The organism is Nocardioides salarius, from assembly GCF_016907435.1.
Taxonomy (GTDB): Bacteria; Actinomycetota; Actinomycetes; order Propionibacteriales; family Nocardioidaceae; genus Nocardioides; species Nocardioides salarius.
In genome coordinates this window covers 3,385,062-3,442,034 of record NZ_JAFBBZ010000001.1, presented here as the reverse complement: position 1 = coordinate 3,442,034, position 56,973 = coordinate 3,385,062, and the positions used below count along the sequence as shown (strand labels likewise).

The window sequence follows — 56,973 nt, the reverse complement described above, 5'->3', positions numbered from 1 at the left end:
CCCTGATCATGGCCGACGAGTCCAGCGTGCGCCCGCGAACACCCCCAGGAGCACCAGTCCGGCTCCGGTCGCGACGCCCTGCCAGAAGGCGTTGCCCGCGGCGAACGCGTCCGGGCCCGGGCCGGTGGTCGTGTAGACGGTGCCCGGCTGCTCGCGCTCGGCGGCGCCGGCGACGCTCGGTGCGACCGCGGCCGGGGTGGGGCCGCCGGCCAGCGCGGTCGCGACGTTGCCGAAGAACTCCCCCGCCATCCGCCGCGACACCGAGGTCAGCATCCGCTGGCCGACCCCGCCGACCATCCCGCCCACGGTGGCGTCGGCGTCGTAGGTGATCCGGGTGCCGCCGTCCGCGTCCTCGAAGCGCACCGCCACCCGCGCGTCCACGGTGCCCGGGGCGCCCGCGCCCTGCAGGTGCATGGTCAGCGACTCGTGCTCGACGAGGTCGCGCAGGGTGCAGGTGCCGTCGTAGGTGCCCTTGATGGCGGCCACGCCCGCGTTGACGGTCATGGCGTAGGCGTGCTCGCCGTCGGCGCCGGCGAGACGCTCGAGGCGGGAGCAGCCCGGGATGGTGCCCACGAGCACGACCGGGTCGAGCAGGGCCTCCCACACCCGCGCCACCGGCTGCGCCACCAGGTGCTCTGCGCTGATCCTCACGAGGGGTGCTCCTGTCGCTGGTGGGCGTTCCTGAGGTCGAAGAGGTCGGAGGGCGACATCGGCATCCGGGTGACCGGGATGCCCTCGGCGTCCTCGATCGCGGCCGCGAAGACCGCGGCCGAGGGGATCACCCCGGCCTCGCCGGCGCCCTTGATGCCCAGGGGGTTGAGCGGGCTCGGGGTCTCCTGGTGGTCGATCGCGATCCCGTCGGGGACCTCGGTGACGTAGGGCATCAGGAAGTCCATGAAGGAGGCGTTGAGCAGCTGGCCCGACTCGTCGTAGGCCATCCGCTCGTAGAGCGCGCCCGCGACCCCCTGGGCCACGCCGCCGTGGATCTGCCCCTCCACGATCATGGGATTGATGAGCGTGCCGCAGTCGTGCACGACGGCGTAGGTCAGCACGCGGATCTCGGCGGTGTCGGGGTCGGTCTCGACGACCACGGCGTGGATGCCGGAGGCGAAGGTGGCCCGCTCGGGGCTGTAGAAGTCCTTGCCCTCCAGGCCCGGCTCGTCGTCCTCGGCGACCGGCGGCCGGCCGGGGTCGCCGACGGAGAACTGGGTGGCGGCCTTGGAGGCCTCGTCGAAGGCGTAGCGCAGCGGGTTGGAGAGCACCGCGACGGTGCCGAGGTCGATGGCCGAGCCGGGCGAGCCCTTGACCCGCACGCTGCCCTCGACGATCTCGAGGTCGGCCTCGTCGGCCTCGAGCGCCTCGGCGGCGATGCGCAGCGCCTTCTCCTTGGTGCGCCTGGCGGCCAGGTGGATCGCCGAGCCGCTCATCACCGCGGCGCGCGAGGCGAAGGTGCCCACGGCGTACGGCATCCGGCGGGTGTCGCCGGTGACGACCTCGACGTCCTCGAAGCGGCAGCCGAGCTCGTCGGCGACGAGCTGGGCGAAGACGGTCTGGTGGCCCTGGCCCTGGGTGGTCAGGCCGGTGGCGACCTTGACCTTGCCGCTGGTCTCGACGTGCACGTGGGCGCCCTCGTAGGGACCCACCCCGGTGCCCTCGACGTAGCAGGCCAGGCCGATGCCGACCCGGCGCCCCTGGGCGGCCATCTCGGCCCGGAAGGTCTCGAAGTCGTCCCAGCCCACCAGCGCCTTGGCCTTCTCGAGCAGCGCCGGGTAGTCGCCGGAGTCGTACTCGAGCTCACGACCGTCCTGGAAGACCAGGCCCTGGTCGTAGGGGAACTCGTCGGGCTGGATGAAGTTGGCGGCGCGCACCTCGGTGCGGTCGCGGCCCAGGTGGGCGGCGATCGCGTCCATGGTGCGCTCCATCGCGTAGCAGCCCTGCGGGCGCCCGGCGCCGCGGTAGGGCGTGACCATCGTGGTGTTGGTGTAGAGCGACTCGAAGACCACCCGGTAGAGCTCGGGCTTGTAGGGCCCGAGCAGCTGGGTGCTGGTGATGATCGGCACGATCAGCCCGTAGGGCGTGTAGGCGCCGTGGTCGTGCCAGAGCTCCACGTCGAGGGCCAGCAGCCGCCCGTCGTCGTCGAAGCCGACCTCGACGTGCTGGAGCTGGCCGCGCTCGTGGGCGGAGGCCACGAAGTGCTCGCGGCGGTCCTCGGTGAACTTCACGACCCGGCCCAGCGCACGCGCGGCCGCCGGCACCAGCAGCTCCTCGGGCCACGGGTGGTTGATCTTGACCCCGAACCCGCCGCCGACGTCGGGGGTGATCACGTCGACCTGGCCCAGGTCGAGGCCCAGCCTGGCGGCCACCGCGGCCCGCACGCCGGTGGAGGTCTGGGTCGAGGTCCACACCTGCAGCCGGTCGGAGTCGGGGTCCCAGCGCGCGACCGTGCCGCGGCCCTCGAGCGGGGTGCACGCCGAGCGCTCGACCTCGAGGTCGAGGCTGAGCCGGTGGGGCGCGGCGTCGAGGGCGGCGGCCATCGTCCGCGCGTCGGCGGTGCCCTGCTCGAGACGGGCGCCGACGTTGCCGGGCACGTCGTCGTGCACCAGCCGCTCACCGGCGCGGGCCTGCTCGAGACCGACCACCGGGGGCAGCACCTCCCAGGTCACCCGGATCCGCTCGACGGCGTCCTCGGCGACGTAGCGGTCGTCGGCGACCACGAACGCGACCGCCTCGCCCACGTGGTTGACCTCCTCGCGGGCCAGCGCGTGCTGGGTGCGTCCGTGGGTCAGCGCCGGGTGCGGGATCAGCAGCGGCAGCGGGTCGGCCAGCGGCGCCGACAGGGCCGCGAGGTCCTCGTGGGTCCAGACCAGGTGCACCCCCTCGAGGTCGAGCACGGCGTCGACGTCGATGTCGACGATGCGTGCGTGCGCGTGCGGGCTGCGCAGCACGGCGGCGTGCAGGGTGCCCGGGCCCACCAGCACGTCGTCGACGAAGCGGCCGGTGCCGGTGAGCAGGCGCCGGTCCTCGGTGCGCTGCACCGGCGTGCCCGTCAGCCGCGTCGTCACGACCGCTCCCGGGCCAGCTCGGCCGCGCGCTCCACCGAGCGCACGATGTTCTGGTAGCCCGTGCAGCGGCACAGGTTGCCCGCGACCATCTCGCGGGCCTCCTCGTGGGAGGGGTCGGGGTTGTCGCGCAGGCCCGCGGTGACCGTGGTCAGGAAGCCCGGCGTGCAGAAGCCGCACTGCAGGCCGTGGCACTGGGCGAAGCCCTCCTGCACCGCGCTCAGGGTGCCGTCGGGGCCGGCGAGCCCCTCGACGGTGGTGATCTCGTGGCCGTCGACGGTGACCGCCAGCAGCAGGCAGGCCCGCACCGGGCGCCCGTCGAGCAGCACGGTGCAGGCGCCGCAGACCCCGTGCTCGCAGCCGACGTGGGTGCCGGTCAGCCCGAGGTCGTGGCGCAGCGCGTCGCTGAGCAGGCGCCGGGCGGGCACCCGCGCGTCGTACGTCGTGCCGTTGACCACGAGGTGGACCTCGTGGAGCTCCTCGCTCATGTAGCGCTCCTCTCCCCGCGCTCGCCGGCGTGCCGCACGGCCTCGCGCACGACCCGGGTGGTCAGGACCCGGGCGAGGTGGGCACGGTACTGCGCGGTGGCGTGGATGTCGCCGCACGGCGAGAGCGCGGCGAGCGCCAGGTCGGCGGCGGCGTCGAGGTGCGCGCCGTCGGTCCCGTCGGTCCCGTCGGTCCCGTCGGCCAGGGCCGGCAGCAGGTCGACGACGGTGGGGGTGTCGTCGACCGCGAGGTACGCCGCGCGCGCCTCGACGACGTACCCGTCGACGAGACGGACCAGCGCGGCCACGCCGCACAGCGCGTAGTCGCCCTGGCGGCGCGAGATCTCGGCGAACCCGGCGCCCTGGCCGGCAGCCAGCGCGGGGAACCACGCGGAGGTGGCGATCTCGTCGTGGGCCAGCGAGCTCTCCAGCGGGCCGACGACGAGGTCGGCGCCGGCCACGGTGCGGGCACCCCGGGTGGAGAGCACCTCGACGGAGCCGCCGAGCAGCGCCAGCACCGCCGGCATCTCGGCCGCCGCGTCGGCGTGCACCAGCGAGCCGACCGTGGTGCCGCGGTTGCGGATCGGGGCGTGGGCGACGTGGCTCAGCGCCATCCGCAGCAGCGGCTGGGCCCTGGCCGCGCCGTCGTGGGCGAGCAGGTCGGCATGGCGCACCAGCGCCCCGACCCGCACTCCCCCGTCGGTCCCGTCGGGCCCGGCGAGCACCTCGACCTCGGCCAGCCCGGGGAGCGCGTTGATGTCGACGAGGCTGCTGGGCGCGGCGAGGCGCATCGACAGCAGCGGCACCAGGCTCTGCCCACCCGCCAGCACCTTGGCCTCCGGGTCGTCCGCCAGCGCCCGGCAGGCCTCCTCGAGGCTGCTGGGTCGCACGTAGCCGACGGGGGCGGGCTTCACGTCGGGCTCACCCGCGGTGCCTGCCCTCGGCGTCGGGGTGGGCCTGGGGGCCGTCGTGGTGCACGCCCTCGGTACCGACCGAGAGCATCGTGCCGTCGGGCTCGGGCGGGGCGATGGCCCGGGCCAGGTGGTAGCCCGCGACGATGATGATGGTGCCGGCGGCGATGCCGCCGAGGGTGAAGTCGTCGGTGACCGGGAAGAACTGGTCGGTGCCCAGGCCGATGCCCATCACCAGGCCCGCCGCGACCGGGACGAGGTTGACCGGGTTGCCGAAGTCGACCCCGTTCTCCTTCCAGATCTTCGCGCCGAGCAGGCCGATCATCCCGTAGAGCACCAGGGTGATGCCGCCCAGCACGGCAGCGGGGGTGGCGTTGACGATCGCCCCGAACTTGGGGACCAGACCGAGCAGGATCGCGGTCACCGCGGCCACGTAGTAGGCGGCCGTGGAGTAGACCCGGGTCGTGGCCATCACGCCGATGTTTTCGGCGTACGTCGTGGTCGGCGAGCCGCCGATCGAGGTGGCGATCACCGTGGCGACGCCGTCGGCGCCGACCGCGCGGCCCATCTCGGGGTCGAGGTCGCGCCCCGTCATCTCGGCGACGGCCTTGACGTGCCCGACGTTCTCGGCGACCAGCGCGATGACGGCGGGGATGACCAGGAGCGTGAAGGTGATGGAGAAGGAGGGCAGGTGCCAGCCGACCGCGTCGGAGGTCGTCTCGGGCGGGAAGCCGAACCAGTCGGCCGAGGAGACCAGCGACCAGTCGACGCGGTCGTGCTCGACCGCCTCGCCGGCGGAGGCGGGGGTGACAGAGGTGATCGGGCCGAGCGTGAGGTCGGCGAGCCAGGAGACGACGTACCCGAAGATCAGGCCGAGGAAGATCGCGATCCGCCCCAGGAAGCCCCGCAGCCCCACGGCCATCACGATCACCGCGGTCATCGTCAGCAGGGCGATCCAGTAGTCGGCCGGCATGTAGGTCGAGGTGGCGACCGGGGCCAGGTTGAACCCGATGAGCAGCACGACCGCGCCGGTGACCACCGGCGGCAGCACGGCGTTGACCGCGCCGGTGCCGGCGACGTGGATGAGCAGGCCGACCAGCGCCAGGATCACGCCGGAGACGAGGATCGCGCCGGTGACGTCGGAGGGGCCGCCGCCCTGGTTGTAGATCGCGGCCGCACCGCCCACGAACGAGGCGCTGGTGCCCAGGTAGCTGGGCACCTTGTTGCGCACGATCAGCAGGAAGCAGATCGTCGCGATGCCACTCATCATGATCGCGAGGTTGGCGTTGAGCCCCATGATGAGCGGGAAGACGAAGGTCGCGCCGAACATCGCCACGACGTGCTGGGCACCGATCCCGGCGGTGCGTCCCCAGTCGAGCCGCTCGTCGGGTGCCACCGCCTCGCCCTGCCCGGGCTTGACCACGGTCCACCTGAACATCGACATCACGTCACCTCTGTTCCTCTGGCCCGCCCGCTACGAGGGACCTCAACCTAGTGAGACCTCACCGCCGGTCTCGTCGGCAAGTCTCGCCGAAGGCGGCCCCCGATGGACGGCAATCGCTGGCACACGGGCGTGCCGAGCCGCTGTCGGCCAGCAGCAACGGCGCGCGTCAGCGCCGTTGGTCGAGCAGGGAGGAGCGCCAGCGACGAGCGACGCCGAGACCCCGTGAGCTGCCCGCTCGTCGCAGGCCGTCGAGTCGCGGGGGTTTCGAGACGGTTGCTGCGCAACCTCCTCAACCAACGGACGCGCGGCAGCACCGTTGGTCGAGCAGGGAGGAGCGCCAGCGACGAGCGACGCCGAGACCCCATGAGCTGCCCGCCCACCGCGACCACCCGCCGTACGCCATGGACTCACCCGGTTTCGGCGTCGCTCGAGCCTTCGGCCCTCGCTGCTCAACCAACGGACGCGCCGCAGCACCGTTGGTCGAGCAGAGAGGAGCGCCAGCGACGAGCGACGCCGAGACCCGGTGAGGTGCCCACTCGCCGTACGCCATGGGCTCACCGGGTTTCGAGATGGTTGCTGCGCAACCTCCTCAACCAACGACGCCGTTGGTCGAGCAGGGAGGAGCGCCAGCGACGAGCGACGCCGAGACCCCGTGAGGTGCCCGCTCGTCGCAGGCCGTGGGCTCACCGGGTTTCGAGACGGTTGCTGCGCAACCTCCTCAACCAACGGACGCGCGGCAGCACCGTTGGTCGAGCAGGGAGGAGCGCCAGCGACGAGCGACGCCGAGACCCCGCAAGAACCGAGCAGACCTCTCCTACGTCCGCCGGTGGAAAGTGACCTGGTTGTCGCCACCGACGTCGCTCTCGTACTCCGGATCATGAATTCGGCGGTGGTGGAAGGGACACAACAAGCGCCCCCGAGCCAGGTCGGTGTGTCCGTGGCACGACCACGGGTCGTCGTGGTGGGCGTGGCACATCGCCGGCGGGGCGTCACAGCCCCGAGCGGTGCAACCACCGTCACGAACGCCCATCGCGACCCGCTGGGCCGGGGTGAAGTACCGCTTCGCACGGCCCACGTCGAGCGGCTGACTCTTGCCTCCCAGCACCACGGGCACGACGCCGGCCTCGCAGGCCAGCCGCCTCGCGGTGGCGGCGCTGATCCGGTCACCGGTGTCGAGGGTGGCGGCCGCCAGGCCGTCCTTGAGGGAGTCGAGGGTCATGGTCACCACGACGGTGGCGTTCACGCCACCTGCCTTGGGTAGTTCCTTGGGGTCGAGCCTTTCGATGAGCTCGACGAACGCGGCACCGAGCCGCTGCGCTGTGGGGCGGCGTACCGGCACCGGAGCCTCGTTCTGCTCTTCGTGCTCGCCTTCATCGGTGGCGCGGTTGGCGATCTGGTGCTTGGGGGCGGCGAAGGCGAGCAGGGCCCGCTCCAGCATCTGGCCGGCCAGTAGCGGCACCGTGAACGAGCCCTTGATCCGGCCGTGGCCGTCCTCGCGCATCCGGAACACCGCCGACTTCTCCGCCTCGCGCTCCTCGCGCTCGAGCTGTTCGGCCTCCCATGCCTCCGCGACCTCGGGTGCCACGACTTCGAGGATGCGTCGACCCAGCACCCGCAGCGCCTTGGCGTCGTGGACCTCCGCGTACGCGACCAGCGCCTTGGTTGCCTGCTCCAACACACCGGCGTCCAGGTCGTCGGGCAGCTCATCGAGCGCCGTGCAGATCACCGACGCCTGCTCCGCGATGACATCGCCACGACCGAGCGCTTCCCGCACCACGTCGTAGCGGACGAGCCCCTCAGCCAGGCGCACCTGGCGGAACGACTCCCGCTTCGTCGACCGCGTCGCGTTGGAGTGCCACACCGCCACCGACGGCGACGCATTCGTCTCCGCCACCGCCACCGTCTCGGCGTGGGCGAGGGTCCGCGACTTCAGCTCGACCACCCGCGCCTCGAGCTGCGATAAGTCGACCAACGCCTCCGCCGTCGCTGCCTGGCTCATCGACCAGGTCGACACCTCGGCGAGCTCGTCGAGCAGCGAGTGCATGCGCGCGAGCGCCCCGTTGATGGGGTGCGCCGCGGTGGTGGCCATGAGAGAAGTCTCCCAGGGCCCACCGACAGAACAGCAGGTCAGAGGGGATTCTCCACAAGCTCGACCGGAACCTTTTTGGATCTTTTCCGGCGGCGTTGAGGCCGGGTTCTCGTCCGTGGCGACAGTAGGTTGGTCCGCGTGGGCGGAGTCGACGACTTGCACGAGGACGAGCTCACGAGGCTGTACGGCCCATGGGCTCCGCGGACCCCGGACGACCTCCGTGACCTGCTCGACGGCTACCCCGGCGTGTGGTGGATCGCCGGTGGCTGGGCCCTCGAAGCCTTCACCCACGTGAGCCGCGGGCATGCAGACACCGACGCGAGCATCCTGCGCGACGACCTGCCGATCCTGAGACGACACCTGGCCGGGCGCCTGGACGTCTGGGCGGCAGCCAGTGGCGCCTTGAGCCCCCTGGTCCCGCACGAGTCGCCCACCGCTGCTGCCGACGACGTACTGCCAGCCGGCTGCGGCCAGGTCTGGACGAGGCGCTCGGCGACCGAACCCTGGGAGTACGACATCCTGCTGTCGCCGGGGAGCGCGCAGGAGTGGGTCTACAAGCGCGACGAGTCGATCCGGATGCCGATGTCCGAGGCCCTGTGGGAGCGCGACGGAGTCCGCTACCTGCAACCCGAGATCCAGCTGCTCTACAAGGCCCGGGGGCTGCGCGCCAAGGACGACCTGGACTTCCGGAACACCCTGCCCCACCTCGACGACCGACGGCGCTCCTGGCTCCTCGAGTCGCTGGGCCGGACCCTGCCCCAGCACCCCTGGACGCCAGCGCTCCTGCCGTGATCGGCCGCGCCCCGATCCACCGCCTGGCCGGTGACTGGTCGATGGTGCGAAAGTGACTGCTCGGCCGTCAGCCGGCGACGTCGAGCACGCGCAGCGCGACGGCGACGTCGAGGCGCAGGTGGGGGTCGCTGGAGAGAGGGCCGAGGAGGCGCTCGAGCTTGGTGACGCGGTAGCGCATCGTGTTGTAGTGGAAGAACTGGGTGCGGGCGGCCTCGGCGACGTTGAAGTTCGTGTCGAGCAGCACCTGCAGGGTCTCGCGCAGGTCGAGCGCCTCGGTGGTGTCGCGGGCCAGCGGCCCCAGCACGTCGTCGGCGAAGGCGCGCAGCTCGGCGGTGTCGGGGACCATCGCGATCAGCCGGTGCAGGCCGAGCTGGTCGAAGAACGTGGTCGAGCCACCGCCGCGCACCCGTCGCCCCACGTCGACCGCCCGCCGGGCCTGCGCGTACGCCGCCGGCAGCTCGGCGAGCCCGGGGGCAGGGCGGCTGACCCCCGCCGAGAACGGCCGCCGGCCGCCACCCTTGTCGCCGGCGACCGCGGCGACCACGCGGCGCACGACGTCCTCGCCCGGCAGCAGGTCGCTCGTCGCACCTGCGTCGAGCGGCACCAGCACCACGACCTCGTGGGACAGGTCCACGACGGGGATGCGGGCGTCGACACCGCGCAGCACCTGCCGCCAGGCGGCGGCGAAGCGCTCCTGCCAGCGGCGCCACTCCACCCGGTCGGCCACGGCGTCGGGACCGGGAGCGGGGTCGATCTCGGCCACCAGCACCACGGTCGGCCCCTCGAGCCGCCAGCCCAGCGAGGCCGCGTGGTCGGCCACGAACCCGTCGTCGCCGGCGCGGCCGAGGAAGACGTCGCGCAGGAAGTCGCCGGCGTACTTGTGCTCGACCTCGGCGACCGCGTCCTGCCGCGTGAGCACCAGCGCCGTCAGGTCGGCCGCCCGCTCGAGCAGCGCCAGGTCGTCGTCGCCGACCGGGCCCTGCGCGCGCACCGCGACCAGCCGGGCCAGGTCGTGCTCGCCCGCGACGACCCGCACCCCGCGAGCCTCGCCGGCGCCGACCCGGGTCGCCGGGCCCGCACGACCCTCCAGCCGCTCCACGCGCACCCGCCCGCTGGTCGTCAGCAGGTCGACCTCGGCCAGCGACGCGCGCAGCGAGGCGGGCAGCGCGGCGGCCCGCTCCCGACCGTCGGTCGAGGTGATCAGCACACCCACCTCGAGCACCCGCGCGACCTCGCCCGCGACCGCGTCGAGGTCGCCGCCCTCGAGCACCAGCCGCGTCAGCCCGCGGTGCAGCCTGTCGATGCGCGCCAGCGCACCGGTCGAGACGTCCGGCTCCATGCAGTCTCCCGCCACTTGGCACAATCTGAGGCCAGCCGTGCGCGTCGTTGGCACAACCTCACATGGGAGGCACCGTAGCCCGACCACTACCGTCGATGGTCGTGAGCCCCCGCCACACCGTCCCTGTGAGCGCGGCGCCGCGCGTGCTCGACCGGGTGCGCTCCTCCCCCGACACCCCGCCCGGCGACGGGCTGCGACTGCTGCACCGCGCCCGCCTGGCGGCGTACGTCGACCTCGACGGCTGGGCGCTCGGGCTCGTCGACCCCGCGGCGTCGCGACCGCCGAACGCGCTCGTGCTCGGCCCCGGCGTGCTCGGTGGCCTCGCCCTCGACGACGTGCGGGTGCGCGCGGGCCGGCTGCTGCTCGACGGCCGACCGGTCGCCGTCGGTCGCCTGCACGACCCCAGCGTGCCCAACGTGCCCACCCTCGGCGGTGGCGGCCCCGAGCCGGACCCGCCCGACGTGGCCGCCCTCGTCGGCCGCGGCGCCGGGCTGACCCCCGAGGGCGACGACCTGCTGTGCGGCTGGCTGGCCGCGCACCGGGCCACCGGCACGCCGACCCCGCGCACCGACGCCCTCGTGCGCGCCCACCTGCACCGCACGACCCTGCTCTCCGCGACGCTGCTCGAGGCCGCCCTGCTCGGCGAGACCCTGCCCGAGCTGGGCGCCTGGCTGGCCGCCCGGGGCGGGCCCCACGAGCCGGCGCGGGCCGCGGCCCTCACCGCGGTCGGCCACACCTCCGGTGCCGCGCTCCTGCTCGGTGCCCGCTGCGCGCTCGGGCGGCGGCCCCTCCGCGTCCCCCACCTCCCAGGAGCCGCCGCGTGAGCCACCTCGTCCAGCACGTCGAGGTGCGCAGCGCCTACGCCGACTCCGTCGCCCTGCTGCAGGTCAGCCGCACGGTGGCCGCGCTGCCGGGGGTCACGGCCGCCCAGGTCGCGATGGCCACCCCGCTCAACCTCGAGGTGCTCACCGAGATGGGCTTCGAGCTGCCCCACGCCGGGCCCAACGACATGGTCGTCGCGCTGCGCCTCGCCGACCCCGACCCGGCGACGCTGGCGGCGGCGGTGGCCGGGGTCGACGCCGCGCTCCTCGCGCTGCGCACCACGCGGCCGGCCGCCGCCGGTCAGGCCGCACCCCCGCGCACCACCGCCACGGCCCTGCGCGAGGCGCACCCCGACGACCCCGTGCTCGTCTCGGTGCCGGGCGCGTCAGCCGTCGTCGAGGCCGCCGACGCGATCGCCGCCGGGCACGACGTGATGATCTTCAGCGACAACGTGCCGCTCGAGCACGAGGTCGCCCTCAAGCGGGCGGCGGCCGAGCGGGGCCTGCTGGTGATGGGCCCCGACTGCGGCACCGCCCTGCTCGACGGGGTCGGCCTCGGCTTCGCCAACGTCACCCGGCCGGGCCGGGTCGGCATCGTGGCCGCCTCGGGCACCGGCTGCCAGCAGCTGCTCGCCCTCCTCGACCACGCCGGCGTCGGCGTCTCGTGGGCGCTCGGCGTCGGTGGCCGCGACCTCGGGTCGGCGGTGGGCGGGCTGGCCACCCGCGAGGCGCTGCGCCGGCTCGACGCCGACCCGCGCGTCGACCGCGTGGTGCTGGTCTCGAAGCCGCCCGACGACGACGTCGCGAGCGCCCTGGCGTCGTACGTCGACACGTTGGGCACCCCGGTCACCACGGCGCTGCTGGGCCCCGGGCGCCCCGACCTGACCGCCGTCGCCGAGCAGGTGCTGGCCGACCTGGGGGTGCCGGTGCCCACGTGGCCGGTCGCGGGGCGGGTGCTGCGCGAGACCCGGGGTGAGCTGCTGCGCGGGCTCTTCGTCGGCGGCACCCTGGCCCAGGAGGCGCAGCTGCTGGCCCGCGCGGCCGGGGTGCCCCACGAGGTGGTCGACTACGGCGACGACGCGCTGACCCGGGGCCGGGCGCACCCGATGATCGACCCGGCCCTGCGCCTGGAGCAGCTCGCGCACGCGCTCGACCACCCGCGCACCGGCGTGGTGCTCCTCGACGTGGTGCTGGGCCACGGCGCCGAGCCCGACCCCGCCTCCGCCCTGGTGCGCGTGCTGGCCGGCGCCGCCCGACCGGTCGTGGTGACCCTGGTCGGCACCCTGGCCGACCCGCAGGACCTCCTGGCACAGCGGGCCGCGCTCGCCGAGGTCGCCGAGGTGCACCTGTCCAACGCAGGCGCGACACGACGCGCGCTGTCGCTGCTCACTGGAGGAGCACGATGAGGGTCGTCACCGTCGGGGTCGGCCTGCTCGGCGACGCCATCGAGGCCCAGGCCGTCGGGGTGCACCGGGTCGACTGGCGGCCCCCGATGCCCGGCACCGAGACCGACCTGGCCACGCTGGCGCTCGACCCGCTGCGCGCCCAGGCCGATGCCCGCGCCGTGCAGGCCGTCATCGACACCACCGCGGTGCTGGTCGACGTGCTGCCGGCCGCCGAGGCGCTCGGGCTCGAGCGCGGCCGGTTCCTGCACGCCGGGCCGCCGCTGACCTGGGAGCGGGCCTCCGGGCCGATGCGCGGAGCGCTGATGGGCGCGGCCGTGCTCGAGGGGCTGGTCGAGCACCCCGACGACGCCCCCGCGCTCTTCGAGTCGGGCGCGGCGACGATGGAGCCCTGCCACCACAACGACGCCGTCGGACCGATGGCCGGCGTGGTCGCCCCGAGCATGTGGATGTTCGTGCTCGAGGACCCCGCGACCGGCCGGCGCACCCACTGCACCCTCAACGAGGGACTCGGCAAGGTGCTGCGCTACGGCGCCTACTCCCCCGAGGTGCTGGCCCGGCTGCGCTGGATGGGCGACGTGCTGGGCCCGCTGCTGCAGGGCGCGGTGCGCGCGGTGCGCGACGAGCAGGGCCCGGTCGACGTCACCGGGGTGCTGACCCAGATGCTGCAGATGGGCGACGAGGCGCACAACCGCAACCGCGCCGGCACCCTGATGCTGCTGCGCGACCTGGCCCCGGCGCTGGTGGCCGGCGTCGAGCGCGGCAGCAGCGCCGCCGACGTCGCCGACGTGCTGCGCTTCGTCGGCGGCAACGACCACTTCTTCCTCAACCTGGCCATGCCCGCCTGCAAGCTGGCCCTCGACGCCGCCCGCGGCACCGAGGGGTCGGCCATGGTCGTGGCGATGGCGCGCAACGGCACCGACTTCGGCATCCAGGTCGCCGGCACCGGCGACGAGTGGTTCACCGGCCCGGCCCAGGTCGCCGACGGGCTCTTCCTCGGCGACTACGGCCCCGACGACGCCAACCCCGACATCGGCGACTCGGCCATCACCGAGACCGCCGGCATCGGCGGCTTCGCGATGGCCACCGCCCCCGCGATCGTGCGCCTGGTGGGCGGCAGCGTGCCCGACGCCCTGGCCACCACCCGCCGGATGCACGAGATCACCCTGGCCGAGCACACCCGCTGGGCGGTGCCGGTGCTCGACTTCCAGGGCACCCCGACCGGCATCGACGTCACCCGGGTCTGCCGCACCGGGGTGCTGCCGCAGATCAACACCGGCATGGCCGGCAGGGTCGCCGGCACCGGCCAGGTCGGAGCCGGGCTGGTCACCCCGCCCGCCGAGGTCTTCCCGGCCGCGCTGGCCCGGCTGGCCGAGCTCAGCCGCGCGCGGGAGGGCCGGGGCTGAAGAACGCCACCGCCAGGTCGACCCGCCCGGAGGGCCGCAGCGGCGTGCCCTCCTCCAGGTAGGCCTGGAGCGCCTCGCCGTCGTGGCTGGGCGGCAGCGAGCCGTCGGCGCGCACCACCCGCCACCAGGCCACCGCCGCGCCGTGGCCGGCCATCACGTTGCCGACCCGACGGGGGCCGTAGCGACCCACGGCCTCGGCGATCGCGCCGTACGTCGTCACCCGCCCCGGCGGCACCTGCTCGACGCACGTCAGCACGTCCTCGACGTAGTCCTCCGGGTGCCGCACAGCGAGGAACCTACCGGTCGCCACCGGCGCGCTCAGCCCAGCGGCAGGGTGGAGAACGGCTCGGTGCCCCGGGCCAGGCGCAACCCCTTGATGCCGGAGTGGCGCCGGGCGAAGTCGAGCTCGGCGACCAGGTCGCCGACGCCGTTGCTCAGCGGCAGCGGCGCCAGCGCCACGGTCGACAGGGTCCCGAAGGCCGCGCCGTCGGCGTCGAGCAGCCCCGAGCCCGAGTCGCCGGGCACTCCCGGGGTCAGGGTGTAGACGTCCCAGCTCCAGTCACCGAAGGCACCCAGGGAGACCCCCACCTTCGGGGAGAGCAGCGTCGTGGGCCGCAGGCTCGACTGGCCGTAGCTGTAGACCTGCGACCCGGCCGGCGCCCCGTCGGTCGAGACCCCGGTCGGACCACCGAAGAACGGCACGCTGGGGTTGACCGAGCGGGCGAAGCGCTGCTGCAGGCGCACCAGCGCGAAGTCGTTGTAGTCGCACGTGTCCGCGTCGGTGGTGCCCAGGCGCTGCATGGTCTCCCACGACGAGTAGACCAGCCGTCCGCGGCCCACCGTGGTGCCCCCGGAGGCGAGGTTGCCGCCCTGCGCGAAGCGGACCTTCGTGCCGCGCGGCAGGGTCGCGGTGTCGCAGCCGCTGGTGTCGGTCGCCTCGCCCAGGCCGGCGCAGTGCGCGGCGTAGCCGACGTACACGCGCCCGCGCCGGTCGGTGTAGACGAAGTTGGCGGTGCACTGCGAGCCGTCGGTGTACATCTGCACGCCCGGCGTGATGGTGGCCTCGTCGGCCGGCGCCCAGGAGGCGAAGCGGCGAGCGGTCGCCGCTCCGGCGCCCGCGGGCAGCAGCAGCCCGAGGAGGACGGGCAGGAGGGCCAGGACGACGGCGGCGGGAGCCGTCACGGGTCGGGTGCGCATGCTCCCTCAACGAGCGATGCCCCCGCTCGGCTACGCGAGCGGGGGCATCGGACGAGATGTGTCAGAGCAGCGGCGAGAAGGGCTCGGTGCCCAGGGCCAGCTCGAGGCCCGCGATGCCGGAGTGCTGCTGGGCGAAGGCCAGCTCGCGGGACAGGTCGCCGATGTTGTTCGACAGCGGCAGCGGCGCCAGGCCCAGCGTCGACAGGGTGCCGATCGCCTCGCCGTCCTCGCTGACGAACGCCGAGCCGGAGTCACCGGGCACGCCCGGCGTCACGGTGTAGAGCGGGTGGCTCCAGCCCTCGTCGGCGGCGCTGTCGCCCAGGCTGATGCCGGTCTTGGGCGAGAGCGGCTCGAGGCCGGCGCGCAGGCTGGAGTTGCCGTAGCTGTAGACCCGGTCGCCGGCGGCGGTGCCGTCGGTGTCGATGCCGGTCGGGCCGCCCCAGAACGGGATGCTCGGGTTCACCTTGGACACGTCGGCCGCGTCGACCTTGACCAGGGCGAAGTCGTTGTAGGCGCAGGCGTTCTCGTCGGTGGTGCCGATGTCGCGCATGGTGCGCCACGAGGAGTAGGCGAGCTCGCCGCTGCCGAGCTCGCTCCCCGAGCTGAGGAGGCTGCCGCCCTTGCGGAAGGTGACCTCGGTGCCCAGCGGCACCGAGTCGTTGAGGCAGCCGTCGGTGTCGGTGGCCTCGCCCAGCCCGGCGCAGTGCGCCGCGTAGCCGAGGTAGACGTTGCTGGCCGCGTCGGTGAAGACGAAGTTCGACGTGCACTGCGCGCCGTCGGTGTACATCTGCGTGCCCGGCGTGATCGTCGCCTGGTCGGCCGGCGCCCAGGTGGGGGCGGCCACGGCGGGGGCCGAGGTGGCGACCCCGGCCGCGAGACCGGTGGCGGCGAGCGCGGCGAGGGCGCCCGTGGCGCGGCGCAGGGTGGCGCGGCTGTGGCTGGCTGTCTTCATCGGGACGAGGTCCTCCTGGTCGTGGCCGGCGACCTCCCGAGATGGAGGTCACATCACCCGGCTCAACGACCCCGGGGGGACATGGTTACGCCCGGGTAGCCCGGAGGGACTACCCGGGCGTGGCCCGGACGGGTCAGACGACCCGCACGCCTGCTGTCAGTACGACGGCTGGCTGGGGTCGACCTGGTTGACCCAGGCCACCACGCCGCCGCCGACGTGCACGCTGTCGTCGAAGCCGGCGCCCTTGAGCACCGCGAGCGCCTCGGCCGAGCGCACCCCCGACTTGCAGTGCAGGACGACCTGCTTGTCGGAGGGCAGCTGGCCCAGGGCGTTGCCGTTGAGGAACTCGCCCTTGGGGATCAGCACCGAGCCGGGGATCTTGTTGATCTCGTACTCGTTGGGCTCGCGCACGTCGACCAGCACGAAGTCGCGCTCACCGGCCTCGCGCTCGACCAGCATCTTCTCCAGCTGGTTCACCGAGATCGTCGAGCCCGCAGCCGCGTCGGCGGCGTCCTCGGAGATCGCGCCGCAGAAGGCCTCGTAGTCGATGAGCTCGGTGACGTCGGCGTCGGGGCCGCACAGGCGGCACGCCGGGTCCTTGCGGACCTTGAGCTTGCGCCACTCCAGCTCGAGGGCGTCGTAGATGACGAGCTTGCCGATGGCCGGCTCGCCCGCACCGGTCAGCAGCTTGATGGCCTCGTTGACCTGGATCGAGCCGATCGAGGCGCACAGCACGCCCAGCACGCCGCCCTCGGCGCAGCTGGGGACCATGCCCGGCGGCGGGGGCTCGGGGTAGAGGCAGCGGTAGCACGGCGCGTCCTGGGCCATCGACGGCGCGAAGACCGAGGCCTGGCCGTCGAAGCGGTAGATCGAGCCCCACACGTAGGGGATCCCGAGGAAGTACGCCGCGTCGTTGACCATGTATCGGGTCGCGAAGTTGTCGGTGCCGTCGACGATCAGGTCGTAGCCGCGGAAGACGTCCATCACGTTGTCGTTGTCGAGGCGCTCCTCGTGCAGCACCACCTCGACGTAGGGGTTGGCCTCGGCGATCGACTCCTTGGCCGAGACCGCCTTGGACTTCCCGATGTCGGACTGGGTGTGGATGATCTGGCGCTGCAGGTTGGACTCGTCGACCTCGTCGAACTCGGCGATGCCGAGCGTGCCGACGCCGGCCGCGGCCAGGTAGAGCAGCGCGGGGCTGCCGAGACCGCCGGCGCCGATCACGAGCACCTTGGCGTTCTTCAGGCGCTTCTGACCAGTCATCCCGACGTCGGGGATGATCAGGTGCCGGCTGTAGCGGCGTACCTCGTCGACGGTCAGCTCGGCTGCCGGCTCCACGAGTGCTGGGTAGGTCACTGCTGGGCTCCTCGGTCTGTTCGCGGGGGTCTGGTGGACGCAACAGCCTGCCGGTGCGTCCTGTTCCCTCGGCGTGCTCCATGGTCGCCGCCGGCCCGGGCGCCGATCGACGCCGTCCCGTCATCCGGACCACCGCTACCGCGGGGTAGGCTCGCGCCCCGAGCAAAGGACGACCGTGACCGCACCTTCGAGGAGGGCAGCAGTGCCAGCTGGCCAGCACGACGCCGAGGCCGCCTCCGCCGCGCCCGCCCGGCAGCGCGGGGCCCGCCTGCCGCGCCGCGAGCGCCGCGCCCAGCTGCTCGAGTCGGCGCTCGGGGTCTTCGTGGCCTCGGGCTACCACGCCGCGGCGATGGACGACATCGCCGAGCGCGCGGGCGTCTCGAAGCCGGTGCTCTACCAGCACTTCCCCGGCAAGATGGACCTCTACCTGGCGCTGCTCGACATCGCCTGCGACCAGGTCATCGACAACTGCCGCGCGGCGCTGGCCTCCACCCCCGACAACAAGCAGCGCGTGGCCGCGACCATCGACGCCTTCTACGACTACGTCGCCGACGACAACGGCGCCTTCCGGCTGGTCTTCGAGTCCGACCTGACCAACGAGGCCGCGGTGCGCCAGCTGGTCGACCGTGTCACCACGGAGTGTGCGGCGATGATCGCCGAGGTGATCCGCGACGACACCGGGCTGCCCGACGAGTCCTCGCGCCTGCTCGCGGTCTCGCTGGTGGGAATGGCACAGGTCAGCGCGCGGTTCTGGCTCAACGACACCGCGGGCATCGACCGCGCCGACGCCACCGCGCTGATCGCCGGCCTGGCCTGGCGGGGCATCCGTGGCTACCCCAAGGCCGACGAGCACTGAGACCGAGCTCTGAGACGAGCACTGAACCGTCGGCACCCAGCACGTTCCAGCAGCACCCAACAGGAGGAGGACCCGTGGAGGTCAAGATCGGCATCCAGCAGGCCCAGCGCGAGCTGAGCGTCGAGACCGACGAGACGGCCGAGCAGGTGCAGCAGCAGGTCGCCACCGCCGTCGAGTCCGGTGGCGTCGTGACCCTGACCGACACCAAGGGCCGCACCGTGCTGGTGCCGGCCGCCAAGCTCGCCTACGTCGAGATCGGCACCGCGAGCGTCGGGACGGTCGGCTTCCGCAGCTGACCCGGCACCACCCCGTACGACCCCGTACGACGGGCGGGTCCGGGCTCAGGCGTCGAGGCCGAGCTCGGACATCCGCTCGGTGTGGCGCTCGGTGAGCCGGGTGAACATCCGGCCCAGCGCGGCCAGGTCGAGCCCGGGGCGGTCCACGCCCCCGGCCAGCAGCGCCGAGAGCGCCTCGCGCTCGGCGGCCACCCGCTGGGCCTGGATCAGCGCCTCGCCCATCAGCCGCCGGCCCCACAGCGCCAGCCGGCCGCCCAGCCGGTGGTCGCGCGCGATCCCGGCGCGCACCCGGTCGACCACGAACGCCGCGTGCGGGCCCTCCTCGAGCGAGGACAGCACCAGCTCGCGGGTGCCGGCGTCGAGGTAGGCGGCGATCTCGCGGTAGAAGTCGTCGGCCAGCCCGTCCCCGACGTAGGCCTTGATCAGGCCCTCGTACCAGTCGGAGGGCGCGGTGTGCTCGTGGAAGAGGTCGAGCGCGCTGCGGAAGGGCGCCATCGCCACGAACGGGTCGCCGTCGAGCTCGCGGATGCGTCGGTGCAGCCGGTCGACCCGGGCCACCTCGCTGGCCGCCATCTGCGCGATGGCCAGCCGGTCCTCGAGCGTGGGGGCCAGCTTGGCGTCCTCGGCCAGCCGCTCGAAGGCCGACATCTCGCCGTAGGCCAGCACGCCGAGCAGGTCGACGACCGCCTCGCGGTAGGCGGGATCGGCGAGCGCCAGCTCCGCCTCGCGCGCCCGGGAGACGGGCGTGTCGCCGGCCTGGGATTCAGTCATGCGCGCACCCTACCGATACCCTGGGCCCATCGAGCGCTGTGCCGGTGCCGCCACGAGCGGGCACCCGGGCACGGCGCCGAGGCGGGAAACCACCCGCCAGCATGTGCGCGGCAGACGCGCCAGCGAGCTTTCCGAGTCCGCCGGGTCCGCCGCTCCGAGCCACCCGGCCCACCGCGGCTGACGACGAAAGCAGACATACCGACGTGACCACCTTCCGTGACCTGGGGGTCCTCCCCAAGATCTGCGACGCGCTCGAGCGCGCCGGCATCACCACCCCCTTCGCCATCCAGGAGATGACCCTCTCGGTCGCCCTGATGGGCACCGACCTGATCGGCCAGGCCCGCACGGGCACCGGCAAGACCCTGGCCTTCGGCATCCCGGTGCTGCAGCGCAGCACCACCGTCGACGACCCGGCGTACGCCGACCTGCCGCAGGGCAAGCCGCAGGCCCTCATCGTCGCCCCCACCCGCGAGCTGGCGCTGCAGGTCTCCAACGACCTCGCGCTGGCCAGCAAGGACCTGGGCCTGCGCGTCCTGACCGTCTACGGCGGCGTGGGCTACGAGCCCCAGCTCGAGGCCCTCGAGCGCGGCGTCGACGTGGTCGTGGGCACCCCCGGCCGGCTCATCGACCTGGCGCACCGCAAGGTCCTCGACCTGAGCCACGTGCACGCGCTGGTGCTCGACGAGGCTGACGAGATGCTCGACCTGGGCTTCCTGCCCGACGTCGAGCGGCTGCTCAAGATGACCCCCGAGACCCGTCAGACGATGCTGTTCTCGGCGACGATGCCCTCCGCGATCGTCGCGCTGGCGCGCACCCACATGCGCCACCCGATGAACATCCGCGCGGAGTCGTCGTACGAGAACGCGACCGTGCCGGCCACCGCGCAGTTCATCTACCAGGCCCACGACCTCGACAAGCCCGAGATCATCGGGCGCATCCTGCAGGCCCCCGACGCCGAGAAGATCATCGTCTTCACCCGCACCAAGCGCCAGAGCCAGCGGGTGGCCGACGACCTCTCCGAGCGCGGCTTCGCCGCCAGCCCGCTGCACGGCGACATGGCGCAGGTCGCGCGCGAGAAGGCGCTGACGAAGTTCCGCGAGGACAAGATCCGGGTGCTGGTGGCCACCGACGTCGCTGCGCGCGGCATCGACGTGCGCGGCGTCTCGCACGTCATCAACTACACCTGCCCCGAGGACGACAAGACCTACGTGCACCGCATCGGGCGCACCGGTCGCGCCGGCGCCTCGGGCATCGCGATCACCTTCGTGGACTGGGCCGACCTGCACCGCTGGAAGATGATCAACAAGACCCTCGACCTGCCCTTCGACGAGCCGCAGGAGACCTACTCGACCTCCCCGCACCTGGCCACCGACCAGGGCATCCCCGAGGGCACCAAGGGCCGCGTCGTGCCCGAGGCGCCCCGCGAGCCCCGCGCCCCCCGCGAGGGCGGTCGCGGCGGTCGTGACGGCGGCCGCGACGGTGGTCGTGAGGGCGGCGGGCAGCGCGCGCCGCGCAACCGCGAGCGCACCCGCAGCCGCAGCCGCGGCGGCGAGGTCGTCGCCGAGGTGAGCACCAACGAGTCCGGCGAGAAGGTCGAGAAGCCCGTCGAGGGCGCCGGCTCGGGCAGCCGCAACCGCCGCCGCCGCCGTTCCCGCGGTGGTCAGGGTGGCCAGGGTGGCCAGGGCGGCCAGGGCGGCGGCCAGAGCGTCGCTCCCGCGCCCCAGGCCTGAGCCGACCCGGCCCGGATCTCCCGCTGACCCGGCCCGAACCTCCTCCTGTGGGGGAAGTTCGGGCCGGGTCAGTGCGTTATTTGGGCCGGGTCAGCGCTGGGAGCGGGCGACCAGGTTGGCGGCCGCCTCGCGGTAGGCCTTCGCACCCTTGCTGGTGCGGCTGGTGGCCAGGATCGAGCGGCCCGCGGCGGGCGCCTCGGCGAACTTGATGGTCTTGGGGATCGGCGGCTCGAGGACCTCGAGGTCGTAGGTCTGCGAGATCGTGTCGAGCACGGTGCGCGCGTGGTTGGTGCGGCCGTCGTAGAGCGTCGGCAGCACTCCCCACACCTCAAGGCCGCGGTTGGTGAAGCGGCGTACGTCGTGCACGGTGTCGAGCAGCTGGCCCACCCCGCGGTGCGAGAGCGTCTCGCACTGCAGCGGCACCAGCACGCCGTCGGCGGCGGTCAGCGCGGCGACGGTCAGCACGCCCAGCGAGGGCGGGCAGTCGAGCAGCACCCAGTCGTAGGCGCCGTCGAGGTCCTCCACGACCCCCTTGACCACGTGCTCGCGCCCGGTGCGGGTCAGCAGGTCGGCCTCGGCGCGCGCCAGCTCGATGGTGGCCGGCAGCAGGTCGACGCCGTCCTCGGTCTCGATGATCACCTCGGTGGCGTCGAGACCGCGGGTCAGCACGTGGTGCACCGAGGTCTCGAGGTCCTCGGGGTCGATGCCCAGCGAGAAGGTCAGGCAGGCCTGCGGGTCGAGGTCGACCAGCAGGACGCGGTGGCCCAGCTCGGCGAGCGCGGCGCCCAGGGAGGCCACGGACGTCGTCTTGGCGACGCCGCCCTTCTGGTTGGCGACGGCGAGTGTGGTGGTCATCGGGCCACATCATGCCCGATCCGGGCCTGCCGATGGCGCGAGCCACCTGTTCTACTGCTCCCATGCCCCGCGCCCTGGTCACCGGCCCCACCGCCGGCATCGGTCACAGCTTCGCCGTCCAGCTCGCGGGGAGCGGCCACGACCTGGTGCTGGTGGCCCGCGACGAGCAGCGCCTCGAGCAGGTCGCCGGCGACCTGCGCGGCCGCTTCGGCGTCGACGTCGAGGTGCTCGTCGCCGACCTCGCCGACCGCGACCAGCTCGCCCGGATCGAGCAGCGCCTGGGCGACCGGTCCGCGCCGGTCGACCTGCTGGTCAACAACGCCGGCTTCGGCCTCAAGGGCCGGTTCCTCGACAACGACGTGGCCGCCGAGACCGCCATGCTCGACGTGCTGGTGACCGCGGTGATGCGCCTGATGCACGCCGCGCTGGGCCCGATGGTCGAGCGCGGGCACGGCCGGGTGCTCAACGTCTCGAGCGTGGCCTCGTTCCTGCCGCGCGGCTCCTACTCCGCGGCCAAGGCCTACGTCAACAAGCTGGGCGAGTGGGCCGCGGCCGAGTACGCGCCCCACGGCGTCACCGTGACCACCCTGTGCCCCGGCTTCGTGCGCACCGAGTTCCACGAGCGGATGCAGGTCGCGCAGGACTCCGCGCCCGACTTCCTCTGGCTCGACGCCGACGACCTGGTGCGCACCGCGCTGGCCGACCTCGAGCGGGGCAAGGTCTACTCCGTGCCCAGCGCCCGCTACAAGCTGATCACCGGCGCCGCGCGCGTGGTGCCCCGAGGCGTCCTGCAGCGCTTCCAGTCGCTGGGCCGCAAGTAGGGCTCAGACCACCTCGGGCGTACGCCGCCCCGAGGCGAGCGCCGCCGCGGCCGCCAGGTCGAGCAGCCGCTCGAGCTCCTCGGGCGCCGTCGTGTGGCAGCCCAGCTCGTGGTCGACCTTGCCCAGGCCGTGGTGGTCGCTGGAGCCGGTGACCACCAGGTCGAGCTCGCGCGCGATGGCGCGCAGCCGCGCACGAGCGCGCGGCGAGTGGTCCTGGTGGTCGACCTCGATGCCGGCCAGCCCGAGGTCGGCCAGCTCGGCGAACGCCTCGGCGTCGGGGCTCTCGTCGCTGCGCCGCCCCCACGCGTGGGCCACCACCGCGACCCCGCCGGCCTCGCCCACCAGGCGGATCGTGCGCCGCAGCGGGGCGGCGTACCTGTCGACGTGCCCGGGCCGCCCGGGGCTGAGCCACCGCTCGAAGGCCTCGCCCCGGTCGGCGACGACCCCGGCTGCGACCATCGCGTCGGCGACGTGCGGACGGCCGCTGGCAGCGCTGTGGCCCGAGACCCGGGCCACGTCGTCCTCGGTGAGGTCGACACCGGCCGCGCGCAGCGCCGCCAGCATGCCCGGCACCCGCGAGCGCCGGCCCTCGCGCACGCGCTCGAGCTCGGCGGCCAGCGGCGGGTACGTCGGGTCGGGCAGGTAGGCGAGCAGGTGCACGCCGCGCCCCTCGTGGCGGGTGCTGACCTCCATGCCCCGCACCAGCCGGAGCCCGGTCGCGTCGGCGGCCCGCGCCGCCTCGGCCCAGCCCTCCGCGCTGTCGTGGTCGGTCAGGGCCAGCACGTCGAGACCCGCCGCGACCGCGGCGTGCACGAGCTCGGTGGGCGACTGGGTGCCGTCGCTGGCCCGCGAGTGGGTGTGGAGGTCGATGCGCACCCCGCCAGCGTAGGTCCGGCTAGGTCCAGCCCGGGGCCGGCCCGTCGAAGGGCAGCTCGACCACCGCCGGCCCCACCGCCGAGACGTCGCGCAGGATCCAGTCGTCGCGCAGCAGCAGCACCGCCGAGGCCGGGCGCACCACCAGCCACAGCCAACGGCCCTGCGCCTCGCCCGCGAGCACCGAGCGGTCCCACTCCCCCGGGCTGGCGCTGGTGGACACCGTCCACAGCGGCACCTGCTGGCGCTCCAGGCGCACCCGCACGTCGGCGGGTCCGTGACCGGCCTCCGGGCCGGGGTCGGCGCGCGCGGTGCCGGCCACCCGGGCGGCGAAGCCGGTGCCGGGCTCCTCGGCGACCACGTGCACGTCGACCGGCCCGTCGAGGCGGCTGGGGCCGCTGACGCAGGTCATCGTGGCGACGGCGGCCTCCCCCTCCCCGACCGCGGCGAAGTCGGTGACCGCCCAGCCGGGGCTCAGCGGCCAGGGCAGGAACGTCGGGAAGTGCCCGGCCCGGCGCAGGTGCTCGGCGAACCCGTCGTACGACGCCTCCTCGGCGTGCCACAGCGGGGGCACCGGCCCGTGCTCGGGGCACGACCACAGCGACGAGCCGTCGCCGGGCGGGGCGACCGGCGCGGGACATCGGGGGCAGGCGGCGCTCGGCACGGTGACAACGGTCCTCAGCGGCCCGCTGCTCGTCAAGACCCGGCTCGGGCGCAGGTGGTCCAGAGGTCGTGGTGGTGGGGCGTCCCGCATGGGACCCTGTGGACCAATCGGCGCCGGCGCCCCCCGATCCGGCCGGGTCGAGGAGGGCCATCATGACCGACGACGCGGTCGACGCACTGCTGGAGGCGCTGACCGGGGCCCCCAGCCTCGAGGCCGCGTGTGCGGGTCTGCTCACCACCGCCCGCGGCATGCTCGGTGCCGAGGTCGCGGGCCTGGTCGCCTGGGACGCGCGGGGCCGCCTGGAGCACCTGGCCAGCACCGACGCGGCGATCACATCGCGGCTCTGCGACGTGCCCGGTGGTCCGATCTGCCCGCCGATCCCGGAGGCCACCCACCCGGACGGGGTCCTGACCGTCGTCGACCTGCGCACCGAGGACCGCTGGCCCGACTGGGCCCGCGAGGTCGCGGGGGCGGGCTACCTCTCGGTGCAGCTGATCAGCCTGCCCAGCATGGTGCACCGGCCCCTGGCGCTCCACGCCTGGGCCGCACGACCGGGAGCCTTCGACGGGGACACCCACCCGCGCACCATCGACGTGGTGCGGTTGGCCGCACTCATGATCGCCCAGACCGAGCGGGTCGAGCACCTCGCCGAGGCGTTGCGCACCCGCAGCATGATCGCCCAGGCCCAGGGCATCGTCATGGAGCGCTTCTCGTTGGACTCCGAGCAGGCGATGGCCTACCTGCGCCGCGTCTCGCAGGGGCGGCAGGTGAAGATCCGTGACCTCGCCCAGCGGCTCGTCGGCGCCCGCGACAACAGCACGGAGCCGTCGGGACCCTGAGCGGGATTTCACGCTCGCGTGACGAATCTTTGCGCGTTCCATGACCAGATTGGGGTCCGGGACGAGGGGGACGGATGACGCGCGTGGCACGAACCGCAACGAGCAGGACGACGACCGCGATCGGGCCACGGACGCTCGGGGCCGTGCTGCCCCGCCCGTGCATCGTCCTGGTCCCCATCGCGGTGCTGGCGGTGGTCTGCGTCTCCGTGCTCGTGAACGGGGTGAGCCGCGACGCCGCCACCGCGTCGAGCTGGCTCGCGGCCGGCTGCCTGCTCGCCCTGCTGGTCGCCTGGGCACGCGCCCGGGCCGCCTGCCAGCAGGCGCGGCGCGAGCTCGACGAGGTGTGCGAGCGGGTCGACGAGACCGAGCGCCTGCTCGGCGAGGACGAGGACACGCTCCACGAGGCGCGCACCGCCCTGGCCGGACTGGTGCTCAGCGACCGGTTGCTGCAGGAGCACGACGAGCTGCTCGACGAGCAGACGCGGGCGCGACTGCTGCACCTGCGCGAGCGCGACCTCGACCGCATCCAGCACCTGCTCTCCGGAGGGCTGCGCCACGTCCCGCCGGCCGAGCCGGACGTGCTCGACGCCGACGAGGAGGGGGAGCAGCCGCCGGAGCACGGCGAGGCCGCCGGCCCCGCCGCGACGTACGACGACGTGCCGGTGGCGCCGCTGGTCGTCGACGCCCTCGTGGCCGCCCAGCTGCGGGGCGAGCCCGTCGACGAGCCGGCCCCGGACCTGCCGGACGCGATGGTGCTCGCCGAGCCCCACGACGTGGCCGAGATCCTCGACATCCTGCTGCGCAACGCCGCCAGGCACGCGCCGGGAGCCCGCGTGGAGGTCACGGTCGAGCAGGGCGAGGACCAGGTGTGGGTGCGGGTCAGCGACCAGGGACCCGGCGTGGCCGAGGGGCTGCGCTCGACCCTCTTCACCAGGGGTGCCCGCGGGCCCTCCTCCCCGGGCTCGGGGCTGGGCCTGGCGATGGCCAGGCGCCTGGCCGAGCGCAACGGCGGCGGCCTCGAGCTCGAGGAGACCGGCCCCCGGGGCACCACCTTCGCGCTGCGGCTGCCCACGAGCGACCCGGACCAGCGCACCGACGACACCCACGAAGACCACGAGAACGTCACCACCACGGAGGACGACACCATGCCCACCACCCACCGGCTCGTAGCCGTCCCGCCATGCCACGCGCACTCGGCCTGACCCGCGTGGCGGTGGTCGAGGACCACCAGCTCTTCGCCGAGTCCCTCGAGGTCGCGCTGACCCTGGAGGGCCACGACGTGCACCGCATCGAGGTGCCCGAGGGCACCCCGCCGGCCGGTTGGCTGCTCACCGCACTGCTGCGGGTGCGCCCACGCGTCGTCCTGCTCGACCTCGACCTGGGCTCCGTGGGGCCCGGCACCCGGCTCATCGAGCCGCTGGTGCGCACCAAGGCCGCGGTCGTGGTCGTCACCGGCGAGACCCGCGAGGCGGTGTGGGGCGAGTGCCTGCGCCGCGGCGCCCGCGCCGTGCTCGAGAAGACCGCCTCGCTCAACACCATCCTGGCCACGATCCGGCTGATCGGCGACGGGCGGCCGGTGATGAGCCGCGAGGAGCGCGAGCGGCTGATGCTCGTCTACCACCAGGAGAAGCAGGAGCTCGCCGCCGTGCGGGCCCGCCTCGACCGCCTGACCCCGCGCGAGCGGGAGGTGCTGGGCTGCCTGATGCAGGGCACGACGGTGCGCGAGATCGCCAAGTCCTCCTTCGTCTCCGAGGCCACGGTGCGCACCCAGGTCAAGTCGATCCTGGCCAAGCTCGAGGTCTGCTCGCAGCTGGCCGCCGTGGGCATGGCCCACCGGGCGCAGAGCCACCTCGTCGCGCACTGAGACACCCCCCTCACCCGGGACCCCACCGGCGATACCGCATTCGCGGCATGCCAGGGACCTCACCGGCTCCTAGATTGGCCGCACGGGGCCGACACAGGTGCAAGGTGAGGGGGGTCCATGAGCGCCTACGCCGACCAGGGCCCGCGCGTCGCGCATCCCTCCGTGGAGCGCCTCTCGCGGCCGGTCCAGCGACGCACGAGGTGGTACTGGATGGCCGCCACCGACGCACTGGTGGCCACGGTCGCCGCCATCGTCTGGCTGCCGCCCGACCTGGTGCCCGGCCCCGCGCTGGCGGTGGCCTTCGCGGTGGCCTGGGTGGTGCTGCTGGGCCTGGCCCGCACCTACGACCCCGGGCCGGTGCCGCGGCGCGCCGACCTGCTGCGCATCTGCCTCTCGAGCATCCACCTGGTCGCCCTCGGCGCGCTGCTGAGCGGCATCACCGGGCTCCTCGTGCCCGCCGACCAGCTCGTGCGGGCGGCCGGGACGGCCTGCGTCGCCAGCGCCGGGCTGCGCCTGGCCTCGTCGCTGCGCCGCCCGCCGCGCACCCGGGTGGTCCTGGTCGGCCACCGCCGCCAGGTGCGCCGGCTCGTCGAGGAGCTGCACGAGAGCAACGAGGTCGAGGTGGTGGCACTGTGCCTCGCCGGCCCCAAGGGCTGCGCGGGGCTCGACCTGCCGGCCGCGTCGGGCTTCGCCTCGGTGTCCGACCTGGCCCGGAAGCACCGGGCCGACTGCGTCGTCGCACTGCCCTGCCGCCACCTCGACGCGGCGTCGCTGCGCCGCCTGGGCTGGCTGCTCGAGCGCGACCGCGTGGACCTGCTGATCGGCCCCGGCCTGCTCGACGTCGACTCCGGCCGCGCGGCGCTGCGCCGCACCGGTGGCCTGTCGCTGCTGCACGTGCGCCACGCCGACCTCACGGGCCCCCGACGGGCCCTCAAGACGCTCTGGGAGCGCGCGGCCTGCGTGGTGGCCCTGGTGGTCCTCGCGCCGCTGCTGCTGGCACTGCTGGCGCTGGTGCGCCTCGACTCCCCCGGGCCCGCGCTCTTCCGCCAGCAGCGGGTGGGCCGCGACGGCCGGATCTTCTCGATCCTCAAGCTGCGCACCATGCACGTCGACGCCGAGGCGCGCCTCGCCGACCTGCAGGAGCACAACGAGAGCGACGGCGCGATGTTCAAGATGCGCCACGACCCCCGGATCACCCGGGCCGGTCGCTGGCTGCGCCGGCTCTCGCTCGACGAGCTGCCCCAGCTGGTCAACGTGGTGCGCGGCGACATGGCCCTGGTCGGCCCCCGCCCGCCGCTGCCCGGCGAGGTCACGACGTACGACGAGGACGCGCTGCGCCGCCTGGCGGTGCGCCCGGGCATCACCGGGCTGTGGCAGGTCTCGGGCCGCTCCGACCTGCCCTGGTCGATGACGGTGCGCCTGGACTCGCGCTACGTCGACAACTGGAGCCTGCGCCTCGACGCGTGGATCCTGGCGCGCACCGTGCGCGCCGTGCTCAGCCACGACGGCGCCTACTGAGCCGGGAAGCCGGACAGCGGTGGGGTCGCTCGAGAGCGTTCGTCACCCTCCGGCTGCGGAGCACGACCCAGGTCCCGCCGGCCGCCTATGCGAAAAACTTTTCGATCAGCCTGTGGAAAACGTGGTTTGACCTGGCCTTTTGTCGGTGGACGCTGAGATGCTGTACTCATGCCCACCACCGCCGCTCACCCCGTGAACCGGGTTGTCGCGCGGGTGCACTCGGCGTTGGACGAGGTCGCCGAGACGCCGCTGTGGACGATGAGCCAGCCGGCAACGGCGGAGGCGTTGGCCGAGATCGCCCGGGCCGAGGCAAGGCTGGTCGAGCTGCGCTCGCGGACCTTGGCGCACACCGAGACGGTGGCGGTGCCGGAGACGAATGCGTCGCCGTCGGTGGCGGTGTGGCACGCGAACGTCACCCGGTCGACGAAGCGGGAGTCGTTCCGGCAGGTGCGGTTGGCGGCCGGGTTGGATCGCCATGACGTGGTGCGCGAGGCGCTCGGGCGCGGTCACGTCGTCGCGGAGCAGGCGGCGGTGATCTGCACGGCGTTGGACGACCTGCCCGAAGACCTCGACGCGGCGGTGATGGAGCAGGCGGCGAAGGCACTGGTCACCTTCGCGGAGGTCCACGATGCGAAGGGGCTGCGGGTGCTGGGGCGTCGGATCCTGGAGGTGGTCGCCCCCGAGGTCGCCGAGGCGTGGGAGGCCGAACAGCTCGACCGTGAGGAGCGCGAGGCCGAGAAGTCGACCGTGTTCCGGATGCGCGACGACGGCCACGGCCGCATCAAGGGCTCCTTCACGGTGCCGCTGCTGGCCGGGCAGATGCTCGAGCGGGCACTGCTCGCGTTCGCCGCCCCCCAGCACCAGATCGCCACCCGCGAGGCTGAGGGCGAGCAGAGCGAGGCGTGGGTGCCGGCACGCCGCCCCACCGCCCAGCGGTTGGGTGCGGCGTTCGTGGAGCTGATCGAGCGCCTCGACACGGACCAGCTGCCCAAGGCGGGCGGGATCAACGCGACCGTCGTGGTCACCATGACCCTCGAGTCGCTGCACGACGGCCTCGCCGCCGCAACTCTCGACACCGGCGACCGTGTCAGTGCCGCCACCGCCCGGCGACTCGCCTGCGAAGCGGGTGTCGTCCCGGTGGTGCTGGGCGGGAAGAGCCAACCGCTCGACCTCGGACGAGCGCAGCGCTACTTCACCCCGGCGCAGAGGATCGCGATGGGCATCCGCGACGGCGGCTGCACCGCCCACGGCTGCGACGTACCCCCAGCCAGGTGCCATGCCCACCACGACGACCCATGGTCCTGCCACGGCCACACCGATCTGGCCCGCGGCCGACTCCTGTGCCCCTTCCACCACCGACGCATCCACGACCCGGAGTACCAGGCCCGGATCGGACCCGACAACAAGGTCGACTTCCACCGCCGCACCTAGATTCCAGGTCTGCTCGACTCTCACCCTGGTCGCCACGACGCGCGTCGCCGGCGCTCCCTGCTGCCCGACCACCGGTGCGGAGGTGACGCCGGCTCGCGAGCTGCTGCTTGGGGCGGGAGAGGAAGGCGGTCATGGCCGCCTGGCCCCCGCGGAGCCGGACAGACAGCGGCGTCCGTTCGTTCGGATGCGCTCAGTCGGAGGACACGGAGCCGTGCCTCGCACGGCGGGCGTCGTCGAGGGAGCAGGCGTACTCCATCCGCCAGCAGCCCACGCGGGGGTACCCTCCGCTGGGTCTCGCGCGTGCCAAGTGGCGGTGCGAGTCAGGCGCGCTCGGCCTGCTGGAGCCAGCGGTCGTACTGCGCGACCGCGGCGAGCTGCGAGCTCACCGCGAGCTTGCGCAGCACCGCCTTGACCTGGCTGCGCACGGTGCCCTCGCGCACGCCGGTCAGCTCCGCGACCTCGCGCACCGACAGGCCGTCGTGCAGGAGCGCCAGGACGGAGCGCTCGCGGGGGCTCAGGCTGAGCATCCGCTGCTGCACCTCCTCCTGCTCCTCGCGCAGGCGCCGCCACTGCTGCTCCAGCTCCTCCCGGCCCGGCCACGCGACCGGGCGGCCCACCGAGAGGTCGTCGAGCATCCGCACGAGGTCGTCGAGGCCGACCGAGCTCGGCACCACCGAGCTGGCCCCGGCCTCGACCAGGTCGATCCACCGCGGGTCGCCGGGTTCCTCGACCAGCAGCAGCCAGGGCAGCGGCAGGTGCGGCAGCCGCATGACGCTCTCGCGCTGCTGGGCGCTGAGGAAGTCGCCGACGACCAGCGCGGCGCCCACGCGCCACCCGGCGAGCCGCTGGCGCGAGACGGGCTCCTGACCGGTCTCGGCGGCGGGCAGCGTGACCATCTCGAGGCCGCGGCTCTCGAGCGCGACGCGGATGGCGTCGCCGACGAGGTGTCGTCCGGAGACGAAGAGGACACGGGAGCCGGTGGTCGAGCGCACCGGGGACGTCGAGACCGGGTCGTTGCTCTCGTCGCTCTCCGGGCGGGCGGCCAGGTCCACGTGCCCACCCCCTCCCGGTCTGCTGTCGGGCCTCCCCGGCCCGTGGCGGCAGCCTAGGAACGCGGCCGGGGCCGACACGGCGGCCGGGGCGAAGATGCCTAATAGTGGTGAGCAGGCGCCGGGGACGCCTCGCGGGCCAGCAGACCGGCCCGCTCGAGGTCCTGCGCGGCCGCGTGCAGCGAGGCCACCGAGGCGCCCGAGAGGGCCGCGACCTCGACCAGCGACGTGGCCCCGTCCGAGGAGGCCAGCAGCCACAGCATCGCCATCACGGCGTCGGTGGCGTTCTTGCCGCCGGTGGTGGGGTAGAGCCCGCGCCGGCCCAGCTGCGGCTCGCCGTACGGGCTGAGGTTGCGGTAGGTCACGTCGGCCTGCAGCGACTCGACCACCTCCAGCACCGCGTCGTACGCCGCCGCCAGCTGGTCGTCGGTGACGAAGTCCAGGTCGTCGGCCGAGGTGTGGTACTCGGGGTACTCCCCGTGCGGGGTCCGGGAGACCCGGCCCACCGGGAGGTCGAAGCCCAGGGCGTTGAACTGCCGCTCGTCGTAGCCGTAGGGCGAGTAGTCGCGCACCTGGCCGTCGCGTGCGCCCACGACCAGCTCGGCCGCCCGGTCGACCGGACGGTCGCCGCGCCGGGTGCGCTTGTAGACCAGCGGCCCCGGGCCGCCGAGGCCGGTCAGCACCAGCCCGTGGCGCACCTGCGGCAGCAGCTCGGCGTTGCGGGCCAGCCAGGTGACCGAGCCGATGGTCCCGGGGGCCAGCAGCAGCCGCACCCCGAGCCGGAGGGGACGCCGCGCCAGCTCGCGGACCAGCTCGGTGGCCACGCTGAGCCCCGACAGGTTGTCGTTGGCCAGCGAGGGGTGGCACAGGTGGGTCCACAGCAGGATCTCGCCCTCCTCGCTGCCCGGCAGCACCACCTCGCCGTACGTCAGCGAGCCGGGAGCGACCGTGGTGTCGACGACGACCTCCAGCGGCCCCAGGCGCGCGGCCTCCTCGAGGCCGGCGAGGTCGCGGTGGGCCAGGCAGAAGCCCCAGGTGCGCTCGTAGTAGGTCGTGCGGTAGGGGATCCAGTCGGGCCGGTCGGGCATGGTGTGCAGGTGCGGGCGCAGCTCCTCGAAGCTCATCGAGGCGCGCACCGGCACGCTGTAGCCCACCAGGTGCAGGGTGTGGCGGGCCAGGTCGACCAGGCGCCGCCCGGTCGCGTCGGCGATCCACGCGGCGCGGGCGTTCCACTCGTCGTTGACGACCCAGTCGTGCACCTGGGTGCCGGTGGGCACCTCGTGGCGTCGGAGCTCGACCCCCTCGGGCAGGTCCTGGGCGAGGACGTCGAGGGTCGCGCGCACCCCGTCACCCGTGATGCTGCGGCACAGGGGGTAGAGGCGCTGCATGCGCGCGCGCACCCGCCGCCTGCGACCGGCAGCCTCGTCGTCCTCCACGCGGCCACCCTCCCCCCGCCCCGGTGCTCCCGAGCCGTGCCCGCCCCGGGTCTACCCACAACTGGGTACCGCTGCGCGGAGCGGCCCGTCCGTCCCCGCGGGGGCACTAGCGTCACCGGCCATGGACCCAGCCCACTGGAGGGACCGGGACGTCCTGGTCACCGGACACACCGGCTTCAAGGGCGCCTGGCTGAGCCGGCTGCTGCACCGCATGGGTGCGCGGGTGCACGGCTACGCCCTGGCGACCCCCGAGCACTTCCTGCACACGCGGGCCCGCTGCGCCGACGACCTCGTCGACGACCGGGTGGGCGACATCCGCGACCGCGACCGGCTCACCGCCGCCGTCGAGGCCTCGGGCGCCGACACGGTGCTGCACCTCGCGGCCCAGTCGGTGGTGCGCGAGTCCTACCGCGACCCGCGCGAGACGTTCTCGAGCAACGTCGACGGCACCCTGGCGGTCCTCGAGGCCGTGCTCGCGGTGCCGCGGGTGCGCAGCTGCGTGGTCGTGACCACCGACAAGGTCTACCGCAACAACGAGTGGCACTGGGGCTACCGGGAGAGCGAGCCGCTGGGCGGCGACGACCCCTACAGCGCCAGCAAGGCCTGCGCCGAGCTGCTGACCCACTCGATGGTCGCCTCGTTCCCGCGCGAGGGGCTCGGCGTGGCCACCGCCCGTGCCGGCAACGTGGTCGGCGGCGGCGACGCCACCCCCGACGCGCTGCTGCCCGAGCTGGTCGCACGCTTCGCGGCCGGGGAGCCGGCGCGGCTGCGCCGACCCGACGCCGTACGCCCCTGGCAGCACGTGCTCGAGCCGCTCAGCGGCTACCTGACCGTCGCCGAGCACCTGCCCGGGCGCGCCCACGACCGGGGGTGGAACTTCGGCCCGTCGAGCGCCGACACCCTCAGCGTCGCCGACGTCGCCGGCCTGATGGCGCGGCAGTGGGGCGAGGGCGCGCGCTGGGAGGCCACCGGCGACCCGGGCCCCCACGAGGCCGGCCTGCTGGCGCTCGACTCGACGCTGGCGCGTACCGAGCTCGGGTGGCACCCCGTGCTCAGCGCCCCGGAGGCGGTCCGGATCACCGTCGACTGGGAGAAGTCGGTGCGCGCCGGCGAGCCACCGCGCGAGGCGGTCGACCGCCAGGTCGAGTGCTACCTCGAGCGGCACGCCGAGACCCGGCGCTCCTGAGGCGGCCGGCTCAGAGCCGGCGGGGGGCCGCCACCGGGCGCAGGGCCGGCGCCACCGGGCGCCCGACCAGCAGGCCCTCGACGCCGCCCTGCTCGAGCGCCCGGGCGTAGACCGGCAGCGCCTGGCGCACCGCGTGGGCGGTCAGGTCGAGGTCGTCGTCGGTGTGCGCCGCCGAGACCACGAACGACTGGCCCAGCACGCCGTGGCGCAGCAGCTCCTGCAGGAAGAGCGTGCGCATCGCCTGGCACGGACGGCCTTGGCCGTCGAGGGTCGCGAAGACCATCGAGGTCGGACGCCCGTGCAGCTGCACGTGCTGCTCGAGCCCCGCGTCCGCGACCTCGTCGCGCACGGCGCCGGCCAGCCGGGCGCCCCGCTCGGTCATCGTGGCCACCACGTCGTGGTGCTCGTACTCGTCGGCGACCGCCAGGTACGCCGCCAGCCCGCCGGTCTCCGCGCCGTGGGTGGTGGAGACCAGGAAGACCCGCTCCGCGTCGGTGCGCAGCCCACCCAGCTCCATCAGCTCGCGCCGCCCGGCCAGCGCCGCGATCGGGAACCCGTTGCCCAGCGCCTTGCCCCAGCACGACAGGTCGGGGCGCACCCCGTAGACGTGCTGGGCCCCGTGGCGCGACCAGCGCATCCCGCAGATGATCTCGTCGAAGACCAGCACGAACCCGTCCTCGTCGGCCAGGCGTCGTACGCCCTCGAGGAAGCCGGGGGCCGGCTCGGCGGTCGCGGAGGCCGGTTCCATCACCACCGCCGCGACCCGGCCGGGGTGCTCGGCGAGCAGCGCCCGCAGCGAGTCGAGGTCGTTGTAGTCGAAGCCGACGGTGTCGCCGCGGTAGGCGGGCGGCACCCCGTGCGGCATCGCGGTCGAGCCGATGAACCAGTCGTCGGTGGAGAAGAAGGGCTGGGTGCGGCAGACGGCCACGAGCGGGCGCCCGGTCGCGGCCCGTGCCAGGCGCACCGCCGCGGTCGTGACGTCCGAGCCGTTCTTGGCGAACTTGACCATGTCGGCTCCGGGCACCTGCTCGACGAAGCGCTCCGCGGCCCGCAGCTCCCACACCGAGGGCCGGGTGAAGCTGACCCCGTCGCGCACGGCCCGGCAGACCGCGGCGACCACGGGGGCGAATCCGTGGCCCAGCGTCACCGAGCGCAGGCCCATGCCGTACTCCACGAAGATGTTGCCGTCGAGGTCCTCGACCCGCGCCCCGGAGCCCCGCACGATCACCGGCGGCATCTGCTCGGGGTACTGGTCGCTGCCGCGGGCGTAGGTGTGCGCCCCGCCGGGCACCAGCTCGTGCAGGCGCGCCTGCGCGCGCAGCGACCGGGAGAAGTCCGGGTCCGCCGGGCCGCTCACGAGCCCGCTCCCCCGCGTGCGCCGTCGAGGCCGACCAGGACCTTCGAGGACGAGAAGCCCTCGGCGTACCTGGCGCGGCACTCGACGCCGCGCAGGCGCATCAGGCCCAGGAACGTCTCCTCGTCCCACCAGTCGCGCCCGTGCTGGCTGGGGAAGGAGGCGTCGAGGACGGCGAACTTGCGGCGCGCGGTCTCCTCGTCGAGGGCCACGTAGTGGGTGGGCGGGCGCAGGTCGGCGTCCCACTTGGGGATCTCGTAGTGCAGCACCAGGGCGTCGCGCCAGGTCGTGGCCACCAGCTCGCCCACGATCCGGTGGTCCTGGTGGGCGTCGTCGGCGCGCGGCGCCAGCACGACGTGCGGGCGGTGGGTGGCCGCGAGGTCCTCGAGCGCCTGCTTGACCGCCCCCCAGTGCTCCGGGAGCCGTCCGTCGGGCAGCCCGGCGCAGTGCAGGCGGGTGCCGGGGCACAGCCGCTCCAGCGCCGCCTCCGACTCGCCGACGCGCTCGGGCGTGCCGGTGAGCACGAGCGCGGTGACCGAGGTCTGCGGCCGGCTCGCCAGGCGCAGCAACGTGCCCCCGCACCCGATCTCGATGTCGTCCGGGTGCGCACCCAGGCACACCACCTCCAGCGCCCCAGCGCCGATCCCCAGCTCCAGCACGTCGGTCCCCCTCACCGTCGCCACGCGGCCGTCGTGGCGATCCTGCGCGTCGGCGGGGCGGCGTGGGCTCCTGGTGCGCAGACCTCCCCGATATGCGGTAGATCGGCCACCAGGGGTCGCCCGGGGGACGGGCGGCGGTCCTACCGTGGCCGGGTGCCCCCAGGTCCGAGCCCCCGCCCCCGCCCCCGCCTCCTGCTGGGCTGGGCAGGGCTCGCCGTGGTGCTGGTCGCCTCGCTGGCAGCGCTGCGCACGTCGTCGCTCGGCGCCGCCGACCCCGCGACCGGCGGGCCGGTGGGCGGTCCCGGGGCCGAGCCGCAGGCACGCGCCGAGGCCCCCGACGACGCACCGGCAGCGATCTGCGGCTCGCCGAGGCTCGACGGCCCGGCCGAGCCGCCGGAGGGCGCCGTGGTGGTCCGGGACTCCGACGACCTGCCACTGGTGGTCAGCGAGTCGCCGCCCGGCACGACCTTCTGGCTCGCACCCGGTCGGCACCGCCTCGGCGAGACGGCGTACGACTCGGTGCGCCCGCACGACGGCGACACCTTCGTCGGCGCGCCCGGTGCGGTGCTCGACGGCGACGGCACCAACCTCTACGCCTTCACCGGCCAGGCCAGCGACGTGACGGTGCGCCACCTGACCGTCGAGGGCTTCGGCGGCCGGCTCGACAACCGCAACCAGGGCGTCGTCAACCACGACAGCGCCCCCGGGTGGCTGGTCGAGCACAGCACCTTGCGCCGCAACGGCGGGGCCGGGGTCTTCCTCGGCGACGGCGCGGTGGTGCGACACAACTGCCTGACCGAGAACGGCCAGTACGGCTTCAGCGCCTACTCCCCGACCGGTCCGCAGGACGTGGTGCTGCACCACAACGAGATCAGCCACAACAACACCGCCGACTGGGAGAAGCGCATCCCGACCTGCGGGTGCACCGGCGGGGGCAAGTTCTGGGCCACGACCGGCGCCGAGATCACCGACAACTGGGTGCACCACAACACCGGCCCGGGACTGTGGGCCGACAACAACAACACCGGCTTCACCATCGAGGGCAACCTGGTCGAGCACAACGACTCCGAGGGCCTGGTCTACGAGACCAGCTACAACGCCTCGATCGTGGGCAACACCTTCATCGGCAACGGCACCGTCAAGGGCCCGCGCAACCCCGGCTTCCCGACCCCGGCGGTCTACGTCTCCGAGTCCGGGGCCGACCCGCGCGCGGGGCGGCTGCACGGCGAGGCGCTGGTGGTGGCCGGCAACCGCTTCATCGACAACTGGGGCGGGGTGGCGATCTGGGAGAACGCCGACCGCTACGCCGGCTCGCCGGCCAACCCCACCCAGGACACCACCCTGGTCAACCCGGAGGTCGCCACCTTCGAGGCCTGCGCCGACCCCGACCTGATCGCCGAGGACCCCTACTTCGACGACTGCCGCTGGAAGTCCCAGCACGTGCACGTGCACGACAACCTCTTCCAGCTCGACCCCGAGCAGCTGGGCCCCGAGTGCACCGAGGAGAACATCTGCGGGGTGAGCGGCATCTTCTCCAACTGGGGCACCTTCCCGCCGCACTCGCCCTTCCAGGGCACTCTCGTGGAGAACGCGGTGACCCTCGAGCAGGACAACCGCTTCTGGGACAACACCTACCGCGGCCCCTGGCTCTTCATGGCCCTCGAGGCCGGCACCTTCGTGACCTGGAACCAGTGGCGCAGCGAGCCCTACCTCCAGGACGCCGGCAGCAGCACCCAGTAGCCGACCCGGCCCACATGGCCCGCTGACCCGGCCCAGACTTCGCGCTGACCCGGCCTGGACTTCGCGTCGAGCCGGCGCAGATCTCCGCGCGTGCGGCGTACGACGATCAAGGCCGCGGGCACCGAGCTTGCGCCAGGAGCCCGGACGCGGACATGTGGATCCCGGCCCACTCGAAGGGAAGTTCGGGCCGACTCGACAAGAAGTTCAGGCCGACTCGGCCCAGGACTTCGCGCTGACCCGGCCCGAACCTCGCCTCGAGCCGGCGCAGATCTCCGCGCGTGCGGCGTACGACGACCAGCGCCGTGCCGCGCTGGCGTTGCGCCAGGAGCCGGGCCGGGGACATGTGGATCTCGGCCGGCTCGACGAGAAGTTCGGGCCGGCTCGGCAGAAGCCACCACGCCGCCCCGGAGCAGATCCCCTCCGTTGCGCCGTCGTACGACGCTCGGTGCACCCTCGTGCACCTCGTGCACCGGGGCTCGCCCCCGGCGCCCGGGGTCACCGAAGATCCCGGCCGGGTCAGCGCGAGATCTGGGCCGGGTCAGAGGGCGACGGGGGTGACGGGGGTGCCGGGCTGGACGGGGTGGTCGCGCCACAGCGCCCAGGGGCTGATCCCGTGGCGGTACTTCTCCTCCAGGGCGGTGCGCTCCTTGAGGGTGTCCATGGGGGCCCAGAAGCCGTCGTAGCGCACCGCGCGCACCCGGCCGTCGCGAGCAGCGCGCACGCACCCGTCCATCACCAGGTCGTCGCCCTCCTCGAGGTAGTCGAAGATGCCTTGGCTCAGCACGAAGTAGCCACCGTTGATGCACAGCGACATGTCGGCGACCGGTACCAGCCCCGAGACCTGCCCGGCGCCGTCGACGTCGACGACGTGGAAGGAGTCCTGCGGCTTGACGGCCAGCATCTGCGCCACGGCGTCGGTCTGCTCGAACTGGGCCACCAGCTCGTCCATGGGCGCGTCGGTGAGCACGTCGCCGTAGTTGGCCAGGAAGACGCCGTCGCCCTCGAGGTGCGGGCGCACCCGGCGCAGCCGCTCGCCGATCGCGGTGTCCATGCCGGTGTCGATGAAGCGGATCGTCCAGTCGCTGATGTCGGTGCCGAGCATCTCGATGTAGGAGCCGCCCTTGGTGAGCACGAAGTCGTTGGAGGCGGTCTCCTGGTAGTTCAGGAAGTAGTCCTTGACCGCCTGCGCGCCGTGGCCCAGGCACAGCACGAAGTCGGTGTGCCCGAAGTAGGCGTAGTAGCGCATCACGTGCCAGAGCACCGGCCGGCTGCCGATCGGCATCATCGGCTTGGGCAGGGACTGGTTGTCGGCGCGCATGCGCATCCCCAGGCCACCGCAGAACAGGACCACCTTCATGTCGTACTCCTCTCGTCAGGCCGGTCCGGCCTGGAAGACCTCGAGGCGCGGCAGGGCCACGACCAGCTGGCCGCCCCACCCGCCCACGTAGTCGAGCTGGGCCGTGATCTCCTTGCGGAGGTTCCACGGCATGATCACCACGAAGTCGGGGCGGGCCTGGGCCAGCGCCTCGACCGGCAGCACCGGGATGTGGGTGCCGGGCAGGAACCTGCCGTGCTTGTGGGGGTTGCGGTCGACCGCGAAGGACAGCAGGTCGGCGCGCACGCCGCAGTGGTTGAGCAGGGTGTTGCCCTTGCCGGGTGCGCCGTACGCCGCCACGCTGCGGCCCTGCCGGCGGCACTCGACGAGGAACTCCACGAAGTCGTCGCGCACCTCGGCGACCGAGGCGGCGAAGCCGGCGTGCCCCTCGAGCGTGTGCAGCCCCGCCCGGGCCTCGTCGGCCAGCACCCGGGCCACCGCCTCCGACGGCTCGGGCGCGGTCTCGGTGCGCGCCGACCAGGTGCGCAGCGATCCGCCGTGGGTGGGCAGCTCCTCGACGTCGACGACGCTCAGGCCGGCCGCGGCCAGCACCCGCTGCGTGGTCAGCAGCGAGAGGTAGGAGTAGTGCTCGTGGTAGATCGTGTCGAACTCACGGCCCTCGACCAGCCGCAGCAGGTGCGGGATCTCGATGCTGACCCGCCCGTCGTCGGCGACCAGCTCGCGCATCCCGCGGCTGAAGTCGACGATGTCGGGCACGTGGGCGAAGACGTTGTTGGCCACGACCAGGTCGGCGCGCCCGTGCACGTCGGCGATCTTGCGGCCGGTCTCCTGACCCAGGAAGAGCACCTCGGTGGGGACCCCGCGCTCCTCGGCCGCCACGGCCACGTTGGCCGCCGGCTCGATGCCCAGCGAGCGGATGCCGCGGGCCACGGTGTGCTGGAGCAGGTAGCCGTCGTTGCTGGCCACCTCGACGACGAACGAGTCGCCGCCCAGGCCGAGCCGCTCGACGGCGGTCTCGACGAAGCGCTCGCAGTGGCGCACCCACGAGTCGGAGTAGGACGAGAAGTAGGCGTAGTCGCTGAAGATGTCCTCGGCCGGGATGTAGGCGGGCAGCTGGACCAGCAGGCACTCGTCGCAGACCCGCACGTGCAGCGGGTAGAACACCTCCCCGTGGTCGAGGTCCTCCTCGGCCAGGTAGCTCTCGCACGGCGGGGACATCCCCAGGTCCACGAAGGTGGTCCTCAGGTCGGCCCCGCACAGCCGGCAGCTGCGTCGTCCCATGCTCGTCCTCCTCGTCTCTGGAGCCACCAGCGTGGGCCCGCGACGAGGCCTGCGAGCCGACGAGGCGCCCGATTACCCCAATTTCGTGAGGTCGCCGCCCGACGGGCGGGAGAGGGTCGGGCCAGGAGGTGGGGAGCATGCAGGTACGACGCACCCGGATCGCCGGGGTGCTGGTCGTGGAGCCCGAGCCGGTGCCCGACGAGCGCGGCTGGTTCGCGCGCACCTTCGACGCCGACGTCGCGCGCGAGCACGGCGTGCGCGCCGAGGACTTCGTGCAGGACAGCGTCTCGCGCTCGCACCGCGGCGTGGTGCGCGGCCTGCACGTGCGCACCGGGGCCGGCGAGGCCAAGCTGGTGCGCTGCTCGCGCGGGGCCCTGTACGACGTCGTGGTCGACCTGCGCGTCGGCTCGCCGACGTACGGCGAGTGGGAGGGCTTCGAGCTCACCGAGGAGTCGCAGCGCTCGGTCTACATCCCCGCGGGCTGCGCGCACGGGTTCCAGGCCCTGCGCGAGCCGTCGGACACCTCCTACCGCATCGACCGCCGCCACGACCCGGCCGCGTCGCTGGCGATCGCCCACGACGACCCCGACATCGCGGTGGCGTGGCCGCTGCCGGTGACCCTGCTCTCGGCGAACGACCGGGCGGCGCCCCCGCTCAGCGAGGTGCGCCACCTGCTGGGGCCGGCGCCGGCCGAGCGCTGAGCGACCCGAGGAAGTCGAGCAGCCGGGGCACCACGACCTGGGTGCCGAGCTCGTCGGCGGCGCGGGCCGCCCCGGCCCGGCCCATCCGTCGCCGGGTGTCGTGGTCGTCGAGCAGGTCGAGCAGGAGGTCGGTGGCCGCGGCGACGTCGTCGAGCGGCCAGTGCCGGCCCTCGACCCCGTCGCGCACCACCTCGGGGATGCCGCCCACGGCGCCCGCGACGACGGGCAGCCCGGCCCGCATCGCCTCGGCGAGCGCGATGCCGAAGGACTCGGTGAGCGCGGCGTGGCAGTAGACGCGGTGCCCGGCCAGCCAGGCGGGCACGTCGGTGCGGTGCCCCACGAGGCGGACGTCGCGCTCGACGCCCAGCGCCCGCGCGCGCCGCTCGAGCCCACGGCGCTGGGGACCGTCGCCGACCACGGTGAGCGTGCAGGGGCGTCCGCGCCGGCGGGCCTCGGCCAGCACCTCGAGCAGGTAGCCCTGGTTCTTGCGGGGCTCGACCGAGCCCACGGTGACCAGGTCGCGCAGCGGTCCCGCCGGGTCAGGGCTCGCCGGGTCGGCGCCCGCCGGGTCGGGGAGCGCCGGCAGGGCCGGCACCGCGTTGGGCACCACCACCGACGGCACGCGGGCGGCCGCGGGCACGCGGGCCAGGCAGTCGCGGCGCGCCGCCTCGGAGACGAAGACCAGGCCGTCGAGGCGCGGCAGCACCCGGGCCTCGAGCTCGCGCACGGCGCGGAAGACCCGCCCGCCACGCCTGATCTCCCCCTTGCCGGCCCACTCGTCGGCCTCGGAGACGTTGAAGTGGGCGGCCATCACCACCGGTTCCGCGCCGCCCGCGCGCTCGCGCACGGTGAGCGCCGCCAGGGCGGACCCGGGGCACTGCGCGTAGACGACGGGGGGCCGCCGGCCGGCCCGGGCGGTGGCCAGCGCCGGACCGAGCGCGGCGCGCAGGTACGCCGTGTGCCAGTGCCGGTACCACCACACCCCGGCCGCGCCCGAGACCGGCTGCAGCGCCAGCCGCACCGCGAAGACCGGCCGCACCAGCGGCGAGGCGGCGTCGAAGGGGCTGACCACCCGCACCGGCCGGCCGGTCGCCTCGAGGTGCTCGACCACGGTGCGCACGTGGGTCTGGACGCCGCTGCCGCCCTCGCGGCGCATCACCGTGGCCACCACGACCTCCGGCGCGTCAGACGACACGGCTCTCGATCTCCTCGGGCTCGACCAGCGCGGTGGCCGGCGGCAGCGGCAGCGCCGCCCGCGCGGCGTGGTCGAGGGCCAGCCACCACGCGACGGCTCCCAGGCAGGAGGCGGCGGCGGTGCCCCACACCATCCCGACCGCCCCGCCCGCGGCCGCGCCGGCGGTGCCGAGCACGGCGTACGTCGAGGTCACCAGCGCCTGCATGCGCAGCGTCAGGTCGGCGCGGCCCAGGGCGCGCAGCCCCGCCGACGGCCCGACGTGCAGGCAGCCCGCGGTGGCGCCGAGGACCACCGCCGGCAGCAGCGAGTGGGCGCTGGGCCAGACCTCGCCGAGCAGGCGCTCCCCCAGGCCGTGGGGCAGCACGACGAAGACGAGGCCGCCCCACAGCAGCGCCACCGCGGCCAGCCCGCCGCTCAGGGCGCGGCAGAGCCGCTCGAGCGAGGCGCGGCCGTTGGCGCGGGCCCGGACCGCCTCCGGCACCGCCACCTGCGAGATCCCCATCAGCAGGCTGGCCACCGGCCCGATCAGCATCTCCGCGCCACGCACGGCGCCCAGCGCGCCGAGCCCGGCGACGGCCGCGACGACGAGGACGGTGACCTGCTGGCCCACCCCGAGCGTCACGTTCTCGCCCAGGAAGCGGGTGCCGAGGTCGTGGTGCTCGCGCCACCACCACAGGACCCGTCGCGGGTCGGGCAGGGTGCGGGCCCGCCAGGCCGCGAACGCGGCGGAGATCCCGGCGCTGGCGCCGAAGGCCACGACGGCCCACGCGATGCCGTCGAGCCCCAGCGGCGCCCCCAGCGGGAGCAGCAGGACCAGCGAGACCGCCCAGACCATGTCGGTGGCACAGGCCGCGGCGCCGCGCCCGGCGGCGAAGAAGGCGTAGCGGTAGCTGTCCTGCAGCGCCAGCAGCGGCAGGCAGGGGGCCAGCGCGGTGAAGGCTGTCCCGCCCTCGCCGCTGACCCAGCGGGTCAGCACGGCGCCGCCACCCAGGCAGGCCGCGCCGGCGACCAGGCCCACCACCGTGGCGGTGGCGGTGGCCGCGGCGCTCGACGAGCGCCAGGTGCGGGGCTCGGTGCCGGTGTAGCGCACCATCAGCGGGTCGGTGGCCAGCCCCCGGGCGGCCTGCAGCACGATCGCGTAGGTCACCAGCACCAGCCCCAGCGCGCCGAGGCTCTGGGCGCCCAGGGTGGTGGCCACGAACACCCCGAGCACGAAGTTCTTGACGCTCGAGACCCCCTGGTCGGCGACCCCCCAGCCCAGCCGGCCCACGGTGCGCAGCAGGGCCGCGCGCCCGACCGGCACGCCGCTCATGCGACCACCTCGCTGCCGGCGCCCAGCACCCTCGCGGCCACCTCGTCGAAGTGCCGCTCGAAGACCGGGGCCAGCTCGTCGAGGCGCCGCTCGAGGCGGGCGCGCAGGGCCTCGCGGTCGCGGTGCACCTCGTCGACGTGGTCCACCAGCCTCGCCGCGTCGAGGCCGCGCAGGTCGTGGCACAGCTCCTCGACCCCCATCAGGGCCATCAGGTCGCGGTGCTTGGGCGCGTAGCACAGCGCCACGACCGGGGTCGCGCTGCGCAGCGCCCCGACCACGTTGTGGTAGCGCGCGGCCACCACCACCTCGACCGACGCGACCGCCTCGACCAGCTCGTCCGGGGTCGTGGGCACCAGCAGCCGCACCCGCTCGTCGCGGGCCCCGGCCACCAGGGCCCGGGCCACCGGCACGTCGTCGCCGTCACCGACCAGCACGCTGACGTCGTAGCCGCGCTCGAGCAGCCGCTCGACCACGCGCCCCATCTCGGCGACGTACGCCGCGTGCAGGCGCTCGGCCTGCGCGCGCTCACCGTTGCTGCCGGACCAGGCCATCACCCCGAGTCCGACGCTGCGCGGCCTCGCCCCCGGTCCCGCCGGCACCGGCAGGGCCAGGACCACGTCGGGGAAGACCCCGTCGTCGGTGCGCAGGCCCATCCGCCGCAGGTCGTCGCGGGAGCGCTCGTCGCGGAAGGAGCGGTAGTGCGCCAGGCGGGCGGCACCCACCAGCATCCGACGCTGGACCGGCTCGGGCACCGCCCCGGCCCCGACGCCCACGAGGGCCACCCGGGTGCGCCAGAGCCGTCCGCTGGCGGCCATCACCAGCAGGGTCCAGGGCATCTGCCAGGCACGCTCGTGCAGCGTCGACTCCAGCGTGCCCATGCCGGGCACGAGCACGACGTCGTGCTGGCGCACCCACCGCCCGATGCGGACGGCGTCGACCCCGAGCCCGGCGAGCACCCGCCAGGCGGTGGGCCCGCGCAGGGCGCGGTGCAGCTCGACGGCGGGCAGGTCGTAGCGCTCGCGCACGACCTCGGGTCCCGAGCACATGGCGTCGAGCACGGCGTCGGGACGACGCGAGCGCACCAGGCCCAGCACCACCTCGAGGCTGGCGTCGTTGCCCAGGTTGCCGGCGCCCAGCCGGCCCAGGAACCCGACGCGCAGGCGGCGGTCGGCCTGGCTCACGGCCGGGCCCCCTGCCCCGCCACGACCCGGCTCGCCAGGTCGCGGCGCTGCGGCACGACGTCGTACTCCTCGGCCGGCACGCCGGGGTCGGCGCCGCCGATGCGCCGCCCCGCCCGCGAGGCCGCCCACCGCGCCAGGTGGCGCACGCAGGCCCGCTTCTCCGCAGGGCTCAGCGCCGAGCGCTGCACCGCGCCTAGGTAGCCGGTGAACATCTCCCCCACCAGCCGCACGGTCGGGTTGCGCAGCCGGTCGGCGCGCCGCGGGTCGAGCGAGGCGCACCACGAGCGCACGGTCGCCTCGTCGTGCGAGAGCCGGCCGCCGTGGTGGCGACGGAAGTAGAGCCAGTCGGGCACCTGCACGAAGCGCCCCTGCAGGACCAGCTCGCTGACGAAGACGTGGTCGGCGCGGTAGAAGCTGCCGTGCGGGCGGACCCGCCTGAGCACGTCGGCGCGCACCAACCCGTAGAAGTCGTCGGCCCGGATCGCCCCGGGCATCCGGTCGCCGTCGAGGAGCATGCTGCGAAAGCGCCGGGAGGGCCGGCGCGAGTTGGTCAGCAGCGGGTACTCGTGGGCCTGCACCACGGCGCCCGTCTCGTCGACGGCGGCGGTCCACGAGTGGGCCAGCACGGCGTCGGGGTGGGCGTCGAGCAGGCGCACGCACTGCTCGACCAGGTCGACGGCGTAGAGGTCGTCGGCCGAGGCCCACTTGAAGAGCTCGCCGCGGGCGCGCCGCAGGACGACGTCGTGGTTGGCCGCGGCTCCCAGGTTGGTCTCCAGCCGTTCGAAGCGCACCCGGGGGTCACTGGCGGCGCGCTCGCGCACGAGGTCGTCGGTGTCGTCGGTCGAGGCGTTGCTGGACACGACGACCTCGAGGTCCTCGAAGCTCTGCCCGAGCAGCGCGTCGAGGGACTGGGCGAGGTAGTCGGCGCCGTTGTAGACGGGCAGCCCGATGCTCACGCGGGGCGCGGGCGGTGACCCGGTCACGGCTCAACCCTCCGTCGCCGGCGCGCGGCTGGTGGTGCGAGGGGCGCTGGCGGGACGAGTGGCATGGGAGGTCCTTCCTGCCGGGTGGGCGATGGCGTACCGGTAGATCGAGAGGAGCTGCTCGAGGTTGCGCTCGCGCGAGAACCGGCGACGCGAGGTGGCGCGGGCCCGTTCGCCGACCTCGAGGAGGGCGCCGGGGTCGCGGTCGGCGCGGCCCAGCACGCGGGCCAGGTCGGCGGCGCTGCCGGGCTCGAAGAGCACGCCGTCCCAGCCGTCGCGCACGAGCTCGGGGAAGGAGCCACGTGCGGGCGCCACCGGCACCGACCCGTGGGCCATGGCCTCGACGGCCACCAGGCCGAAGACCTCCTCCCACGCCGAGGGCACCACCGCCAGGAGGGCGCGGTCGAGCAGCGCGCCGACGCCCGACGGGTCGAGCGTGCCGACCATCCGCACCCGCTCGCGCCCGGCGGCCCAGTCGCGCACGAGTCCCTCGAGGGGGCCGCCGCCGGCGATCACCAGCCGCAGCCGCGAACCCGGGGCGCTGCGCTCGTGGTGCTCCCAGGCGGCCATCGTCAGCCGGATCCCCTTGGCCTCGTCGAGGCGGCCCAGGTGGGCCACGAGGTGCTCGCGCGGCACCGGCGAGACCTCGGCGCGGTCGACGAAGTTGGGCTTGACGAAGACCCGCTCCTCGGGCAGCGCCAGACCCTGCAGCAGCGCGCGCTGCGAGTCGCTGATCAGCAGGTACGCCGACACCAGCTGCTGCCACAGCCGCCGGTTGAGCACCAGCCCGGCCGCGACCGGCAGCGTCGCCGCGTGCGAGGCCCGGTAGCAGCCGTGGCGCAGGGCGGGCGCGACCTGCCCGTCGGCGCAGTCGTGGCAGGGCGCCCCGTCGCGGTAGAAGTCACCGCTGGCGCACAGCAGCTTGTAGTTGTGCACGGTGGCGACCGCCGGCACGCCCGCGTCGTGGCAGGCCAGCAGCACCGAGGGGCTGAGCAGCGGGAAGGTGTTGTGCACGTGCACGACGTCGGGCCGCTCGCGCTCCAGGTAGCCCGTCAGGTCGGAGCGCACGGGACCGTTGCGCACGCTGTGCATCGCCAGCAGCGCCCGGCGCCGGGCCGGCCAGTCGGCGATGTCGTCGCTGTGCCGCTCGTAGGTGCGCACGTCGTGGCCGGCCGCGCGCAGCATCCGCACCTCCTGGTCGACCACGCGGTTCTCGCCGCTCGGCGCGACCGAGCGGTAGCGGCCGTGCACCACCACGACCCTCATGGCTGCCTCGCCCGCCAGCCGGGCACCAGCAGCGACGCGGCGACGGTCAGGTCGAGCAGGTAGACCGACGGGGCGCCCAGCCCGGTCTCGGTGACCGAGGCGACCGTGCAGTAGGCGACCAGGAAGAGGGCGATGGCCCGCTCGGGCCCGGGCCGGTGCACGACCGCCATCAGCAGCAGCAGGAGCAGCACCGCGGCCTGCACCCCGACGCCCAGCCAGCCCTGGTCGACGTACGTCGCCACCCAGCTGCTGTCGATGGGCAGCCCGCCGAAGGACTGGTCGGACAGGCCCCAGCCGAAGAGGTCCTCGATCCACGGCCGCTCGAGGTCGGCGACCGCGCTCCACACGTCGGTGCGGCCGGTCAGCTTGTTGGCCTCGTCGGCCGACTGCCCGCGCAGCAGCCACACGGTCAGCGGCGAGATGAACAGCGCCGCCCCGATCGCACCGCCGCCGCCGGCGACCATCAGCGTGCGCCGCACCCGCACGTGGCCCATCAGCAGGCTCAGGGAGGCCACCACGAGACCGACGAGCACCCCGATCACGGCGGTGCGGGTGTGCGTGGCGAGCAGCGGCAGCAGCGAGAGCAGCACCATCAGCCCGGCCCGCACACCGCCGACCAGCCGGCACATCCACAGCAGCAGCGAGGTGCCGAGCAGGACCGCGGCGTAGTGCGCGACCTGGGTGGGCGGGATCGGCCAGACCACCCCGGCCAGGCGGTCCTGGAAGGCGAAGGCCAGCCCGGGGGCCACCAGCGCCCCGGCGTAGACGGTCGCCATCACCACCGCCAGGGCCGTGCGGTGCATCCGCAGCAGCAGCATGTCGCGCCGCCCGAACCAGGTGCTCAGCAGCCACAGCACGGTCACGAAGAGCACCATCCGCCCGGCCCGGAAGGTCGCGGAGAGGAAGAACTCGGAGTAGAGGCTGGCCGCGCTGGCACCGATGGCCAGCACCGTCAGCAGCAGCAGGAAGACCTGCGGGCGCACCACGCCACCGGGGTTGACCACCAGGGCCAGGAGCAGTGCCACCAGCACCGCCCCCTGGGTCAGCGCCGAGCCGGCCAGGGTCGGCAGCGGCACCACGGTGGCGGTGTCGGCGTAGGTCAGCACGTTGAGCAGCAGCGCGCCCCAGGCGAGGCCGACCAGCGTCCGTTGACGCCGTCCCAGGCGCGGGTCCGGTGCGAGGGGGCCGGCGGAGGGCCCCGCCAGGACCGTGCTCACCGGCCCCACCGGCCCGGCAGCAGCGAGCGGCTCGACCGGGTGTCCTCGTCGTCGACGGGCGCCAGCCCCAGGCTGTCGTCGGCGGCGTCGGCGCCCACGAGCACCGCCTCGGCGGGCTCCAGGCCGGCGGCCCGGGCCAGCTCGGCGGTGGTGCGCAGCCGCTCGGCGGTCGAGCCACCGGCGCTGACCACGACCACCAGGCGCTCGGCGCGGGCGGCGACGTGGTCGAGACCGACGGCCGGGTCGATGTCGACCACGACCAGCACCAGGTCGGAGGCCGACTCGGCCTCGGTCACCGTGGACGCCGACAGCTCGGCCCCCGGCAGCGGCCCGACCGAGCGCGAGGGCACCCCGTCGGGGCGCAGCACCACCGGCCTGGTCCCGTCGCCGCTCCACAGCCCGGCGACCGCGTGCCCCACCCGGCCGCGCTCGGTCAGGTCGACCACCAGCACCCGGTTGCCCGCCCGGGCCCGGTCCACCGCCAGGGCCGCGGCGAGCACCGTGGTCTCGGGTCCGTTCTCGACCGCGCCGACCGCCCACCGCACCGGTGCGCGGCCCTCCCCGGCCGGACCCGGGGCCACCAGCCCCGACACGCTGGCCACCGCCCGCTCCAGCGACGTACGCCGCCGGGCCGGGACCGCGGCCCCGCGCCAGACCCGCGTCGGCACCCGGCCCACGCTGCAGCACACCCGCGTGCCCAGGGCCATCGCGATCTCCTCGCGGCGCCGCACCCGCTGCGAGAGCAGTGCGCCGAGCAGCACCCAGCCGGCGCCCACGGACCCGCCGGCCACGAGCCCCGCCGTGGTGTCGAGGGCGAGGCTGCGCACCAGCGAGCGGCCGGCGAGCACGGCGGTGGGGTCGAGCACGTGGCTCGCCCCCGCGACCGCCCCCGCGACGATGCGGGTGCGCTCGATCTCCTGCTCCAGCTCGCTGATCTGCGCGTCGACCTGGGCGCGCCGGGTGAGCACCTCGGCCGCCTCGGCCCGGCCCCGGGGGCCGCTGCCGCTGAGCACGTCGTACTGCGCCGTGAGCGTGGTGGCCTCGCTGCGCAGGGCCTCGACCCGGATCCGGTAGCGGTCGGTGCGGGCAGCGGTCTGCACCTCCATGGTCTCGTTGCGGAAGTCCAGGAACGTGGTGGCCACCGCCTCGGTGCGCCGTCGTGCCTCGTCGGCGTCGGGACCCTCGACCTCGAGCTGGAGCACCGTGGTCGTCTCGACGCTGGCCAGGATCGAGGCCTGCATCTGCTCGGAGGTCAGGTCGATGCCGAGCTCGTCGACCACCCGCTCGGCCACCGTGCGGGTGCGCAGCAGGCTCACGTCGGTGTTCATCGCCATCGTCGGGTCCGCGCCGTCGGGGTGCGCCAGCAGCAGCGTCACGCTCGCGGCGCTGCGCGTCGGCAGCGCCAGCGCGACGGCCGCCCCCAGCAGCACGCCGGCCAGGGCGCAGCCGGCCCAGACCCTCCAGCGCCGGCGCAGCGCGCGCCGCAGGAAGTGCAGGCTCACGACCGCGGGCGCCACCTCCGCGAGCTCGGGGTCCTCCGACTGCTCGTCGTCCACCGGCCAGGCTGACGTCCTCACTGCGCACCTCCCTCGTGCCCGTTGCGCGCCACGCTGCCCAGCCGGGGCCGGCCGAGCCTCTCCCCCGGCACCGTGCCGGTCAGGCGCACCGGAAGCTGCGGCTCACGCAGCCGCTCCGGCTGCAGCCGGCGCCCGGTCGTGCGGTCGAGACGGTCGGGGTCGAGCACGACCGCGCCCTGGACCCCCACCCCGGCCTCGTCGAGGCTGACGGCCAGCCGCGCCAGGTCGGCGGCGGTGGCGGTGCCGGCGCTCACGGCCACCACCCCTACGCAGCCGGACGGCAGGTCGGGCCGCTCGGGGCGGGTGCGGTCGAGCACCACCATCAGCACCCGCAGGTCGTCGGGCTCGCCCTCGTGCAGCGGTCGGTTGACCCACAGGTGCCCACGCAGCTCGTGCTCGGGGTGCACCCTCGCGCAGGCGGCCCACAGCGCCGCCGAGGAGTCGTGGCCGTGCTGGGGCACCAGGCGGGTGCGCAGCCCCACCGACGCGGCGTACGTCGCCAGCTGCGGCCCGAGCGCCAGCGCGGCCGCGTCGTCGGACAGGGTCACCACCACGACGTCGACGGCAGGCTCCTCCGACGCGCCTGCGTGGGCGCGGGTCAGCGTGCCGGCGGGCAGCACCTCGCGCAGCACCTGGCGCAGCGACCACGCGTCCACCGGACCCGGGACGTAGCGGCCCAGCAGGGTGCGCCAGGCGGAGACGTTGCGCGCGGGGCGCGAGGAGACCGAGGCCACCACGGTGCTGCCGAGCGCGTCGGCGATCTCGTCGCGGTAGCGCAGGCGCCGGTCGCGGCGCTCGGAGACCAGCAGCGCCAGGCCCACGAGCAGCAGCAGCGCGGCGGCCCCGGCCAGCCCGTGCAGGGTGCGCCCGAGCAGCAGCCCCGGCCTGGTCGCGGGCGAGGCGTCCTCGATCAGCGAGGCGGTGTCGCGTCCGACGTCGGCGGAGGCGGCCTCCGCGACCTGGTCGGCCTGCAGCACGAGCGAGGCCTGCTGGGCGGTGAGCTGGGCCAGCGCCGCCGTCAGCGCCTTCTCGGCCACGGAGCCGAAGGTCTCCGCGTCGCGTCGCCGGGTGGTCTCCTCGATGTCGCGCTCGACGGTGCGCAGGGTGGCCCGCAGGGTCGCCAGCCGGGTCTCCCGTCCGGCGCGCGCCGCGTCGCGCAGCCGGGCGGCCGCGCTCGAGACGTAGCGCAGCTCGGCGGCCGCGGCCGCGGCCGCGAGCTCCTGGGCCTGCTCGGGCTCCTCGGCGCGGGCGGTGAAGCGCAGCACGTCGGGTGTCGCGGCACTGACCTCGACGGCCTCCTGCACCTCGGTGAGGCCCATCGCCGGGGTGACCCGGCGCCCGGCCTCGCCGAGCACCAGGTCGCTCGAGGCGACCCGCACCTGGGTGCCGGAGTCACGCTCGGCGGCGCCGACCCCCGACTCCGACGACGGAGGCAGCAGCACCATGGTGGTGCTGGTCCACAGCGGGGGGCGCCACACCGCCAGTGCGACGCCGGCGACCGCGCCGACCAGCAGCGCCACCGTCAGCAGGAAGGCGTGGCGGCGCAGCACGGTCCAGGTCGCCTTCAGGTCCAGGCTCTGCTCAGACATCGGTGCTCCCCCTCCGGCACGAGGCCTCGCCCGGGACCTCGACGTCGAGCACGACCAGGGTCCGCAGCAGCGCGCGCGAGCGCAGCTCGCCCCGGCCCACGAGCGTCGTGGTGGGCCGCCGTCGCCCCAGCCCCTCGGCCCACCAGCCCAGGGGCGGATCCTCCTCGCCGCGGTGCCGGGTCCAGACGAGCTCGGGAGGCAGGTGCATCAGTGCCGTCACCGTGCGCGGCTGCGCCCCGTCCACCGCCGGCCGGGTCCAGCTCAGGCGGGCCAGCGAGCCGTGCAGGGACAGGTCGACCTCGGGGCCGAGGTGCCAGGCCATCCGGAACCCGTGCGCGCGCCCGGACCTCAGCTCGTCGACGACCTGCAGGGCGCCGGAGCCGCGGTCGAGGCGGACGGTGCGGGCGTGGCGCAGCCCCGGGTCGAGGCGGGCGTAGCCCGTGTGGTGGGCCGACCAGAGCTGCACGTCGAGGTCGCCGACCTCGGCGCGGTCCAGGTAGGTCCGGGCGTGCTGGGTCCACAGGAAGGGCCCGCCGCTGGTGGACTGGTCGCAGCCGTCCACCTCGACGGTGTTGTGCGCCAGCGTGGAGCGGAAGTAGTCGCGCCAGCGGGCCTCGCCGTGGTAGCTGTACGTGCCCGGGTCGCTGAGGACCTCGACCCCGTCGTGGCGCAGCTCCACCGACAGCGCGTCGGCGTGCGCGTGGGCGGCCAGCGACCCGAAGCCGTGCGGGCCGCTGTCGCAGCGGCACCAGATCTCGGGCTGGGAGCCGGCCGGCGTGCGCAGGAGCGCCACCCCCGCGTCCTCGAAGAGGTCGGGGCGCCGCTGCGGCCGGGGGCGGTCCCCGGCCACGGGGCCGGCGGCCGCGAGCAGGGCGGAGACGAGGACGGAGACGACCCCGCCGCGACGCCGCGGCCACCACGGCTGCGCACCCACGAGCGCCTGCCCGAGGCCGAGCAGCTGCTCCCACGGGTCCTCGGCGGCGTCGGCCACCAGCAGGGCGCGTCCCTCGTCGCCGTCGCCGTTGCGGGGCGGACGGCCCTCGACGTCGAGCAGCGCGGCGGCGGCGTCGAGCCCGGCCGTGACCAGGTCGGGGTCGGGGCCGTCCTCGGGGTGCCCGCAGGAGCGCGCCTCGACCAGCCCGAGCGCGGCGAGCTCGCACACGAACCGGTGGTAGTCGGCCGCCTGCTCGCGGTTGAGCCCGCTGGGGAACGTGTTCGCCTGCAGGTGCCGGCGCAGCAGCCGGCCGGACTCCACCCGCCACCGCTCGCTCTCCTCGAACCACGGGAACGCGCAGGCCGCGACCAGTCGTCCGCAGGTCTCGGCCACGGCATGGTTGTTGGCCGAGCTGCCCCGGCTCGGGAAGCCGCGCAGCATCTCCTGGTGCCAGCGCAGCTGGGCCAGGGCGGTCTCGTCCTGCTCGAAGAGCCCCTCGACCCCGGTCCAGTCGTCGAGCAGGCGCCGGATCCAGGCCCACGAGACCAGGCGCAGGCCCAGCTCGATGCCGCTGGTCCAGTGCACGCCGCGCAGCACCGGGTTGGCCGCCCACCACGAGCGCAGCTGGGCTGCCGCGGCCACGGCGTACTCCTCCTCGCCGGTCAGCCAGTAGGCCGCCGCCAGCACGGTGACGTGCTGGTGGCGCGAGGGCTCCCACACCTGCTTGACGTCGCCGGTGACGGTGGGGTCGCGGTGGTCGACGCGGAAGGCCAGCACGTCGTGGGGCGCGCGGATGCCGGACACCGGGTCGAGGAACCAGTCGGGGTCGCGCAGGTCGGTGCGCTCACGGCCCAGCACGCTCCAGCGCCCGGCGAGCAGCCGGTCCGCGGCCGAGGTCAGGGCGGCGGCGTCGTGGGGCAGCACCCGCTCGACCGCCGAGGCCGGCACGGGCGTGGTGAAGCCGCGCTGGGGCAGCAGGCCGGGCACGGGTGCACCGGGCCGCTGTGCGAGCGTGTGCACCGCGACCGCTCGACGGGCCTCGTCCCCGACGCGCTGGGCGACCTCGCGGGTGCTCATCCGCGTCAGGCGGCGGGCGTACCAGGACAGGGGTGTGCTCATCGTGCCGCCTCCAGGGTGGTCCGGGTGGTGCTCACCAGCGACGCCGTGTCGATCGGCATCGGTCCGCCCGTGCGGACCGCGGTGACGAACGCCGCCACGGCGGCGCGGTGCCCCTTGTCGGGTCCGGTGCGCGAGCGCCGGGACTGCCGCCCTCGCTCGGACCACACCGTGGAGCGGACGAAGTTGTCGAGGTGGGCGCTGCGCCCTCCCCCGAGCACGTCGAGGCTCTCCTTGCCGCAGCGGCGCGACCCGCCGGTGGCGTAGGTGAGCGTGGCCAGCGAGCCGCCGGTGAAGCGCAGCACCAGGCTCACGTCGTCGCCCGCGCCGTGCTGGGCGCAGAGCGCCACCGGGTCCTCGCCGGTCCAGGCGCTGAGCAGGTCGATGAAGTGCCCGCCCTCGCCGACGAACCGCGAGCCCTCGGCCTCGTCGAGGTACCAGCTGCTCGCTCCCAGCCGCCCGGCGTTGACCAGGTAGCGCAGCGCCACCGGCTCGCCGACGTCGCCGAAACGGCGCCGGAGGTCGACGAAGCTGGGTGCGAAGCGCCGGTTGAAGCCGACCATCAGGCGGTCGTTCCCGGTGCGTGCCATCGTCTCCTCGACGCGCGCCAGCTCCTCGTGGGTGATCGCCAGCGGCTTCTCGACGTAGACGGCCTTGCCGCTCTCGAGGGCCGCGCAGACCAGGTCGGCGTGCGTGCGGTGCCGGGTGGCGACGAGCACGGCGTCGAGGTCGTCGTCCTCGATCACCGCGCGGGCGTCGGTGCCGGCCGAGCCGAAGCCGAAGGCACGCTGGGCGTTGATGCTCGACAGCGAGCTCGCGGTGGCGACCCTGACCAGGTCGACGTCGTCGGCCGCGGCCAGGCCGGGCAGCAGCATCGCCGAGGCGTGGCTGCCGGCGCCGATGACGCCCAGGCGCACCGCGCCGTCGCGGGCCCGGGGGACCCTGGTGGCGCGACCGGGGCCCGTGGTCCCGGAGGCACCGAGGGCGTCGGGTCGTGCCTGGTCACGAGCCGGGTAGGACAGCAGGTGGCCGACCCCGGTGATGGCTCCGGTGCGCAGCCGCTCGTAGACCTGCGGCGCCTCGGTGACCGGGTGGCTGCTCGAGACCAGCGCGGAGACGTCGAGGGCGCCGTCGGCCAGCAGGGCCAGGAAGCAGGCGATGTTGCGCTCCTCGGTCCAGCGCACGTAGCCCAGGGGGTAGTCCACGCCGTCGAGCTCGTAGCGGTCGTCGTAGCGGCCCGGGCCGTAGGAGCGCGAGAACCGGACGTCGAGCTCCTTCTCGTAGTAGGCGTTCCACGGCAGGTCGAGCCGGGTCTTGCCGATGTCGACCACGCAGGCCCGGTCGCGCGCCAGGCGCGCGGCGAGCTCGACCGGCTCGTTGCTGGCGCCCCCCGCGGCCAGGAAGACGTGGTCGGCGCCCCCGGGCGCGCCCGCCCGCAGCAGCGCCTCGAGGCGGGCGACACCCGCCGGGTCGGGTCCGGCGCAGCCCACGGCGCCACCGTCCTCGGCGGTGCGGCAGCGCTCCTCGACGGTGTCCAGGCCCACGACCCGCACCCCGGCGCCCACCAGCAGGCGCACCAGCAGCTGGCCGACCAGCCCCAGCCCGATGACGCAGGCGGTCTCCCCCAGCGCCACCTCGGCCCGGCGCAGCGCCTGCATCGCGATGGCGCCCACGGTGGAGAAGGCGGCGTGCTCGGCCAGCACCCCGTCGGGCACCCGCACGCACAGGTTGCGCGGCACCCAGTTGACCTCGGCGTGCAGCGCGAACTCGTTGCCGGCGGCGGCGACCAGGTCGCCGACCTCGAAGCCGTGCACCCCCTCGCCCACCTCGACCACCACGCCGCACAGCGAGTAGCCCAGGGGGGTCCACGAGTCGAGGCGCTGACGCGTCTTGCGGTAGGTCGCCACCGCACCGTTCTGGGCGACGGCGTCGAGCACCTGGCGCACCTGGTCGGGTCGGTGCCGCGCCTTCGACAGCAGCGACATCCGGGCCTCGGAGACCTTCATCATCTCCGTGCCGGTCGAGATCAGCGAGTACGACGAGCGCACCAGCACCCCGCCGGGCCGGCACGACGGCACGGGTGCCTCGAGCACCGCGAGCTCACCGGTGCTGTAGTTCTGGGCCACGTGCCACATCCGCGTCTCCTCATCGGGTCTCCTCATCACGCACCTCCGGTGCCGGCGCCGGCGCCGCGCGCGTTGCGCAGCCACAGCTCCAGGCTGAGCAGCTGGTAGATCTGCTGGGAGCGGTCGCGCCGCCCGCTGCGCTGGTCGTGGACCAGCGCGGCCAGGGGCTCGCGCCGCAGGAAGCCCGAGCCGACCAGCTCGCCGCCGAGCAGCAGGTCGTCGATCATCGGGCGCAGGTCGTGGGTCGTCCAGGCCCGCAGGGGCGCCCCGAAGGACGCCTTGGGCCGGTCGATGACCTCGTCGGGCAGCCAGGACCGTGCGACCGCCTTCAGCCCGGCCTTCTGCACCCGCCCGTCGATCTTCGGCACCGCCTGCGGCGCGAAGGCCGCGCGCAGGACCTCGATGTCGACGAACGGCACCCGGACCTCGGTGGAGGCCGCCATCGACGCCCGGTCGGTGTAGGTCAGGTTGAGCCCCGGCAGGAACATCCGCGTGTCGGCCAGGCACATCCGCTCGACGTGGTCGTCGAGGGCGGTGTCCTCGTAGGTCGCGCGGTGCTGCTCGAGGAGGTCGTCGACCAGGCCGCCGAGCTCGGGGTCGAGCAGCGCCCGCAGACCCTGCGGGTCGTGCAGGGTGTAGCTGCGGCGGAACGCCTCCTGCTCGGGGAGACCGGCGAAGGCGACGAAGCGCTGGGCCCAGCGCACCGGTCGCACCCCGCGACCACCGAGGGCGACCGGGAGTCGCTCGACCGCCGGCCCGACCACCCGCGAGCGCAGCGACGCGGGCAGGCGGCGGTAGCGGGCGGCCAGCAGGTTGGCCAGGTGCTTGCGGTAGCCGCCGAAGAGCTCGTCGGCGCCGGTGCCCGAGAGCAGCACCTCGACGCCGGCCGTGCGGGCGGCCTCGCACATCAGGAACGTGTTGAGCGCGGCCGGGTCGCCGACCGGCTCGTCGAGCACGTCGACCATCCGCGGCAGCATCGAGACCACGTCGGGGCCGATCTCGATCTCGTGCAGGCGCACCCCGAGGTGCTTCGCGAGCCGGCGGGCGTACGCCGCGTCGTCGGGCATCGCCTCGAGGCGCCGGTCGACGGCGCGGAACCCGATCGTCCACGCCTCGATGCCGGGGTCGTGGCGGTGCGCCAGCGCGGTGACGATGCTGGAGTCGAGCCCGCCGCTGAGGAAGGTCGCCACCGGCACGTCGGAGACCAGGTGGGCGCGCACCGAGTCCTCCACGGCCGCGGCCAGGTCGACGGGAGGTCCCGCGGCCGCGTCGGCGGCCTCCTCGGCGAGGCTGCAGAACACGCCGCTGCGGCTGCTGCCGTCGGGGCGGTGCTCCGACCACGTGCCCGGAGCGAGCTTGCGCACGCCGCGCACCGCGTCGGTCTCGGTGGGCAGCCAGTAGTAGAGCGTGGAGGCGACCATCCCGGCCGGGTCGACGGCCAGCTCGGGGCCGAGCGCGGCGACGACCGCCTTGAGCTCGGAGGCGAAGACGACGCCGGCGCCGCGGCGCAGCACGTAGAGCGGCTTGATGCCGAAGGGGTCGCGCGCCAGGGTCAGGCAGCCGGTGCGCTCGTCGTGGACGGCCAGCGCGAACATGCCGCGCAGGCGGGCCAGGCCCGCGCTCCCCCAGGCCCGCCAGACCTCGAGCACCACCTCGGTGTCGCAGGCCGTGGCGAAGCGCACCCCGCGCGACTCCAGCTCGGAGCGCAGCTCGCGGTAGTTGTAGACCTCGCCGTTGTAGACCAGGCGCAGGCCGTCCTTCGAGAACGGCTGGTCGGAGGCCGCGACCGGGTCGATGATGGAGAGCCGGCGGTGCCCGAGCACGACCGAGGTGGTCGGGTCGACGAGCTCCACCACGCCGCGCGCGTCGGGGCCACGGTGCTCCAGGCGCTCGGTCATCGTGTCGACGAGCACCTTGCCGTCGTCCTGCTGGTAGGCGCCCGCGATGCCGCACACCGCTCAGC

The 56,973-nt window shown here is 74.5% G+C and carries 49 protein-coding genes (1 of these 49 cut by a window edge); 16 read left to right on the top strand and 33 right to left on the bottom strand.

Annotated features, from left to right (window positions below):
- Positions 1–6: 6 nt before the first annotated feature.
- From JOE61_RS16490 to JOE61_RS16465, 6 genes are all read right to left on the bottom strand, one after another.
- Positions 7–651, bottom strand: coding sequence for an SRPBCC family protein (locus tag JOE61_RS16490; protein ID WP_193667234.1), 645 nt, complete (start codon positions 649–651; stop codon positions 7–9).
- Positions 648–3,062 (bottom strand): aerobic carbon-monoxide dehydrogenase large subunit, encoded by a 2,415-nt coding sequence (gene cutA, locus JOE61_RS16485; protein ID WP_193667233.1) that lies wholly within the window; start codon positions 3,060–3,062, stop codon positions 648–650. The genes JOE61_RS16490 and cutA overlap by 4 nt, the downstream gene beginning before the upstream one ends.
- The gene (locus tag JOE61_RS16480; protein ID WP_193667232.1) at positions 3,059–3,547 is read right to left on the bottom strand and encodes a (2Fe-2S)-binding protein; all 489 of its coding nucleotides are present in this window, start codon (positions 3,545–3,547) and stop codon (positions 3,059–3,061) included. The genes cutA and JOE61_RS16480 overlap by 4 nt, the downstream gene beginning before the upstream one ends.
- A complete protein-coding gene (locus tag JOE61_RS22600; RefSeq protein WP_193667231.1) occupies positions 3,544–4,458 on the bottom strand; it encodes an FAD binding domain-containing protein in 915 nt (304 codons plus the stop codon). Before JOE61_RS22600 ends, JOE61_RS16480 begins: the two co-directional genes overlap by 4 nt.
- Before the next feature lie 7 nt (positions 4,459–4,465).
- Entirely contained in the window at positions 4,466–5,899 is a 1,434-nt protein-coding gene (locus JOE61_RS16470; protein WP_204797264.1) for a uracil-xanthine permease family protein, read from the bottom strand.
- Between the two features lie 814 nt (positions 5,900–6,713).
- Positions 6,714–7,988 (bottom strand): HNH endonuclease signature motif containing protein, encoded by a 1,275-nt coding sequence (locus tag JOE61_RS16465; RefSeq protein ID WP_193667230.1) that lies wholly within the window; start codon positions 7,986–7,988, stop codon positions 6,714–6,716.
- Positions 7,989–8,126: 138 nt separating this feature from the next.
- Here JOE61_RS16465 and JOE61_RS16460 point away from each other — a divergent pair, with 138 nt between their 5' ends.
- Entirely contained in the window at positions 8,127–8,780 is a 654-nt protein-coding gene (locus JOE61_RS16460) for a hypothetical protein (RefSeq protein WP_307823061.1), read from the top strand.
- Positions 8,781–8,847: 67 nt separating this feature from the next.
- On the opposite strand, the gene JOE61_RS16455 is transcribed toward JOE61_RS16460, so the two are convergent.
- Entirely contained in the window at positions 8,848–10,119 is a 1,272-nt protein-coding gene (locus tag JOE61_RS16455) for a PucR family transcriptional regulator (RefSeq protein WP_193667229.1), read from the bottom strand.
- 101 nt (positions 10,120–10,220) lie between these two features.
- Between JOE61_RS16455 and JOE61_RS16450 the strand changes: the two genes are divergently transcribed.
- The 3 genes from JOE61_RS16450 to JOE61_RS16440 are packed head-to-tail and all read left to right on the top strand — an operon-like array spanning position 10,221 to position 13,749.
- Positions 10,221–10,943 (top strand): oxamate carbamoyltransferase subunit AllH family protein, encoded by a 723-nt coding sequence (locus JOE61_RS16450; RefSeq protein WP_193667228.1) that lies wholly within the window; start codon positions 10,221–10,223, stop codon positions 10,941–10,943.
- Positions 10,940–12,346, top strand: coding sequence for an AllF/FdrA family protein (locus JOE61_RS16445; protein ID WP_193667227.1), 1,407 nt, complete (start codon positions 10,940–10,942; stop codon positions 12,344–12,346). The genes JOE61_RS16450 and JOE61_RS16445 overlap by 4 nt, the downstream gene beginning before the upstream one ends.
- A complete protein-coding gene (locus JOE61_RS16440; protein WP_193667226.1) occupies positions 12,343–13,749 on the top strand; it encodes a YlbE family protein in 1,407 nt (468 codons plus the stop codon). The genes JOE61_RS16445 and JOE61_RS16440 overlap by 4 nt, the downstream gene beginning before the upstream one ends.
- Here the strand turns inward: JOE61_RS16440 and JOE61_RS16435 are convergent.
- The 4 genes from JOE61_RS16435 to moeZ all read right to left on the bottom strand — a co-directional run bounded on the left by JOE61_RS16435 (position 13,721) and on the right by moeZ (position 17,254).
- Complete coding sequence (locus JOE61_RS16435) at positions 13,721–14,035, bottom strand: MGMT family protein (RefSeq protein ID WP_193667225.1); 315 nt, start codon at positions 14,033–14,035, stop codon at positions 13,721–13,723. The genes JOE61_RS16440 and JOE61_RS16435 overlap by 29 nt on opposite strands.
- Before the next feature lie 32 nt (positions 14,036–14,067).
- Positions 14,068–14,946 (bottom strand): hypothetical protein, encoded by an 879-nt coding sequence (locus tag JOE61_RS16430; RefSeq protein ID WP_193667224.1) that lies wholly within the window; start codon positions 14,944–14,946, stop codon positions 14,068–14,070.
- A gap of 61 nt (positions 14,947–15,007) precedes the next feature.
- A complete protein-coding gene (locus JOE61_RS16425) occupies positions 15,008–15,898 on the bottom strand; it encodes a S1 family serine peptidase (protein WP_193667223.1) in 891 nt (296 codons plus the stop codon).
- Between the two features lie 156 nt (positions 15,899–16,054).
- On the bottom strand, positions 16,055–17,254 hold the full coding sequence (gene moeZ, locus JOE61_RS16420) for an adenylyltransferase/sulfurtransferase MoeZ (protein WP_193667222.1): 1,200 nt from the start codon (positions 17,252–17,254) through the stop codon (positions 16,055–16,057).
- Positions 17,255–17,456: 202 nt separating this feature from the next.
- Between moeZ and JOE61_RS16415 the strand changes: the two genes are divergently transcribed.
- Entirely contained in the window at positions 17,457–18,110 is a 654-nt protein-coding gene (locus tag JOE61_RS16415) for a TetR/AcrR family transcriptional regulator (protein WP_307823060.1), read from the top strand.
- A gap of 74 nt (positions 18,111–18,184) precedes the next feature.
- A complete protein-coding gene (locus JOE61_RS16410) occupies positions 18,185–18,406 on the top strand; it encodes a DUF3107 domain-containing protein (protein ID WP_193667221.1) in 222 nt (73 codons plus the stop codon).
- Between the two features lie 45 nt (positions 18,407–18,451).
- Here the strand turns inward: JOE61_RS16410 and JOE61_RS16405 are convergent, their stop codons facing one another.
- Positions 18,452–19,177, bottom strand: a complete 726-nt coding sequence (locus JOE61_RS16405; protein WP_193667220.1) for a ferritin-like fold-containing protein — start codon at positions 19,175–19,177, stop codon at positions 18,452–18,454.
- 203 nt (positions 19,178–19,380) lie between these two features.
- On the opposite strand from JOE61_RS16405, the gene JOE61_RS16400 reads away from it, so the two are divergent.
- Positions 19,381–20,907, top strand: coding sequence for a DEAD/DEAH box helicase (locus JOE61_RS16400; protein WP_307823059.1), 1,527 nt, complete (start codon positions 19,381–19,383; stop codon positions 20,905–20,907).
- A 90-nt stretch (positions 20,908–20,997) separates the two neighbouring features.
- On the opposite strand, the gene JOE61_RS16395 is transcribed toward JOE61_RS16400, so the two are convergent.
- The gene (locus JOE61_RS16395; protein ID WP_193667218.1) at positions 20,998–21,762 is read right to left on the bottom strand and encodes a ParA family protein; all 765 of its coding nucleotides are present in this window, start codon (positions 21,760–21,762) and stop codon (positions 20,998–21,000) included.
- A 62-nt stretch (positions 21,763–21,824) separates the two neighbouring features.
- On the opposite strand from JOE61_RS16395, the gene JOE61_RS16390 reads away from it, so the two are divergent.
- The gene (locus JOE61_RS16390) at positions 21,825–22,583 is read left to right on the top strand and encodes an SDR family NAD(P)-dependent oxidoreductase (protein WP_193667217.1); all 759 of its coding nucleotides are present in this window, start codon (positions 21,825–21,827) and stop codon (positions 22,581–22,583) included.
- A 3-nt stretch (positions 22,584–22,586) separates the two neighbouring features.
- Here the strand turns inward: JOE61_RS16390 and JOE61_RS16385 are convergent, their stop codons facing one another.
- Positions 22,587–23,459 (bottom strand): PHP domain-containing protein, encoded by an 873-nt coding sequence (locus JOE61_RS16385; RefSeq protein ID WP_193667216.1) that lies wholly within the window; start codon positions 23,457–23,459, stop codon positions 22,587–22,589.
- Between the two features lie 19 nt (positions 23,460–23,478).
- Positions 23,479–24,120: a DUF6758 family protein gene (locus tag JOE61_RS16380; protein ID WP_307823058.1), complete on the bottom strand. Its 642-nt coding sequence runs from the start codon at positions 24,118–24,120 to the stop codon at positions 23,479–23,481.
- 152 nt (positions 24,121–24,272) lie between these two features.
- Between JOE61_RS16380 and JOE61_RS16375 the strand changes: the two genes are divergently transcribed.
- The 5 genes from JOE61_RS16375 to JOE61_RS16355 all read left to right on the top strand — a co-directional run bounded on the left by JOE61_RS16375 (position 24,273) and on the right by JOE61_RS16355 (position 29,772).
- Complete coding sequence (locus JOE61_RS16375) at positions 24,273–24,959, top strand: ANTAR domain-containing protein (RefSeq protein WP_193667215.1); 687 nt, start codon at positions 24,273–24,275, stop codon at positions 24,957–24,959.
- Positions 24,960–25,102: 143 nt separating this feature from the next.
- Positions 25,103–26,161: a sensor histidine kinase gene (locus tag JOE61_RS16370; protein WP_193667214.1), complete on the top strand. Its 1,059-nt coding sequence runs from the start codon at positions 25,103–25,105 to the stop codon at positions 26,159–26,161.
- A complete protein-coding gene (locus tag JOE61_RS16365) occupies positions 26,140–26,823 on the top strand; it encodes a LuxR C-terminal-related transcriptional regulator (protein WP_193667213.1) in 684 nt (227 codons plus the stop codon). Before JOE61_RS16370 ends, JOE61_RS16365 begins: the two co-directional genes overlap by 22 nt.
- Before the next feature lie 117 nt (positions 26,824–26,940).
- Positions 26,941–28,341, top strand: a complete 1,401-nt coding sequence (locus JOE61_RS16360) for an exopolysaccharide biosynthesis polyprenyl glycosylphosphotransferase (RefSeq protein WP_193667212.1) — start codon at positions 26,941–26,943, stop codon at positions 28,339–28,341.
- A gap of 168 nt (positions 28,342–28,509) precedes the next feature.
- Entirely contained in the window at positions 28,510–29,772 is a 1,263-nt protein-coding gene (locus JOE61_RS16355; protein WP_193667211.1) for an HNH endonuclease signature motif containing protein, read from the top strand.
- A gap of 320 nt (positions 29,773–30,092) precedes the next feature.
- Here the strand turns inward: JOE61_RS16355 and JOE61_RS16350 are convergent, their stop codons facing one another.
- Positions 30,093–30,824, bottom strand: coding sequence for a helix-turn-helix transcriptional regulator (locus JOE61_RS16350; protein ID WP_193667210.1), 732 nt, complete (start codon positions 30,822–30,824; stop codon positions 30,093–30,095).
- Positions 30,825–30,922: 98 nt separating this feature from the next.
- Positions 30,923–32,257 (bottom strand): DUF4910 domain-containing protein, encoded by a 1,335-nt coding sequence (locus JOE61_RS16345; RefSeq protein ID WP_307823057.1) that lies wholly within the window; start codon positions 32,255–32,257, stop codon positions 30,923–30,925.
- A gap of 121 nt (positions 32,258–32,378) precedes the next feature.
- On the opposite strand from JOE61_RS16345, the gene rfbG reads away from it, so the two are divergent.
- A complete protein-coding gene (rfbG, locus tag JOE61_RS16340; protein WP_193667209.1) occupies positions 32,379–33,443 on the top strand; it encodes a CDP-glucose 4,6-dehydratase in 1,065 nt (354 codons plus the stop codon).
- A 10-nt stretch (positions 33,444–33,453) separates the two neighbouring features.
- Here rfbG and JOE61_RS16335 read toward each other — a convergent pair whose 3' ends face one another.
- Both JOE61_RS16335 and JOE61_RS16330 read right to left on the bottom strand, forming a co-directional pair.
- A complete protein-coding gene (locus JOE61_RS16335; RefSeq protein WP_193667208.1) occupies positions 33,454–34,800 on the bottom strand; it encodes a glutamate-1-semialdehyde 2,1-aminomutase in 1,347 nt (448 codons plus the stop codon).
- Positions 34,797–35,456, bottom strand: a complete 660-nt coding sequence (locus tag JOE61_RS16330) for a PIG-L deacetylase family protein (protein ID WP_193667207.1) — start codon at positions 35,454–35,456, stop codon at positions 34,797–34,799. Before JOE61_RS16330 ends, JOE61_RS16335 begins: the two co-directional genes overlap by 4 nt.
- Before the next feature lie 153 nt (positions 35,457–35,609).
- Here JOE61_RS16330 and JOE61_RS21815 point away from each other — a divergent pair, with 153 nt between their 5' ends.
- Entirely contained in the window at positions 35,610–37,196 is a 1,587-nt protein-coding gene (locus JOE61_RS21815; RefSeq protein WP_204797263.1) for a right-handed parallel beta-helix repeat-containing protein, read from the top strand.
- 538 nt (positions 37,197–37,734) lie between these two features.
- Here the strand turns inward: JOE61_RS21815 and JOE61_RS16320 are convergent.
- Together JOE61_RS16320 and JOE61_RS16315 are read right to left on the bottom strand one after the other, a co-directional pair.
- Positions 37,735–38,553, bottom strand: a complete 819-nt coding sequence (locus JOE61_RS16320; RefSeq protein ID WP_193667206.1) for a sugar phosphate nucleotidyltransferase — start codon at positions 38,551–38,553, stop codon at positions 37,735–37,737.
- A 15-nt stretch (positions 38,554–38,568) separates the two neighbouring features.
- Positions 38,569–39,813 (bottom strand): class I SAM-dependent methyltransferase, encoded by a 1,245-nt coding sequence (locus JOE61_RS16315; protein WP_193667205.1) that lies wholly within the window; start codon positions 39,811–39,813, stop codon positions 38,569–38,571.
- A gap of 137 nt (positions 39,814–39,950) precedes the next feature.
- Here JOE61_RS16315 and rfbC point away from each other — a divergent pair, with 137 nt between their 5' ends.
- Positions 39,951–40,514: a dTDP-4-dehydrorhamnose 3,5-epimerase gene (gene rfbC / locus JOE61_RS16310; protein WP_193667204.1), complete on the top strand. Its 564-nt coding sequence runs from the start codon at positions 39,951–39,953 to the stop codon at positions 40,512–40,514.
- Here the strand turns inward: rfbC and JOE61_RS16305 are convergent.
- The 12 genes in view from JOE61_RS16305 to JOE61_RS22595 are tightly spaced (at most 26 nt apart) and all read right to left on the bottom strand, a layout consistent with a single transcriptional unit that may run on beyond the window.
- A complete protein-coding gene (locus JOE61_RS16305; RefSeq protein ID WP_193667203.1) occupies positions 40,468–41,709 on the bottom strand; it encodes a glycosyltransferase family 4 protein in 1,242 nt (413 codons plus the stop codon). The two genes, rfbC and JOE61_RS16305, sit on opposite strands and share 47 nt — an antisense overlap.
- Positions 41,699–43,021, bottom strand: a complete 1,323-nt coding sequence (locus tag JOE61_RS16300) for an MATE family efflux transporter (protein WP_193667202.1) — start codon at positions 43,019–43,021, stop codon at positions 41,699–41,701. Before JOE61_RS16300 ends, JOE61_RS16305 begins: the two co-directional genes overlap by 11 nt.
- Positions 43,018–44,202: a polysaccharide pyruvyl transferase family protein gene (locus JOE61_RS16295; RefSeq protein ID WP_193667201.1), complete on the bottom strand. Its 1,185-nt coding sequence runs from the start codon at positions 44,200–44,202 to the stop codon at positions 43,018–43,020. The genes JOE61_RS16300 and JOE61_RS16295 overlap by 4 nt, the downstream gene beginning before the upstream one ends.
- Positions 44,199–45,185 carry a glycosyltransferase family 2 protein gene (locus JOE61_RS16290; RefSeq protein ID WP_193667200.1) on the bottom strand — a complete coding sequence of 329 codons (987 nt, stop codon included), beginning with the start codon at positions 45,183–45,185 and terminating at the stop codon, positions 44,199–44,201. The genes JOE61_RS16295 and JOE61_RS16290 overlap by 4 nt, the downstream gene beginning before the upstream one ends.
- Positions 45,186–45,188: 3 nt before the next feature.
- Positions 45,189–46,451: a glycosyltransferase gene (locus tag JOE61_RS16285; RefSeq protein ID WP_193667199.1), complete on the bottom strand. Its 1,263-nt coding sequence runs from the start codon at positions 46,449–46,451 to the stop codon at positions 45,189–45,191.
- The gene (locus tag JOE61_RS16280; protein WP_193667198.1) at positions 46,448–47,668 is read right to left on the bottom strand and encodes an O-antigen ligase domain-containing protein; all 1,221 of its coding nucleotides are present in this window, start codon (positions 47,666–47,668) and stop codon (positions 46,448–46,450) included. Before JOE61_RS16280 ends, JOE61_RS16285 begins: the two co-directional genes overlap by 4 nt.
- Complete coding sequence (locus JOE61_RS16275; protein WP_193667197.1) at positions 47,665–49,224, bottom strand: YveK family protein; 1,560 nt, start codon at positions 49,222–49,224, stop codon at positions 47,665–47,667. Before JOE61_RS16275 ends, JOE61_RS16280 begins: the two co-directional genes overlap by 4 nt.
- A gap of 17 nt (positions 49,225–49,241) precedes the next feature.
- Complete coding sequence (locus tag JOE61_RS16270) at positions 49,242–50,834, bottom strand: Wzz/FepE/Etk N-terminal domain-containing protein (protein WP_193667196.1); 1,593 nt, start codon at positions 50,832–50,834, stop codon at positions 49,242–49,244.
- Complete coding sequence (locus JOE61_RS16265) at positions 50,827–52,887, bottom strand: alginate lyase family protein (protein ID WP_193667195.1); 2,061 nt, start codon at positions 52,885–52,887, stop codon at positions 50,827–50,829. The genes JOE61_RS16270 and JOE61_RS16265 overlap by 8 nt, the downstream gene beginning before the upstream one ends.
- Complete coding sequence (locus tag JOE61_RS16260) at positions 52,884–55,019, bottom strand: bi-domain-containing oxidoreductase (protein WP_193667194.1); 2,136 nt, start codon at positions 55,017–55,019, stop codon at positions 52,884–52,886. Before JOE61_RS16260 ends, JOE61_RS16265 begins: the two co-directional genes overlap by 4 nt.
- 26 nt (positions 55,020–55,045) lie before the next feature.
- Complete coding sequence (gene asnB, locus JOE61_RS16255) at positions 55,046–56,965, bottom strand: asparagine synthase (glutamine-hydrolyzing) (RefSeq protein WP_193667193.1); 1,920 nt, start codon at positions 56,963–56,965, stop codon at positions 55,046–55,048.
- Positions 56,966–56,968: 3 nt separating this feature from the next.
- Positions 56,969–56,973 carry the final stretch of a glycosyltransferase family 4 protein gene (locus JOE61_RS22595; protein WP_193667192.1) on the bottom strand. The gene runs 1,234 nt beyond the window's last position, so 5 of the gene's 1,239 nt are visible here — the last part of the coding sequence; its start codon lies off the right edge, out of view; the stop codon is at positions 56,969–56,971.

What these genes read in the sequence shown, in the direction of transcription:
- JOE61_RS16440 (WP_193667226.1), top strand. Translation starts at nt 12,343, where the DNA reads ATGAGGGTCGTCACCGTCGGGGTCGGCCTGCTCGGCGACGCCATCGAG.
- JOE61_RS16320 (WP_193667206.1), bottom strand. Translation starts at nt 38,553, where the DNA reads ATGAAGGTGGTCCTGTTCTGCGGTGGCCTGGGGATGCGCATGCGCGCC.
- JOE61_RS16425 (WP_193667223.1), bottom strand. Translation starts at nt 15,898, where the DNA reads ATGAAGACAGCCAGCCACAGCCGCGCCACCCTGCGCCGCGCCACGGGC.
- JOE61_RS16480 (WP_193667232.1), bottom strand. Translation starts at nt 3,547, where the DNA reads ATGAGCGAGGAGCTCCACGAGGTCCACCTCGTGGTCAACGGCACGACG.
- JOE61_RS16470 (WP_204797264.1), bottom strand. Translation starts at nt 5,899, where the DNA reads ATGTCGATGTTCAGGTGGACCGTGGTCAAGCCCGGGCAGGGCGAGGCG.
- JOE61_RS16390 (WP_193667217.1), top strand. Translation starts at nt 21,825, where the DNA reads ATGCCCCGCGCCCTGGTCACCGGCCCCACCGCCGGCATCGGTCACAGC.
- JOE61_RS16270 (WP_193667196.1), bottom strand. Translation starts at nt 50,834, where the DNA reads ATGTCTGAGCAGAGCCTGGACCTGAAGGCGACCTGGACCGTGCTGCGC.
- JOE61_RS16360 (WP_193667212.1), top strand. Translation starts at nt 26,941, where the DNA reads ATGAGCGCCTACGCCGACCAGGGCCCGCGCGTCGCGCATCCCTCCGTG.
- rfbC (WP_193667204.1), top strand. Translation starts at nt 39,951, where the DNA reads ATGCAGGTACGACGCACCCGGATCGCCGGGGTGCTGGTCGTGGAGCCC.
- JOE61_RS16365 (WP_193667213.1), top strand. Translation starts at nt 26,140, where the DNA reads ATGCCACGCGCACTCGGCCTGACCCGCGTGGCGGTGGTCGAGGACCAC.
- JOE61_RS16395 (WP_193667218.1), bottom strand. Translation starts at nt 21,762, where the DNA reads ATGACCACCACACTCGCCGTCGCCAACCAGAAGGGCGGCGTCGCCAAG.
- JOE61_RS16265 (WP_193667195.1), bottom strand. Translation starts at nt 52,887, where the DNA reads ATGAGCACACCCCTGTCCTGGTACGCCCGCCGCCTGACGCGGATGAGC.
- JOE61_RS16405 (WP_193667220.1), bottom strand. Translation starts at nt 19,177, where the DNA reads ATGACTGAATCCCAGGCCGGCGACACGCCCGTCTCCCGGGCGCGCGAG.
- JOE61_RS16355 (WP_193667211.1), top strand. Translation starts at nt 28,510, where the DNA reads ATGCCCACCACCGCCGCTCACCCCGTGAACCGGGTTGTCGCGCGGGTG.
- JOE61_RS16465 (WP_193667230.1), bottom strand. Translation starts at nt 7,988, where the DNA reads ATGGCCACCACCGCGGCGCACCCCATCAACGGGGCGCTCGCGCGCATG.
- JOE61_RS16300 (WP_193667202.1), bottom strand. Translation starts at nt 43,021, where the DNA reads ATGAGCGGCGTGCCGGTCGGGCGCGCGGCCCTGCTGCGCACCGTGGGC.
- rfbG (WP_193667209.1), top strand. Translation starts at nt 32,379, where the DNA reads ATGGACCCAGCCCACTGGAGGGACCGGGACGTCCTGGTCACCGGACAC.
- JOE61_RS16375 (WP_193667215.1), top strand. Translation starts at nt 24,273, where the DNA reads ATGACCGACGACGCGGTCGACGCACTGCTGGAGGCGCTGACCGGGGCC.
- JOE61_RS16430 (WP_193667224.1), bottom strand. Translation starts at nt 14,946, where the DNA reads ATGCGCACCCGACCCGTGACGGCTCCCGCCGCCGTCGTCCTGGCCCTC.
- JOE61_RS16285 (WP_193667199.1), bottom strand. Translation starts at nt 46,451, where the DNA reads ATGAGGGTCGTGGTGGTGCACGGCCGCTACCGCTCGGTCGCGCCGAGC.
- JOE61_RS16260 (WP_193667194.1), bottom strand. Translation starts at nt 55,019, where the DNA reads ATGTGGCACGTGGCCCAGAACTACAGCACCGGTGAGCTCGCGGTGCTC.
- JOE61_RS16455 (WP_193667229.1), bottom strand. Translation starts at nt 10,119, where the DNA reads ATGGAGCCGGACGTCTCGACCGGTGCGCTGGCGCGCATCGACAGGCTG.
- JOE61_RS16315 (WP_193667205.1), bottom strand. Translation starts at nt 39,813, where the DNA reads ATGGGACGACGCAGCTGCCGGCTGTGCGGGGCCGACCTGAGGACCACC.